The organism is Acinetobacter sp. 22512 (assembly GCF_052044755.1).
Taxonomy (GTDB): Bacteria; Pseudomonadota; Gammaproteobacteria; order Pseudomonadales; family Moraxellaceae; genus Acinetobacter; species Acinetobacter pittii.
The window spans coordinates 1-50,569 of sequence record NZ_JBQENP010000023.1; the positions used below are offsets into that span (position 1 = coordinate 1).

Annotated in this window: 48 protein-coding genes, 1 tRNA gene and 2 pseudogenes; 30 read left to right on the top strand and 21 right to left on the bottom strand. The window is 38.1% G+C overall.

Annotated features, from left to right (window positions below; all coding sequences use genetic code 11):
* A pseudogene (locus ACTJJG_RS16770) lies at positions 1–220 on the top strand (hypothetical protein); the annotation flags it as partial.
* Positions 221–407: 187 nt separating this feature from the next.
* Positions 408–968 carry a TetR/AcrR family transcriptional regulator gene (locus ACTJJG_RS16775; protein WP_078220440.1) on the top strand — a complete coding sequence of 187 codons (561 nt, stop codon included), beginning with the start codon at positions 408–410 and terminating at the stop codon, positions 966–968.
* A gap of 67 nt (positions 969–1,035) precedes the next feature.
* On the opposite strand, the gene ACTJJG_RS16780 is transcribed toward ACTJJG_RS16775, so the two are convergent.
* A complete protein-coding gene (locus tag ACTJJG_RS16780; RefSeq protein ID WP_068930917.1) occupies positions 1,036–1,971 on the bottom strand; it encodes a metal-dependent hydrolase in 936 nt (311 codons plus the stop codon).
* Positions 1,972–2,276: 305 nt separating this feature from the next.
* Complete coding sequence (locus tag ACTJJG_RS16785) at positions 2,277–2,510, bottom strand: DUF2171 domain-containing protein (protein ID WP_002113991.1); 234 nt, start codon at positions 2,508–2,510, stop codon at positions 2,277–2,279.
* A gap of 249 nt (positions 2,511–2,759) precedes the next feature.
* Here ACTJJG_RS16785 and ACTJJG_RS16790 point away from each other — a divergent pair, with 249 nt between their 5' ends.
* From ACTJJG_RS16790 to ACTJJG_RS16805, 4 genes are read left to right on the top strand one after another with little or no spacing between them, the layout of a single operon-like run.
* Positions 2,760–3,773, top strand: coding sequence for an acyl-CoA dehydrogenase (locus tag ACTJJG_RS16790; RefSeq protein ID WP_372552816.1), 1,014 nt, complete (start codon positions 2,760–2,762; stop codon positions 3,771–3,773).
* A complete protein-coding gene (locus ACTJJG_RS16795; protein ID WP_372552815.1) occupies positions 3,761–4,555 on the top strand; it encodes a PIG-L deacetylase family protein in 795 nt (264 codons plus the stop codon). The genes ACTJJG_RS16790 and ACTJJG_RS16795 overlap by 13 nt, the downstream gene beginning before the upstream one ends.
* On the top strand, positions 4,530–5,129 hold the full coding sequence (locus ACTJJG_RS16800; RefSeq protein ID WP_372552814.1) for a class I SAM-dependent methyltransferase: 600 nt from the start codon (positions 4,530–4,532) through the stop codon (positions 5,127–5,129). The genes ACTJJG_RS16795 and ACTJJG_RS16800 overlap by 26 nt, the downstream gene beginning before the upstream one ends.
* Entirely contained in the window at positions 5,126–5,770 is a 645-nt protein-coding gene (locus tag ACTJJG_RS16805; RefSeq protein WP_372552813.1) for a glycosyltransferase, read from the top strand. Before ACTJJG_RS16800 ends, ACTJJG_RS16805 begins: the two co-directional genes overlap by 4 nt.
* Positions 5,771–5,774: 4 nt before the next feature.
* On the opposite strand, the gene ACTJJG_RS16810 is transcribed toward ACTJJG_RS16805, so the two are convergent.
* Positions 5,775–6,137, bottom strand: a complete 363-nt coding sequence (locus ACTJJG_RS16810) for a DUF3592 domain-containing protein (protein ID WP_372552812.1) — start codon at positions 6,135–6,137, stop codon at positions 5,775–5,777.
* Positions 6,138–6,379: 242 nt separating this feature from the next.
* On the opposite strand from ACTJJG_RS16810, the gene ACTJJG_RS16815 reads away from it, so the two are divergent.
* Positions 6,380–7,627 (top strand): mechanosensitive ion channel family protein, encoded by a 1,248-nt coding sequence (locus ACTJJG_RS16815; RefSeq protein ID WP_372552811.1) that lies wholly within the window; start codon positions 6,380–6,382, stop codon positions 7,625–7,627.
* Positions 7,628–7,714: 87 nt separating this feature from the next.
* Here ACTJJG_RS16815 and ACTJJG_RS16820 read toward each other — a convergent pair whose 3' ends face one another.
* On the bottom strand, positions 7,715–8,119 hold the full coding sequence (locus ACTJJG_RS16820; protein WP_372552810.1) for a hypothetical protein: 405 nt from the start codon (positions 8,117–8,119) through the stop codon (positions 7,715–7,717).
* Between the two features lie 133 nt (positions 8,120–8,252).
* Positions 8,253–9,518, bottom strand: a complete 1,266-nt coding sequence (locus tag ACTJJG_RS16825) for an MFS transporter (protein ID WP_372552809.1) — start codon at positions 9,516–9,518, stop codon at positions 8,253–8,255.
* Positions 9,519–9,629: 111 nt separating this feature from the next.
* Here ACTJJG_RS16825 and ACTJJG_RS16830 point away from each other — a divergent pair, with 111 nt between their 5' ends.
* From ACTJJG_RS16830 to ACTJJG_RS16850, 5 genes and pseudogenes are all read left to right on the top strand, one after another.
* On the top strand, positions 9,630–10,076 hold the full coding sequence (locus ACTJJG_RS16830) for a winged helix-turn-helix transcriptional regulator (protein ID WP_017481410.1): 447 nt from the start codon (positions 9,630–9,632) through the stop codon (positions 10,074–10,076).
* An 85-nt stretch (positions 10,077–10,161) separates the two neighbouring features.
* The gene (locus ACTJJG_RS16835; RefSeq protein WP_372552808.1) at positions 10,162–10,491 is read left to right on the top strand and encodes a hypothetical protein; all 330 of its coding nucleotides are present in this window, start codon (positions 10,162–10,164) and stop codon (positions 10,489–10,491) included.
* 70 nt (positions 10,492–10,561) lie between these two features.
* Positions 10,562–10,708 (top strand): annotated as a pseudogene (locus tag ACTJJG_RS16840) (putative peptidoglycan-binding domain-containing protein); the annotation flags it as partial.
* Positions 10,709–11,234: 526 nt separating this feature from the next.
* Positions 11,235–11,828, top strand: coding sequence for a DUF4142 domain-containing protein (locus ACTJJG_RS16845; RefSeq protein WP_000644342.1), 594 nt, complete (start codon positions 11,235–11,237; stop codon positions 11,826–11,828).
* 382 nt (positions 11,829–12,210) lie between these two features.
* The gene (locus tag ACTJJG_RS16850) at positions 12,211–12,840 is read left to right on the top strand and encodes a hypothetical protein (protein WP_372552807.1); all 630 of its coding nucleotides are present in this window, start codon (positions 12,211–12,213) and stop codon (positions 12,838–12,840) included.
* Positions 12,841–13,110: 270 nt separating this feature from the next.
* Here the strand turns inward: ACTJJG_RS16850 and ACTJJG_RS16855 are convergent, their stop codons facing one another.
* Positions 13,111–13,248 (bottom strand): integrase, encoded by a 138-nt coding sequence (locus tag ACTJJG_RS16855; protein ID WP_372552817.1) that lies wholly within the window; start codon positions 13,246–13,248, stop codon positions 13,111–13,113.
* A gap of 495 nt (positions 13,249–13,743) precedes the next feature.
* On the opposite strand from ACTJJG_RS16855, the gene ACTJJG_RS16860 reads away from it, so the two are divergent.
* Genes ACTJJG_RS16860 through ACTJJG_RS16870 form a run of 3 tightly spaced genes read left to right on the top strand, consistent with a single transcriptional unit; the run spans position 13,744 to position 18,407 of the window.
* A complete protein-coding gene (locus tag ACTJJG_RS16860) occupies positions 13,744–15,012 on the top strand; it encodes a DNA cytosine methyltransferase (protein ID WP_253612364.1) in 1,269 nt (422 codons plus the stop codon).
* Positions 15,005–17,242: an ATP-binding protein gene (locus tag ACTJJG_RS16865; protein ID WP_372552806.1), complete on the top strand. Its 2,238-nt coding sequence runs from the start codon at positions 15,005–15,007 to the stop codon at positions 17,240–17,242. The genes ACTJJG_RS16860 and ACTJJG_RS16865 overlap by 8 nt, the downstream gene beginning before the upstream one ends.
* A gap of 1 nt (position 17,243) precedes the next feature.
* Positions 17,244–18,407: a hypothetical protein gene (locus ACTJJG_RS16870; protein WP_440608987.1), complete on the top strand. Its 1,164-nt coding sequence runs from the start codon at positions 17,244–17,246 to the stop codon at positions 18,405–18,407.
* 90 nt (positions 18,408–18,497) lie between these two features.
* On the opposite strand, the gene ACTJJG_RS16875 is transcribed toward ACTJJG_RS16870, so the two are convergent.
* The 3 genes from ACTJJG_RS16875 to cysS all read right to left on the bottom strand — a co-directional run bounded on the left by ACTJJG_RS16875 (position 18,498) and on the right by cysS (position 20,786).
* Positions 18,498–18,959 carry a very short patch repair endonuclease gene (locus tag ACTJJG_RS16875; RefSeq protein WP_372552805.1) on the bottom strand — a complete coding sequence of 154 codons (462 nt, stop codon included), beginning with the start codon at positions 18,957–18,959 and terminating at the stop codon, positions 18,498–18,500.
* A gap of 266 nt (positions 18,960–19,225) precedes the next feature.
* Positions 19,226–19,301: transfer RNA gene (locus tag ACTJJG_RS16880), tRNA-Gly, on the bottom strand.
* A 63-nt stretch (positions 19,302–19,364) separates the two neighbouring features.
* On the bottom strand, positions 19,365–20,786 hold the full coding sequence (cysS, locus tag ACTJJG_RS16885; RefSeq protein WP_372552804.1) for a cysteine--tRNA ligase: 1,422 nt from the start codon (positions 20,784–20,786) through the stop codon (positions 19,365–19,367).
* A 213-nt stretch (positions 20,787–20,999) separates the two neighbouring features.
* On the opposite strand from cysS, the gene ACTJJG_RS16890 reads away from it, so the two are divergent.
* From ACTJJG_RS16890 to ACTJJG_RS16940, 11 genes are all read left to right on the top strand, one after another.
* Complete coding sequence (locus ACTJJG_RS16890; RefSeq protein ID WP_002122342.1) at positions 21,000–21,977, top strand: KpsF/GutQ family sugar-phosphate isomerase; 978 nt, start codon at positions 21,000–21,002, stop codon at positions 21,975–21,977.
* 3 nt (positions 21,978–21,980) lie between these two features.
* Positions 21,981–22,520, top strand: a complete 540-nt coding sequence (locus ACTJJG_RS16895) for a KdsC family phosphatase (protein WP_002122322.1) — start codon at positions 21,981–21,983, stop codon at positions 22,518–22,520.
* A gap of 37 nt (positions 22,521–22,557) precedes the next feature.
* The gene (lptC, locus tag ACTJJG_RS16900; RefSeq protein WP_005070181.1) at positions 22,558–23,106 is read left to right on the top strand and encodes an LPS export ABC transporter periplasmic protein LptC; all 549 of its coding nucleotides are present in this window, start codon (positions 22,558–22,560) and stop codon (positions 23,104–23,106) included.
* A complete protein-coding gene (gene lptA / locus ACTJJG_RS16905) occupies positions 23,090–23,638 on the top strand; it encodes a lipopolysaccharide transport periplasmic protein LptA (protein WP_002122334.1) in 549 nt (182 codons plus the stop codon). Before lptC ends, lptA begins: the two co-directional genes overlap by 17 nt.
* Positions 23,638–24,381, top strand: a complete 744-nt coding sequence (gene lptB, locus ACTJJG_RS16910; RefSeq protein WP_002122331.1) for an LPS export ABC transporter ATP-binding protein — start codon at positions 23,638–23,640, stop codon at positions 24,379–24,381. Before lptA ends, lptB begins: the two co-directional genes overlap by 1 nt.
* A 274-nt stretch (positions 24,382–24,655) precedes the next feature.
* A complete protein-coding gene (locus tag ACTJJG_RS16915) occupies positions 24,656–26,122 on the top strand; it encodes a TolC family protein (RefSeq protein WP_005076852.1) in 1,467 nt (488 codons plus the stop codon).
* Entirely contained in the window at positions 26,119–28,260 is a 2,142-nt protein-coding gene (locus ACTJJG_RS16920) for a type I secretion system permease/ATPase (protein ID WP_182917436.1), read from the top strand. Before ACTJJG_RS16915 ends, ACTJJG_RS16920 begins: the two co-directional genes overlap by 4 nt.
* Positions 28,257–29,453: an HlyD family efflux transporter periplasmic adaptor subunit gene (locus tag ACTJJG_RS16925; protein WP_005076849.1), complete on the top strand. Its 1,197-nt coding sequence runs from the start codon at positions 28,257–28,259 to the stop codon at positions 29,451–29,453. The genes ACTJJG_RS16920 and ACTJJG_RS16925 overlap by 4 nt, the downstream gene beginning before the upstream one ends.
* A 92-nt stretch (positions 29,454–29,545) precedes the next feature.
* Positions 29,546–30,145, top strand: a complete 600-nt coding sequence (locus ACTJJG_RS16930) for an IMPACT family protein (RefSeq protein WP_032003907.1) — start codon at positions 29,546–29,548, stop codon at positions 30,143–30,145.
* Entirely contained in the window at positions 30,138–30,749 is a 612-nt protein-coding gene (locus tag ACTJJG_RS16935; RefSeq protein ID WP_372552803.1) for a DapH/DapD/GlmU-related protein, read from the top strand. The genes ACTJJG_RS16930 and ACTJJG_RS16935 overlap by 8 nt, the downstream gene beginning before the upstream one ends.
* A gap of 155 nt (positions 30,750–30,904) precedes the next feature.
* A complete protein-coding gene (locus ACTJJG_RS16940) occupies positions 30,905–31,747 on the top strand; it encodes a universal stress protein (RefSeq protein ID WP_002115820.1) in 843 nt (280 codons plus the stop codon).
* Positions 31,748–31,863: 116 nt separating this feature from the next.
* On the opposite strand, the gene ACTJJG_RS16945 is transcribed toward ACTJJG_RS16940, so the two are convergent.
* The 5 genes from ACTJJG_RS16945 to mutS form a co-directional block, all read right to left on the bottom strand.
* Complete coding sequence (locus ACTJJG_RS16945; protein ID WP_069119784.1) at positions 31,864–32,532, bottom strand: O-methyltransferase; 669 nt, start codon at positions 32,530–32,532, stop codon at positions 31,864–31,866.
* 136 nt (positions 32,533–32,668) lie between these two features.
* Positions 32,669–33,391, bottom strand: coding sequence for a D-Ala-D-Ala carboxypeptidase family metallohydrolase (locus ACTJJG_RS16950; protein WP_005802595.1), 723 nt, complete (start codon positions 33,389–33,391; stop codon positions 32,669–32,671).
* 131 nt (positions 33,392–33,522) lie between these two features.
* Positions 33,523–33,846: a ferredoxin FdxA gene (gene fdxA, locus ACTJJG_RS16955; protein WP_002051033.1), complete on the bottom strand. Its 324-nt coding sequence runs from the start codon at positions 33,844–33,846 to the stop codon at positions 33,523–33,525.
* Positions 33,847–34,191: 345 nt separating this feature from the next.
* On the bottom strand, positions 34,192–34,722 hold the full coding sequence (locus tag ACTJJG_RS16960; RefSeq protein ID WP_069119782.1) for a GNAT family N-acetyltransferase: 531 nt from the start codon (positions 34,720–34,722) through the stop codon (positions 34,192–34,194).
* Positions 34,723–34,783: 61 nt separating this feature from the next.
* Entirely contained in the window at positions 34,784–37,423 is a 2,640-nt protein-coding gene (mutS, locus tag ACTJJG_RS16965) for a DNA mismatch repair protein MutS (RefSeq protein ID WP_002115830.1), read from the bottom strand.
* A 403-nt stretch (positions 37,424–37,826) separates the two neighbouring features.
* On the opposite strand from mutS, the gene ACTJJG_RS16970 reads away from it, so the two are divergent.
* Entirely contained in the window at positions 37,827–39,167 is a 1,341-nt protein-coding gene (locus tag ACTJJG_RS16970; protein ID WP_068930878.1) for an aspartate aminotransferase family protein, read from the top strand.
* Between the two features lie 148 nt (positions 39,168–39,315).
* On the opposite strand, the gene qhpR is transcribed toward ACTJJG_RS16970, so the two are convergent.
* The 3 genes from qhpR to ACTJJG_RS16985 all read right to left on the bottom strand — a co-directional run bounded on the left by qhpR (position 39,316) and on the right by ACTJJG_RS16985 (position 43,060).
* On the bottom strand, positions 39,316–40,350 hold the full coding sequence (gene qhpR / locus ACTJJG_RS16975; RefSeq protein WP_069119834.1) for an AraC-like transcriptional regulator QhpR: 1,035 nt from the start codon (positions 40,348–40,350) through the stop codon (positions 39,316–39,318).
* A 308-nt stretch (positions 40,351–40,658) separates the two neighbouring features.
* Positions 40,659–41,984 carry a phosphoserine phosphatase gene (locus ACTJJG_RS16980; protein ID WP_069119780.1) on the bottom strand — a complete coding sequence of 442 codons (1,326 nt, stop codon included), beginning with the start codon at positions 41,982–41,984 and terminating at the stop codon, positions 40,659–40,661.
* Between the two features lie 74 nt (positions 41,985–42,058).
* The gene (locus ACTJJG_RS16985) at positions 42,059–43,060 is read right to left on the bottom strand and encodes a phosphotransferase enzyme family protein (protein ID WP_069119778.1); all 1,002 of its coding nucleotides are present in this window, start codon (positions 43,058–43,060) and stop codon (positions 42,059–42,061) included.
* Between the two features lie 180 nt (positions 43,061–43,240).
* Between ACTJJG_RS16985 and eat the strand changes: the two genes are divergently transcribed.
* On the top strand, positions 43,241–44,656 hold the full coding sequence (gene eat / locus ACTJJG_RS16990; protein ID WP_069119776.1) for an ethanolamine permease: 1,416 nt from the start codon (positions 43,241–43,243) through the stop codon (positions 44,654–44,656).
* An 88-nt stretch (positions 44,657–44,744) separates the two neighbouring features.
* Here eat and ACTJJG_RS16995 read toward each other — a convergent pair whose 3' ends face one another.
* On the bottom strand, positions 44,745–45,212 hold the full coding sequence (locus ACTJJG_RS16995; RefSeq protein ID WP_017399965.1) for an Lrp/AsnC family transcriptional regulator: 468 nt from the start codon (positions 45,210–45,212) through the stop codon (positions 44,745–44,747).
* A gap of 118 nt (positions 45,213–45,330) precedes the next feature.
* On the opposite strand from ACTJJG_RS16995, the gene ACTJJG_RS17000 reads away from it, so the two are divergent.
* Entirely contained in the window at positions 45,331–46,206 is an 876-nt protein-coding gene (locus ACTJJG_RS17000) for an EamA family transporter (RefSeq protein WP_069119774.1), read from the top strand.
* Between the two features lie 185 nt (positions 46,207–46,391).
* Positions 46,392–47,018, top strand: coding sequence for a hypothetical protein (locus tag ACTJJG_RS17005; RefSeq protein ID WP_069119773.1), 627 nt, complete (start codon positions 46,392–46,394; stop codon positions 47,016–47,018).
* A gap of 100 nt (positions 47,019–47,118) precedes the next feature.
* Here the strand turns inward: ACTJJG_RS17005 and ACTJJG_RS17010 are convergent, their stop codons facing one another.
* From ACTJJG_RS17010 to folE2, 3 genes are read right to left on the bottom strand one after another with little or no spacing between them, the layout of a single operon-like run.
* Complete coding sequence (locus ACTJJG_RS17010) at positions 47,119–48,474, bottom strand: dihydroorotase (RefSeq protein WP_069119772.1); 1,356 nt, start codon at positions 48,472–48,474, stop codon at positions 47,119–47,121.
* The gene (locus ACTJJG_RS17015) at positions 48,464–49,024 is read right to left on the bottom strand and encodes a gamma carbonic anhydrase family protein (RefSeq protein WP_032056548.1); all 561 of its coding nucleotides are present in this window, start codon (positions 49,022–49,024) and stop codon (positions 48,464–48,466) included. Before ACTJJG_RS17015 ends, ACTJJG_RS17010 begins: the two co-directional genes overlap by 11 nt.
* Positions 49,025–49,078: 54 nt before the next feature.
* Complete coding sequence (gene folE2, locus ACTJJG_RS17020; protein ID WP_069119771.1) at positions 49,079–49,981, bottom strand: GTP cyclohydrolase FolE2; 903 nt, start codon at positions 49,979–49,981, stop codon at positions 49,079–49,081.
* Positions 49,982–50,569 lie beyond the last annotated feature (588 nt).

A 50,569-nucleotide genomic window follows, 5' to 3' on the forward strand; every position in this document is an offset into this window, starting at 1 on the left:
GTCTAACTTATGGGGTGCAGTTCAGAACGGGAGGGGGACACCTTCGGGTGTGCTGATCTTTTGGGTATCAGTCTGTCAACCTTCTCTCGTTTCGCCACCATTATTTGACAGTAATGTGGTGAAGCTTCTTTATACCCAAAGGAGTCCGCTATGCGTACTATTTCTTCTTTATTGGCTTTTACCAAAGTCTCTCTATTCATACCACTCGAGCAATCTATAAAGCGGTTCAATCGACTCTAGGTTTTCTACACCTTAAGAATCTAAAACACAGCAACTATAAAACTTGAGATAGGTCAGCACGCCATTTTGTGCGGCTTTTGCATGCCTGTTTTTAGCACTCATTTTAAGAGTGACGGCATTTCTATCTCATTTACATACAACAAAAAATTATTTTAAGCGGTATATTTATGCCAAATTTACAATCCTCCTTTAAAGCATTAAAAGTGCTTCACGTAGCAAAAGACTTATTTAATCAATATGGATTTCATAAGGTCGGTGTTGACCGAATTATTAGTGAAGCCAAGGTTTCCAAAGCCACTTTTTATAATGCCTTTCACTCAAAAGAACGGCTAATCGAGAGGTGTATCAGTTTCCAAAAAGACACGCTAAAAGACAAAGTGTTTTCAATTCTCTATTCTTACAATGAACTCATGGTGCTGGATAAACTTAAGCAAATTTATTTTTTACATGCGAGTTTAGAAGGGCCATATCATTTACCCTTTAAGGCATTGTTTGAAATTAAAAGAGTCTATCCCAAGGCCTATGGCGTTACGATTGAGTACCGAACTTGGCTCATCAATGAAATTTATAAACTACTTTTAACTGTCAAAACTACCGCCTCAGTCGAAGACGCTTACATGTTTTTATGTATGATTGACGGGGCGATGTTCCGACTTTTTGAAAAAAACAGCATTGATGAAAGCGCGCTAGTTCGATTGTTTCTTTTTAATCTGTGTCGGTCTAGATAACTCTTAAACGAAAGAAAGCCTCCCAAAAAGAGGCTTTACTTTGTATTGAAATAAGCGCTTAGCTTGATTACACAGGTTTTGCGGCCTGCGCCATTCCTTCAAAATATTGAACCGCAGGCGAGCGAGCCATATAAGCTAAAGCTTGCTCGGTGTCTCCCTCATGAATTGGGTTAAATTTTGGAGAAGCCCATCTTAACGTCGCTTTCCATAAATATTTTATGGTCGGTAAGTTGTCTGAGCGAGTTGCGGTTTTTTCAAATTCACGAATAATTTTGAAGTAGCCACGGCGCATCAATTTTTGAATATCTTCATGCTCTAAATCTTGCTTACCTAAACTACGGGCAAAGTCAGCAAGGAAGTAAATAAACAGTGGGAAAACCGCCGCCATAATCACTTGGCGCGACACATAAAACCCAAACTTGTTTGTTAAAAGGTGCTCAAATAAATCATAAGCAACACAGCGATGTTCTACTTCTTCAGCTAAATGCCAACGGAACAAATCTGCCATAGCAGGGTCAGCTTGGTCCCAAGTCTTACTGTCTAGCGTCCATTGACCAATGGTTCCCGTAAAGTGCTCGATTGCAGCAATCACGCCTACTCGGAAAAGTAACCAATATTCATCAAGCTTTTCGCCTTTTAAAAAAGGTATGCCTAGAGGTTTGTCACCCAACAAAATATTAAAAACAAAATGGGCACGGTTGAGTGTTTCTTGAATGTCGTAACCATTTTCACGTAAGAAGTCCTGTGCTTTTTCATGGGCACGTGCATGAGCAGCTTCTTGGCGGACAAATCCAATCACTTCTTGTTTTAGTGCTTCATCGGTAATCAAGGGAAGGGTTTTATTAAACACACGGCAAAACCAAAACTCACCAGCGGGCAAGAGCATGTTGATGCCATTGGCGACATGCGAGCATAGCGGATCATTCGGCATCCAACAGACCGATGATTCGGTAAAATCGAAATGGACCTTTCTTGCTTTAAGCTGATGATTCCCTGTGATCATATATGTCACCCTATTCATAATTGTTCATTTAATGCGAATGGACAATTTTTAGCATTAAGTAAAATTGATCACCATGTGCTTAAGGGACAAAATGAGCTTCAAAAAGGTTTATAGAGATAAAAGCAACTCTGTTAAAGATTGGGTATATTTAACACAACACGAGGGTAAGCTTTATTTATTTTAAATATGAGATGAATAAAAAAAGCTCCTTAATAAAAAGGAGCTTTAGTTTTTATAATTTAAATTTTTAGTTATAAATTTATTTTATTTTAATTTAGCTAAAACTAGCTAGCTTACTTAGAAGTTTAGATCGCTTGCCACTGATCTTTAACTTCTTCTGAGTTTTTATTCAGAATAACTTGGTCTTCTTTTACCTCCCCAATCCATCCAGTAGGAATGAGGTGATGTTGACCACTTTCGTCTCGGGTGAGTTTTAACTGGTTTTCACCATCGAGATGATCGACAGTACCTACTTTAGTACCACAAGAAGCAATAACATCTGCGTGTTTTTTAATATCATTAATATTTAAAGTGTTCATTTTAGACCTCTTCTTTGGAAATAGAAAAACGGTAAGAACTAAACTACTTTAAATAATCGATTAAATGTTGAGTTTTTAATAAACCTTACATGATCGGATTATAAGTTCACTTAACCGTGATATTTGAGTAACAATGAAATAATTAGATATAAAACTAATAATATTTTTCTTTTTATTACAATTTATATGTTTATCTAAACAGAAATCTTTAGTTATGGTTGGGTTAAGTCTTATAAATAATTATTTGCAATGAATATTAAAATACCTATAAACATGACGATACTGAGCAGTTTGAGTGAATTTGAAGCTGCCCTAGCTGAAGATAAAAGTAAGCTTCGTATAAATTTACTTTTTCAGCTTTTAAATTTAACTCAAAATTTGCCTCATCCAGCTTCGGGTCAAACGTATCAACGTTGGCAACTTTTTGCGCAGATTGCTGGAGTCGACTTAAGTCTAGCCAAGCTTTTTGAGTCTCATTGTGATGCTTTAAGCATTTTAAATGAATTGGGTTATCAGCAAGAAATAGATGACCAGACTTGGGCAGTTTGGGCAGCAGACGGTGGACCAGCACCATTGCAAATAAAAGACAATCTTTGTAATGGCATAAAACCTTGGTGCTCTGGTGCTGAATTCATTGAAAAAGCTTTAATAAGTTATAAAGATCAGCAAGGGCAAGCGCAGCTTTGTATTGTTGACTTAAGTCATCCATCCATTACCACCGATTTAAGCCACTGGCACGCTGTAGGCATGCACGCAACACAGACTGCACAAGTTCGTTTCGAGAATACGCCTGTTCAGATGGTTGGTCAGCCAAACAGTTATTTAAAACGTCCAGGTTTTTGGCATGGTGCAGCTGGTGTAGCGGCCTGTTGGTATGGTGCCGCCGTGCGTCTAGCTAACTTTTTGCAAGAAAGCTGTCAGGCAAATCCGAATCCTTATAAAAAATTGTATTTAGGCGAGGTCGCTCAGCAGCTAGAAATCACTAAACAGTATTTTCAATATGTGGCCAAGCTCATAGACCATAAACCAACGCTAAGTCATGAGCGGGAAATACGCATATTACGTGCTCAAGCAGAACAATGCTGCCTGAGCGTTATTGAGCGAGTAGGAAAAGCCTTGGGCGCTCGTCCTTTTTGTGAAGATGCGACATTTGCTCAGCTCATGGCAGATTTGCCAGTGTTTATCAGGCAAAGTCATGCTGCTTTTGACTATGAGCAAATTGCAGAACTCTGTGTGTCGGAGCAAAGCCTATGGGAACTTTAAAACATCCTTTGGTTGAAGACCGAGTTATTTTTGGTGAGGGCACGGCCAAAGAGCAATGGTTAAATGTATTTAAAGAACATCCGCTAGCGCCTTTAGACCTTGAGTTATTTCGCTCAAAAAGAGTGGTAATTGTCGCTCCACATCCTGATGATGAAGTGCTTGGCTGTGGCGGATTAATGCAGCAGCTGATTGCACTGAACTGTAAAATAGTGGTTTTAGCTGTCAGTAACGGCACACAAAGTCATCCTAACTCTACAAAATATCCTCCAGATCAGCTTAATATTCTTCGTCCGCAAGAAAGCCTGACAGCCTTAAATTGTCTGGGCGTAGCAGAGTCAACCGAGCATATAGAGCTTAATTTGTTAGATGGCCAGATCCATTTGCAAACCGAACAACTGTGGCAGAATTTAGACAAGTTAGTTCAAGCCGACGATATTCTAATTTGTAGCTATGAATTTGATGGTCACCCAGACCATGAAGCCGTGGGTAAAACCGTACAAGCCTATGCAACCGCTAAGCAACTACTCTGTTTACACGTATTAATTTGGACTTGGCATTGGGCAGAGCCTTTAGACCCACGCATTGATTGGCTCCGAGCAAAAGCATTTTCCTTAACACCAGAACAGCTAACTAAAAAACATCAAGCAATTTTGCAGTTTAAAACCCAACTTGAAGCAGATGAAACTACGGGTAATGCCGCCGTTCTCTCTCCAAATGCGATTAAACGTCTTTTAATGCCTTATGAGGTTTATTTGAGTGATTCATTCTCGCATGTACTTTGAAGATTTATATCGTCATAACAGTGACCCATGGGGCTATGACTTTCATTGGTATGAAGCTCGTAAAAGACAAATTTGTCTCGCGCTGCTGACAAAACCCCGCTACCCAAAAGTGTTAGAAGTGGGTTGTTCAAATGGACATTTAAGTTTTCATTTGGCACAAAGAGCTGAGGAGTTGGTGTGTATAGATGTCTCTGAATGTGCTGTTCGCTTAGCGTCCGAGCGTTTAAAAGAATTTGAGCATGTGGTCGTTGAAAATAGAAAAATACCCGAAGACTATTCGATTCAAAAATATGATCTGATTCTAATTAGTGAGATGGCCTATTACTTATCGGCAGATGAATTGCATCAGTTTATTGAAAAGTTAAAACATAGTTTAAATGATGACGGTGAAATTCTGTGTTGTCACTGGCGTCATGAAATTCAAGATTTTGAATTAAACGCAGAGCAAGTCCATCAAGCTTTTCAGCAACATTTTCCATTTCATCACTACCTCAGCTTAAACGACCCAGACTTTATGATTGATCTGTGGACGGCGAACACTTCCTCTTTAGCGCAGCAGGAAAAACTCAGATGAAAATAGGTATCGTCATTCCAGCGCATAACGAAGAGCACTATCTATCGGCCTGTTTGCAATCTATTCAGGTCGCCATAGATAATATTAGTGGTTATGAGGTAGAAGTGCTTGTTGTACTTGATAGCTGTACAGATCAGTCGCGGTTGATTGTACAAAGCCATCAAATCAACTGGATTGAATGCAACTATGCATGTGTCGGCAAGGCGAGGGATTTAGGAATCCGTCATTTAATCGGGCGTGGCGTGACATGGATTGCATGTACCGATGCAGACACCGTGGTGAGTCCTGATTGGTTGCGCTATCAAATCCAGCACCAACCCACAGATGCAATTTGCGGTACTGTAACGCTAGACGATTTTAGTCATCTCTCTATAACGAAACAGCAAAAATATTTAGCGCACTATAAAGATCAGATGGACCACGCGCATATTCACGGGGCAAATTTAAGTTTTAGTGCAGAGGTCTATCTTTTGGTCGGTGGCTTTGAGCCTATTTCATGTCATGAAGACGTGTCTTTAATTAAAAAATTGATCCATCATTGTTGCAAAATTACTTGGAGTAATCTAGTTCGAGTAACTACAAGTAGTCGGTTAAATGGACGCGCACCTCAAGGTTTATCGTACTTTTTAAATAATCTCTAATAATTTAAATCATCACTTCACCCAATATCGAAATATTCTTGAAATTTTTAGGGTCATATTTAATTTTGATAATACTACCCACTTTATATTTATATTGATCTTGTTTAGTAATAAGCACCTTTAGATTTTCAGTAAGGACTTGGCCTTGCTCAGTTTGAAATTTCAATTTGACATAACATAAAGGGCGATATTGCACCTTAGCTAATGAGTCTTGAAAATATACGACCTCGGCAGAAGTCATCTTTCCTCGTTTATAAATTAAAAATCTTTGAACCTGACTTTTAAGAAAAAAGGTCCAAGTAATATAGATAAACAATAAGCTGAACCAGACTGTTCCAATAAAAGTCAAAAAATCAGAAAATTTCACTCACTCAAACCAGAATTATTCGTTTAACGCCTTATTCTAAATGAACCGATAAGCCTGATCTAGTTTATATAATTGGTCTAAAACATAAGCAAATGAAGCTTTAAAATTAACGGATCATAATTAAATTTGGGCAGGGTATATAACTTAGTTGTTGTATTTATGACTACATATGTAAACAAACCTTATGAGAAACGTTCTTAACCCCTAAAATTCTACAAAAGAAATTTTAAAGGTGTATAGGTTTGGATTTTTTAAATTTTTTCCGTGATATTCGGGGTGAGTTAAGTCAATATCCTTGGCTAGAAATGTTGGTTTCACTCACGATTTTGATTTTATTTGCTGCAATAGCAAATTTTATTGCCAAACGCATTATTGTTCGGGGCGTTCGACATTTAGTCACAAAACTCAAATCACCAAATCAGTCTATTTTTGCTCAGCATAGCGTTATAAAGAAATTTGCAAATATTGTTCCTGCTGTTGTGATTATGAATGGTATTGCAACGGTTCCTCATCTATCTCCAAAGTTCATTGCTTTTGTTGAGATGGCAGCACAAGCATTCATTTTTCTTACACTCGCACTTACAGTCAGCGAGCTGTTAAATATCTTTAACCTTATTTATCAGCGTAATCCAAAATCTAGAAACAAACCGATTAAAGGTTACTTGCAACTGGTTAAACTCATTTTATTTGTTGTGTGTGGCCTCATGATTTTGGGAACATTCCTTAAAAAGGATGTGTTCACTTTACTTGCAGGTTTTGGTGCAATGGCAGCGGTATTAATGCTGGTTTTCCAAAATACCATTTTGTCTTTGGTGGCGAGTGTACAAATTGCCTCTTATGACATGGTACGTATTGGAGACTGGATTGAAATGCCATCACTCAATGCAGATGGTGATGTAATTGATATTTCCCTGCATACCGTGACTGTTCAAAACTTTGATAAAACCTATACCACCATTCCGACCAATAAGCTCGTGACCGATACATTTAAAAACTGGCGTGGTATGAGCAATTCGGGTTGCCGTCGAATGAAGCGTTCACTTTTTATCGATCAAAGTAGCGTTCATTTCATGAGTGATGAAGAGCAACAAAAGCTCAAAGACTTTTTATTGTTAGATCAATACTTAAATGCAAAGAACTCTGAGATTGATGAATTCAATAAGCATTTAAGCAATCAATCTCGTTACAACAAGCGCCGTCTAACCAATATTGGTACATTTAGGGCCTATGTAGAGTTTTATTTACGTCAGCACAAGGGTATTGCTCAAAATCAAACCATTATTGTTCGTCAGTTACAACCGACCAGCCAAGGTTTGCCGTTAGAAATTTATGCTTTTACCAACACGATTGCATGGGTTTCTTATGAAGCAATTCAGTCAGATATTTTTGATCATTTAATTGCAATTCTTCCCGAGTTTGGTTTACGTGTTTACCAAGCACCTTCGGGTCATGACTTGCAAAGATTGACGGCAGAAATTCACCCAAGTTAAGTTTTTAAGCTGTAAATAACAGCGCATAAACTATTTGGAAAAAGCTCCCACATGGGGGCTTTTTTTACTCATACTCTTCACAAAAGATTATCCTGCAAACCAAATATTCTGATGATCACACATGGGACTCAAATGCTTAATACGTAGATTGTCTTGTTCAAAATTACCAATACCTCCAGCAATATCTAATATGCCCCCTAAGCCGATCTGCTGACCTTTATAACTTAAAGTGTTTTTTTCAGCATCCCACTGAGCGCTATGTTCTGGAAAGACAATGAGTGTATCTTTCACATAAAGACATCCTTGCTTTAACTCTAAGTTTCCTTTTAAGCGTGCTGAACCAGAGAAACCATCGTACTGATAGGCTGGGAGTTTCACAGCATTTGTACTGTCATTTGCTTCTTGTTGATGGCATCCTGCAACAAGGGCGAATACAACCGTGTAAAGCAATTTATTATTAATACCCAATTTTGTTCCTATAGGGATTTGCATATATTTGATAGTAATTGTCTAAAGTTGCATATCAATCTTTAGATTGTTAATGAAGATTTCATTCTATTACCGTTCGAACTTAAGATTTAAAGACTAAACTTTCTTATTCATGGGCTTATGAAACTTTTGGTTATTATATTTTATTTATTTGTATATTGTTATCTTTTTCATGGGTGATTTGAGGCACGATATGGCGTGTCATCCTCCAAAATAATAATGCAAGAAAGCTAACACTTGCACCGAGTGCACACACGCCAAGCCAACCAGCATAAGCATAAGTCGCTGTTGTGCTGATTGCACCCAATCCGCTACCTACCGCGTAAAAGAGCATGTATAGACCAACAAGACGGCTATGTGCTTCAGGACGAGTACGAAAAATCATACTTTGGTTAGTCACGTGCAAAGCTTGCCCACCTAAGTCTAGCAATACGATGCCAATCACGAGTGCCCAGAGTGAGTAAGCCATGAGTGAAAGTGGGCCCCATGCGAGCAGTAATATTAACAGTGCTGCCAAGCTTGTGTGCTGAGCATATCCACGGTCGGCCCAGTAACCCGCACGTGCAGCAGCCAAAGCACCAATCACTCCAGCGAGTCCAAAAGACCCAATTACAGTATGCGAGAAGCTATAAGGCGGGGCACTTAACGGCAGTACCAATGCGCTCCAGAAAATATTAAATGCCCCGAACATGAGTAAAGCTAACACACCGCGCACTTGGAGCACTTTTTCTTGGCGTAGTAGTTTTAACATCGAGGCTAGAAGCTGCGGGTAGCGCATGGCACTAGGTTGAATATTTAAATGAGGCAGACGTTTCCAAAGGGGCAATGCAATCATGAGCATGATGAGGGCTGCACAGAAGTACACGCCGCGCCAACCCGCCACATCACTAATTCCCCCTGAAAATACACGGGCAAGCAGTAAACCAATGAACACACCACTTTGTGCAGTACCGACCACATGGCCTTGCTCATGTGGGGCCGCAGCACTCGCAGCATAGGCAATAAGCCCTTGAGTCATGGCTGTGCCGAGTAAACCCACCGCAAGCATTCCTGCCAAAAGAATAATCGTAGAATGGGCAAAGCCAACCACGAGCAATGTAGATATTAAGGCTAGTAACTGTAGAGCCATTAATCGACGTCGATTTACCAAATCACCTAGCGGCACTAAAAAGATTAAAGCTAGCGCACAACCTATTTGAGTGGCTGTCACCACACCACCAATAGCGGCATGACTAACATTAAAGTCTCTCGCCAATATGTCGAGCAAAGGCTGGGCATAATATACATTTGCAACGCTTGCACCACTAGCAATCGCAAACAGCAAAATTACGCCACGAGGCATGCTTGAAAGTGGGTTATCACTTTTGGCATGTGAAGTAGAAGAGGCAAGAGAAGCTTTCATGGCTCTAAACTCACTCAAACTAGTTTTAAAATGCAACTGGTTGAATATTAAGCCTGCTAGTTTTAAAATGCAACTAGATGGCTTATTGCTGATGATTGGTAAGGAAACTCGATGACGAACTCTAAATTGTTAAAAGATGAACCTTGTCCTGTTGCACGTTGCGTCAATCTCATAGGAGATCGCTGGTCACTGCTTATTGTGCGTGATGCTTTTGATGGAATGCGCCGTTTTGGTGATTTCCAGCGCAGCTTGGGAGTGGCACGTAATATTCTTTCTGATCGCCTAAAAAAATTAGTCGATGCTGGTGTTCTTGAACTACAAGATGCTTCAGATGGCACCGCTTATCAAGAATATGTATTGACCGCTAAAGGGGAGAGTTTGTTCCCAGTGATTGTGGCTCTACGACAATGGGGAGAGCACAACCTATTTGAAAGTGGAGAGCGCCATTCTCTGTTAATTGATAAAACTACAGGTCAGCAAATTCCACTTATGGCACCAGTCGCGGCAGATGGAACAGTGCTGAGAGCTTCTAATACTCAAGTGCAAAAGGTGAAATAAAAGAAGAGAAAACAAAAATAACCTTTTTTAACTTAAATTTGGGCAGATTAGTTGCTAACCTTGCGCGTCAAATTAAGGTGAGATTATGAGATTTATATTCCTCTTTATCAGCGCAGTTTCAATTCAATGTTATGCAGCATCAGAAGCTATGGAACTTCATTACTGTGAAACTGTGAAGAAAGCAGCGAGTGGCGTGATGGATGCTAGACAACATGAAGTGCCCGCTAAAGAGTTACATGACATCGCCAATCATCTTGAAGAGCAACAAGCCAAACAACTTTATCAAGAGCTTATCAAATCTGCATATTCTTCAAAATTATTTGAAGATCCTCTCATTAAGTCAAAAGCTGTCGAAAATTTTCAAACCACTTGGCATGAACAATGTTTGTCAAAAGAATTAGCTAAAAATATGTGAGTGTTAGGGGGAAATGGCTAGCTTAGGTTGGAAGATAGAACTTTATTTCTTACTTACCTCTTCACTAACACTGGCTAAGCGCGGTAAAGCAGGAGAGAAGGTATTAGTTCGAGTTCTTAATATCATGCAAGGCCAACGTTACATTGAAATCTGTGAACGAAATCCTACCCAAGAGCAATTCTTTTATGGTTGGATCGCTAACCGCGTTTCACTATGAAGGTTCTGATTTCGCTGTGTATTCTACTTTCAGGATGCACAGCTCATACGATATCTACAAAAGTGCATGTCACTGTTTGTCTGTGCAGTATGTGTATTAAAGTCTTTGGGAGAACGCTTTTTTATAGATGTGCGAATAAGTTAAATTTGTTTAAATTTTCTTTGAATATATTTAATTTTAGCTTTAGTGTCTATAAGTTAATATAACGAGCTTTATTGTTATTTTCGTAAAAATAAAAAATAAAAATTGTTTTTAAGTTAATGTTTTTTAAAATTATATATATTTTATATTTACATTAATAAGATTGGATACAGATGCATAATTCATTATTAAATTTATATCATCTACTTTAAATAAGCTATTTACCTCTTTGCGAAGAATATTCAATGAGCGGTATAAATATGGTTGATTGAAATAATGAATAAATAAACCCAAGCTTGAATTTACAAGTAGGGATATAGAATGGAAATGTGAAAAAGCTACCCATAGGTAGAAATACTCATGAATTAAGTTAAAGGATATTGGTATGAAAGCTATTTTAACGAAGAAAATTATTAGCTGTATCGCAATTAGTGGTGTTTTAAGCTTCAGTGCATTTGAGATTATGGCAGCGAATCAACAAACTATAAATGATGGGAAGAATCACTCTAAAATATTAAATGAAAACCATGAAAATTTGACTGATAGTCAAATTTTCAAGATATTAAGTACAGCTAACAATGGTGAAATTAAGCAGGCAAAAACTGCATTGCCAAAACTAAAAATGGATGAAGCTAAGAAATATGCTGAAATGATGATTAAAGAACATTCAGCCAATGAAAAAAATGCACAAGCGTTGGCAAGTCGGTTACAGTTGATTTCACAAACCAGTAATCTTAGTAAATCATTGCAAAATGATAGTGATAAAATTGTTAGTAAGCTTAATCAAATAACATCAGATACTGATAAAAATTATATGATGAGTCAAGTTAAAGTTCACCGTAAAGTTTTGACAATAATTGATAAGCAGTTAATACCAAACACGAAAAGTTCTGAATTAAAAAATATGCTCGTACAAACACGTGATGCTGTTGCGAAACACCTAAAAGCAGCTGAAGATATATTTAAAAATATGAAATAATATATAATTATTATTTTTTAAAAATACATTTAAAAAGCCTAGTATTAATTAACTAGGTTTTTTAAATTGTATATACATAAAATAATAATTTCTGCAAGGCAGTGTAAAACTAGAATGTTATAGGTAATATTTAATTTAGCGAAATATAATGATTATGGGATAAAGGGTGATATAATTGTGGAGACTATTTGAATAAGAATTTTTATTGATGATAAATAATTTCTTTAATTAATAACATCTCCTTACTTAATAGGGGTGTTTGTGAAACATAAATAACCTAAAGGTGAATTATAATAATAATTGTCAAGCATATTTCAAAAGTTATTTTAATATTCTAGCTCTTTTGAAAGACACTAAATTTTAAAATATAGGGAGTAAGAAAATGGTAAATACAAAACAATCAAATTCAGATGGTAATCATACGACTCAAAAAGAGCAATCTTCTAATGGTAATGTATCAAATAGCAAACCATTACAAGACATTTCATCCACAATTGATAATGCTCGTCCAGATTTAAACTCACCACCGACCAATAACAATCATGTACCCGATATGAATGAAGGGGGAGAGAATTTGGTGGCTACAGGTGCAGGAACCTTGGGAGGAGCGGCGGTAGGTGCTGCATTTGGTGTTGTTGGGGGGCCTCCAGGTGCTATTGTTGGAGGGATTATTGGTGGTGTAGTAGGGGGAATAGCAGGTAATGATATAGCTCAAACAAATAATCAAAAAGATGATAGTAATTCTTGGCAAGAAGAAGATAATTATTGGCGAGAAAACTATAAAAAAATGCCATATTATACTGAAAACAAGAATCTAGAATATGATCGTGATTATCGGGCGGCTTATCGTTTAGGTTATGAAAATCGTGTACCTAATAATGCAGAAATTAATTTTTCCGAGGTTGAATCTAAATTGAAAACTAAATGGGAACAAGTTAAAGGCAGTTCACGTTTACAGTGGGAGGAAGCTAAATTTGCTGTAGAAGATGGATTGAAAAAAATTCATCCTTAAGTCATTTAATACTTAGAAAGTCTCCTCAATGGGGGAGACTTTGCGATAATATAATTTTAAGCTAATTTTTAATTTCAATATCAATAAAAACTTAATGATGGATTTAATCATAAAATATTAACTATATTTTCATTATTCTTTTTTCTTTAGGTATTTAAGTATTTGAACAATTAAGCGGGCACTCTTCTTTTTTCTGCCTTCTTCTTGATAGTACTTTTCAAAAAGTGCATAGAAGGAGATATGGATTTTTTCAGACTCAGGATTAGCCTGTTAAAATTGTAATTCTAATAATTTTTTAGCGGCCCATTGTTCACACTCACTCGCTGTATCTCGAGTAGCCGTATAACGTTTGCGTAGATAACGGACAGTGATGCGCCACGCGTCTCCGCGCTTAACCGGCTTTTGCATAATAAAACTCCAAATTTCATGGTACTGCAATGGAAATATAAAGCTTTTTTTAATGCGAATTTTGAATTGACCAATAGACAATAAAAAACCACCTAACTCTTTCGATTTAAGTGGTTTTTGAATTTTGGAGCGGGAAGTAGAGTTCAAACTCATAACTCCAGCTATGGCTGGATCAAAAGAGTTTTACCGGCACTCCTTCTGGCGCATATAGTAATTCAGTCACGGCTTAAGATGATGCGAGAAGACTATTCGCAGTCAGATGCATGTAACGATGTTAAAAGTGGCTTGGCAGTGTTGCATTGTCGAGATGGGGTTATAAATTTTTAAAATTGTTTTACATAGCTTGGATAAGTGCTCTTTGTATTTGCATATATAACAAAGTAATATTTTTCGACGGAAAAATACCCATTATGGACAGGGAAGTTCAATTTGCCTCTTGAAACACTTCATTTATCCTGGCACTCTTGCTTCTACAAAAAAAGGTGTATTTGTGGTATGACTGCCGTTAGCTCTTCTTTCAGATTTTTAGATGTATTTGCCGGTGCTGGAGGGCTTTCAGAAGGATTTATTCAAGCTGGTTTTATGCCGGTAGCGCATGTGGAAGCTGATGAAGCGGCTTGTGCTACTTTAAAAACACGTCAAGCATATCATTGGTTAAAAGATAATAATAAAATCGATATTTATAAAGACTATCTAGAAGGAAATATTACACGTAATGAGTTTTGGGGAATGGTGCCTCAAGAGGTTCTAGACTCAGTTATAAATGAATTTATTGGTCCTGAAAGTTTAAAATCTATTTTTGAAAAAGTTGATAAATTTTTAAATGGTAAAAAATTAGATATTATCGTTGGAGGACCACCTTGTCAGGCATATTCAGTTATCGGCAGGGCAAGAGGAAATATGGAAAATGATCCTCGTAATCATTTATATATTTATTACGCTGAATTTTTAAAAAAATATGAACCTGAATATTTTGTTTTTGAAAATGTACTCGGGCTCTTATCTGCAAAAGATAGAAATGGTGATTCATATTTTAAGAAGATGTGTAATCTCTTCAATGAAATGGGTTATGCTGTTGAATATAAAGTATTAACTGCTGCAGATTATGGGGTTTTACAGAATAGAAAGCGTGTAATTCTAATTGGTAAAAGAGGTGTAGAACACAAGGAATTCTATCCAGAGCTTTTGAAAGTTGATTTAAACGCTATGGTTTGGGATGCATTGGAAGATCTACCAAAAATAAAAGCTGGCGAAGGAAGTCATTTACCTTGTGAAGTTTCCCAAAATTATAGTCATTGGTTATTACAAGCGAATATACATACAGATTTACCAGTAACATGGCATCAAGCTCGTCCAAATACTACACAAGATTTGGAAATTTATCGTATAGCAGTGGATATTTGGAATAATAGTAAAAAAAGATTAAATTATAATGACTTGCCAAATAAATTAAAAAGTCATAAATTTAGTGAATCTTTTACTGATCGTTTTAAAGTGGTCGCTGGTGATTTAACTGCGTGTCATACAGTAGTTGCACATATGGCAAAGGACGGACATCATTATATTCATCCTGATATTGAGCAGAATCGCTCTTTAACTCCACGTGAGGCTGCACGATTACAAACTTTTCCTGATGATTATTTCTTTGAAAGTCAAAGCGGGAAACCTAGTCGTACGAGTGCCTATAAACAAATTGGTAATGCTGTGCCCGTTCTATTAGCAAATAAAATTGCAGAAAAAATTATGGAGTATTTAAATGGCTGAAGATAAAAGAATTATAATAAGACCAGCTGGGCGACACATACTTACGATTGGAAGAGAGTTAATTCAAGACCATGCCGCTGCAATAATTGAATTGGTTAAAAATGCTTTTGACGCTGATTCACCGGCAGTAGATATAAAAATTAATAAAGATAATTCAAATAAAAATTATAAAATTATCATAACTGATTATGGTCATGGTATGTCTCGTGATGATGTATTATTAAAATGGTTAGTTCCCTCTACTGATGATAAGCTTAAGAGAAAATCCACTAGAAATGGACGAGTAATGCAAGGCCGTAAAGGAGTCGGTCGATATGCAGTAGCATTATTAGGAGATCTTTTAAAAATTCAAACAGTAACTGAAAAAGGAGAGTGTACTACAGTTTCTTTGTGCTGGAGTGAGTTTGAGAAAGCCCAGTATCTAGATCAAGTTGATATTAAAGTAGAGACAATTACTGATAATAATTTGAAGAAAGGTACAACAATTGAGATTTTTGGTGATGAAAAATTTTATGGTGAATGGACTGAAAAACAAGTTAATAAATTGATTTTTGAATTAAAAAAGTTGGTAGTGCCTTTAGATTTAAGCAGAAGTAATGAAAATAAGAATTTAAATTTTAATATTTATCTCGAGGTAGAAAGTGATAACAATGATGAGGTGATGAAAAAAACTGAAATTAAATCATATCCGATTGTAGATTATTTTGATTATCGAATATCTGGAACAGTTGAAAAAGATGGTACAGGGAAATTAATTTATTCTTGTCAAAAGGCAGATAATATCCCGAATGAAGAAATCAGTTTCCAATTTAAAGAAGCTGTAACTATTGATAATAAATCTTATATGAGAAACTCTCATCTAAATTGTGGAAAGTTAATTTTTGATATTAGGGTTTATGACCGTGATCCTGAATCACTGTTATCATTAATTAAGCGAGGAAGCTTAACTAAAAATATTGAAAATACTCAATTAGAATTGGGTGAGCCTAAGGGGAAGAAAAAAGTTCAAGAGTTTACTAAGACTGATGCGAAAAATTTATTAGATGAATACAATGGTTTGGGAGTTTTTAGAAATGGCTTTCGTCTTAGACCTTTAGGTGATCCTGGATATGATTGGTTACTATTAGATAGCCGACGTGTTCAAAATCCTTCAATGAGAATCGGTATTAACCAAGTAATTGGTTATGTAAAGATACAATCAGAAGAAGACTCTAATTTAATAGAAAAAAGTGCTCGTGATGGTTTAAAAGATAATAGAGCCTATGAGGATTTAATGAATGCTACTCAGCAAGTAATTGCTGAGTTAGAAACCCGAAGATTTAATTATAGAAAAATTAATGGACTTTCGAGACCTGCTTTAAAAATTGAACAAGAGTTCGAAAAGTTATTTAATTTTGATGATTTGAAGTTTGATATTAAGAAATCTTTAGATGAAGAGGGTGTCTCTTTGGAGACCTCTGATAAAATTTTAAAATCTATAGATGAGAAATCAAAAGAGCAGAATAAAGCCGTAGAAGAAATACGCAAAGCCGTTTCTGTATACCAGACTCAAGCTATGTTAGGAAAAATTATAAATCAGATTTTGCATGAAGGCAGAAGACCTTTAAATTTCTTTAAAAACGAAATACCTAGTTTTAAATTCTTCTTACAAAGTTATATTGAAAACAATAATGAAGATGATTTGAATGAAATTTTGAGTATAGCTGAAGGAATTAATAAAAACTCAAAAGATTTTGTAGAGCTTTTTAGCAAAATATCTCCTCTAGCCGCTGCAAAAAGAGGGAATAGAAAGCAAGAGTTTATCTATAAATGTATTGATGATGCTTTAAAATTATTTTCTAATGATTTAAATATTTTAAATATTGAGGTTAAAATTAATATAAATAAAAATCAAACCCTACTTTGTTGGAAGCAAGATATAGATATTATATTTGCGAACTTAATTGAGAATAGTATCTATTGGTTAAGTCAGATTAATGAGTCTCGTAAAATTGAGATATATGAAGGCTTCGATGAAGGTAAACCAATAATTTTATATAAAGACAATGGACCTGGGATTGATGTAGATAGTATTAAATCAAATGCTATTTTTGAACCAGGTTTTACTAAAAAGACTGAAGGTACTGGATTGGGGCTTTCTATTGCAGGTGAGGCTGCTGATAGAAATGGTTTGGAGTTAAAAGCACAAGAGTCAGATGAGGGTGCTTTATTTTTGTTGTTAGGAAAATAATATGAATTATTTAAAATTAGCTTTAATTGAAGATGATCAAACTACAATTGAAACTTTTGAAAGATCTTGTAAGGTTTTTGAGAGACAGGTTGAAGTCAAAATAGATATTATTAAATGCAGAAATTTATCTGAATTTCAATCAAAAATTTTAGATATTATAGGTTGTGATGGATTAATTGTAGACATGGCATTAACACAGGCTTCAGAAAATGAAGAAAGTGGTTTGCAAGTAATTGAATATTTTTCTAATAATAAAATTATTATTCCAACAGTCGTCTTTACTGGTACACAAGATCCGGTAATATCAAGCCATCCATTCATTGATATAATGGTTAAAGGGGAGGTTGCTAATGAAGAAATTATAGATAACTTTCTAAAAATAAAATCTTCAGGAATATTAGTTATTTTAGGGGGGAAAGGATTGTTAAAAGAATACATGTATAATGTTTTTCATAATAACATTAATAAACAAAAGAAAAGATGGATTGACCATTCAGGAAATAACTTGGAAGAAACAAAAAAAGCTTTATTAAGACATACAATAAATCATTTATTTCAATATCTTGAAGAAGATTCAAGCAAAGTTTTTGTTGAAGAAATGTATATTTATCCGCCTATTTCAAAAATCATAAGCCCTGGATGTATTGTTCGTAAAGATAAAACAGATTATTTAGTTCTTACACCTGCTTGCGATCTCGTACCTAGAGCTTACAAAGAAAAAGATGAAAATGGAGAGGTTAAAAAATCATCTGAAGGGGAGCCTATAATTACCATGAAACCAAAAACTAATTGTGTTCTTTTAGCTGAAATTCAACCTTTAGAAAAATCATTACAAGAAGTTTTAGAAATGGATAATTTGTCCCGATCACCTAAAAATATTAAAAAGTGTTTAGATAAAATTTTTAAAGATGTCTTGGAGTACTATCACTTTTTACCAGATGCTTTTGATTTTAAGGGGGGAACTGTTCTATTTAGATCTATTACTTCAGTCGAACCTGAAAAATTAGCTAACGAATATAGCTCAATTATAATTCGAGTTTCTCCTTTCTTTTTAAATAATATTCAAGCTAGATTTTCTCGCTACTATGCGAGACAAGGACAACCAGATATTGATTATTCTAGTTTTATGGAAGAAAAAATAGCTATGTATGGCGTGAATACTTAAAAACTATATGAATAATATAGGGGCTCTATGCAATTTCTTGATTTTTCCTAAATAAATTGATTCCTTAATAGGGGGTAGATTAGCCTTCTATTAAGAAATTATTTGTTCATTTATTTCTAGTAATGGTTCTGAATCCAATAGCCATTTTGTAAGGATATCTATAAGTGCTACAGGATCTTTTTTAGAACGACGTACCGCACACTCCCAGATGGTACATATTCTCCAGCCGCTATTTAAAAGAAGCTCTTTGGCTTTCAGATCATTTTCCTGATTCTTGGAAATTTTTGCTTCCCAGAATTCGGTACGACTGGCCGGTAGCTTGAACAACCGGCAATTCTGATGCCCATGCCAGAAACAGCCATGTATAAAAATGATAGCCTTGTATTTTGGTAATACGATATCAGGTTTACCAGGCAGATCCTTGCGGTGGATACGGAAGCGGAAGCCCTGTGCATGAAGAAGGCTACGGATGAGCAATTCGGGTTGTGTATTCCGTCCTTTAATATTTGACATCATGCGGCTACGCGTTGCGCTATCGACGATATCTACCATTATTATTTATACCTTATTTTTAATGATAATCAGTTTAGCAGTACTTGAACTTATGAATGGTATATACATTTTTTGCTTTATAGTGGGCGAAATGTAAATACGCATCACACCCGATAGTTAGAAGCTTATGGAAAGATGAGTTTTGATATTCATGATGTTGCAGCAGAATATAAAGCGCTCTTTAATATCAATTTTACCTAGTCAAAACTAATCAATAGACAATAAAAAACCACCTAACTCTTTCGAATTAAGTGGTTTTTAAATTTTGGAGCGGGAAACGAGACTCGAACTCGCGACCCCAACCTTGGCAAGGTTATGCTCTACCAACTGAGCTATTCCCGCAATGTGAGCACATTATAGAGTGTTTCATTAAAGTGTCAACACTCTTGTGATCTAATTGAACGTTTAATCAGCACGACGCCAAACTGTACCTTGGCGAGTGTCTTCAAGTACCACACCTTGGTCGAGTAAAAACTGACGAATACCGTCTGCTTTCGCAAAGTCTTTTGCCTTTTTTGCATCAACACGTTGTTGAATAAAATCCTCAATTTCAGCATCAGACAAAGCAAGCGCTTCTTGTCCAATATCTGATTTTAAGAAATCATCTACATTGTGTTGTACCAAACCTAAAATGTTGGTGAGGTGACGTAATGTCGAATAAAGTACAGTTGCTTGCTCAGCTTGCTCTTCTTTTACAGCACGGTTTAACTCTTTGTTAAGTTCAAACAATACAGCCATTGCTTCGGCAGTGTTGAAATCGTCACACATTGCATTGTTAAAACGTTCAATAAAGCTTTGATCAAGCGTTTCAGTTGTCGTTTGACCATACACTTGTTGGTAAGCTTTAAATGAATGGTAGAAGCGAGTTAAAGAAGTTTTTGCTTCTTTGAGTGCCACATCAGAGAAGTTCACAGGACTACGGTAATGTGAAGATACAATAAAGTAGCGGATCACTTCAGGGTGGAATTTCTCCATCACGTCACGAATCGTAAAGAAGTTGCCTAAAGACTTAGACATCTTTTCGCCGTCAACATTAATGAAGCCAACATGCATCCAGTAGTTTACATATTGCTCACCAGTCGAAGCTTCACTTTGCGCAATTTCATTTTCATGGTGCGGGAACATTAAATCTGAACCACCACCATGAATGTCAAAGTGATTGCCTAAGCAGCAAGTCGACATTGCAGAACATTCAATGTGCCAACCCGGACGGCCATTACCCCAAGGAGATGCCCAAGACGGTTCATTTTCTTTGGCATGTTTCCAAAGTACAAAGTCAAACGGATGTTTCTTTTCAACTTCTACATCAACACGTTCACTTGCGCCAGCTTGCATGTCATCAAGCTTACGGCCAGAGAGGCGACCATATTTTTCAAATTTGGTCACTTCAAAATAAACATCGCCATTTGCAGCAGGGTAAGCAGAGCCTTTATTGACCAAATTGCCAATCATGTTTTGCATCTGATCAATATATTCAGTCGCTTTAGGTGCTTCATCAGGTGCAGCACAGCCTAAATTGGCTGCATCTTCGTTCATTGCATCAATGAAACGAGTAGTAAGCTGCTGAATAGTTTCACCATTTTCATTCGCACGTTTAATGATTTTGTCGTCAATGTCGGTAATGTTGCGAATGTAGCGAACATTCCAGCCCTGACTACGCAAGAAACGAATAATGTAGTCAAATGCAACCATAACTCGAGCATGCCCGATATGACAGTAGTCGTAAACGGTCATACCGCAGACGTACATATCGATGTGACCTTCTTTACGAGGTACAAATTCAACTTTTTTTCGTTGCTCAGAGTTATATAAAACAAACGGTTGCATAAGGGTTTTCAAACACTCAACAAAAACAGTGTTACATCATAACTGATGCATCATTTTTCACAAAGGTTTATGCAAGAATTTTATAAGCTTGTGAAATCTTATACATTTAAAAACGTGTAGATGATTGAGTTATGTTAGAATGCCCCCAAATCTTTTGATTAAAATCACCGATCTTCACAAGAGATCAGATCAATTATTTTGAGTCAAACTCGTATGCCCAATCCTACAGATTTCCAAAGCAGCGCATTAGCAACATTGCGTATTGAGCAACAAGCCTTAGACGTGTTAGCAACACAAATTGGTGACAGTTTTAACCGAGCTTGTGAAATATTGTTACAGTGTAAAGGTCGTGTTGTGATCACTGGCATGGGTAAGTCAGGGCATATTGGCCGTAAAATGGCTGCTACTTTCGCCTCAACTGGTACACCATCTTTCTTTATGCATCCGGGCGAAGCTGGGCATGGCGATTTGGGAATGCTGGTTCGTGGTGATGTTTTAATTGCGATTTCCAACTCTGGAAAAAGTGATGAAATCATGATGTTGATGCCTTTAATCAAACATCTTGGCGTTCCTCTTATTACCATTAGCCGTGATGATAAAGGCCCAATGCCGCAAAACGCTGACATCGCGTTAACTTTAGGGGAGTCTGACGAGGCATGTCCATTAGGTTTAGCGCCTACGTCGAGTACTACAGCAACTTTAGTTTTGGGTGATGCACTGGCCGTTGCTTTACTTGAAGCACGTGGTTTTACCGCAGATGATTTTGCTCGTTCGCATCCAGCAGGTGCGTTGGGTAAACGCTTACTTTTACATGTAAAACATCTGATGCATACAGGCGATGAACTGCCAAAAGTTTCACCAGATACACCAATGAATCAAGTGCTTTATGAAATTTCTAATAAACGTTTAGGCTTGACGACAATTGTAGATGAACAAGAACATTTGCTTGGTATTTTCACCGATGGTGACTTGCGCCGTTTAATTGATAAACAGCAAGGTTTTGATGTGAATTTGCCTGTTTCAGAAGTGATGACAAAAAAACCATCAACGATTTCTCAAGAAGCACGTGCGGTAGAAGCTCTACAACAGCTGAACCTGAAAAAAATTAGTCAGTTTGTGGTGGTAGATGACCAAAACAAAGTGATTGGTGTAATTAGTATGCATGACCTTATTCAGGCAGGGGTAAATTAATCAATGGCATCTTATGCATTGTTAGAACAAGCACGTCATTTACAGGCATTGGTTCTGGATGTTGATGGTATTTTGAGTGATGGCTTCGTAACCTTAACCAATAGTGGCGATGAAATTAAATCATTCGATATTCGTGATGGTTTAGGAATGAAGCTTGCACAGCAAGCCGGCATGAAAGTTATCATTATTACAGGCCGAAAAAGCAATATTGTTGAAAAACGTATGTCTGATTTAGGTGTAGACCTCGTTTTTCAAGGCCGTGAAGACAAGGGCTCAGCACTTCGTGAAGCTTGTGCGCAGTTTAATATTTTGCCGTCTGATTGCTTATATATGGGCGATGATTGGCCTGATTTATCTGCTTTTGCAATTGCAGGTATGAGTGTTACTGTGCCAAATGGTCACGAAGAAGTACGTCGCCGTGCGCATTTGGTTACGCAGTCGATGGGTGGGCGTGGTGCTGTACGTGAAGTCTGTGATATGTTGCTGATCGCAAAAGGCATTTACCAAGAACTTCTTGAAAAATATCTTGCAGTACCGCATTAATAATAAGATTACTTAAAAAGGTAGGCTATTCCTGCTCATGGATACCAGAGTTTTATCAATTGTTGCTGTAGTGGTTGCTGCTATAAGTGGTGGTTACTACTACTATAGTGGCAAGGCAAAAAAACTAGACATTGGTTCTGCGAAGAATATGACATATTCAGCGCAGGGCGTCCATTTGACTCAAACTGATGATCAAGGCAATTTGTATATTCGTGCTGAAGTTCGTCAGCTTGAACAGGATATGCAACAAAAAACATCAAAGTTGGATCAACTTAATGCCTCGATGTATAAAGATGGCAAAGTTGATGCGACATTCTTTGCAAAACAGGCAAATGGCTACGATGATAACCGTAAAGTTATTTTATCGGGTGATGTGGTCGCAACTAAACTGGCGCCCCAAGGGAAGATTGAATTCCAAACTGATGAGTTAACTGGATATCCAAAAACCAGAGAAATTGAAACAGATCACCAAGTGGTTGTTCAATCTCCGCAAGCCGAGTTTGTCAGCAAAGGATTAAAAGCTAATTTGAATAATGGTCAGTACGAATTTTTTAATATTCGAGGAAAGTATGCACCAAAGTCTTAATTTAAAACGTTCTTCAGCTTTCCTAAAACAAGCTGCGGTAATTACATTCGTTGCTTTATCATCTGCTTCGACTTTTGCTTTACCGTCTGACCGTAATCAACAAATTTCGTTAGTGGCAGACCGTGCAACTTATAATGAGAAAACGGGTTTAACGACTTATACGGGTAATGTCGTGATTGAACAAGGTACGATGAAGCTTCAAGCCGACTCAATTGTTGCTACGCTAAACTCTAAGCGTGAAATTCAAACGATTACTGCCAAAGGTAGACCATCTAAATTCCAACAGCAAATTAGTGCTGACAAGGGCGTTGCACGAGGCGAGGGGCAAACCATTGTTTATAATGCAGATACAGGCATTATTACTTTGACTGGTGGTGCATATCTATATCAAGATGGTTCAAGCATCCGTGGTAACTCATTGAAATATAGTATGAACAAAGGTGATGTTGAAGCTCAAGGTTCATCATCAAACCGCGTTCAAATTATTATTCCGCCATCAACTTCAAAAAGTTTCCCAGGAGCGCGTGACTAATGCAACAAGCTCTTCAACCCCAAACTTTGTGTATTAAGCACTTAGCAAAAAACTATAGTAAACGTTGGGTCGTCAAAGACGTATCTTTTAGTATGCAAAGTGGACAGATTGTTGGTTTGCTTGGCCCTAACGGCGCAGGAAAAACAACAAGCTTCTATATGGTTGTTGGGCTAGTGCGTATGGACAAAGGTGAAATTCACCTTGATGATCTTGATATGTCCGATTTGGCAATGCATGAACGGGCACGTAAAGGAATCGGATATCTTCCGCAAGAAGCTTCTATTTTTAGAAAGCTGACAATTGCTGAAAATATTATGTCTATTTTAGAAACACGCAAAGACTTAAATAAGCAACAGCGCCAACAACGTCTTACTGAATTGTTGAATGACTTTAAAATCAGTCATATTAAAGATTCATTGGGAATGAGTGTGTCTGGTGGTGAGCGCCGCCGTGCTGAAATTGCACGTGCATTGGCTGCTGATCCTAAGTTTATGTTACTTGATGAACCGTTTGCCGGTGTCGATCCAATTTCGGTAGGCGATATTAAAGATATTATCCAAACCTTAAAAGATCGCGGTATTGGTGTGCTTATCACAGACCATAACGTACGTGAAACTTTAGCAATCTGTGAACGTGCGTATATTGTGAGCGAAGGTGCGGTAATTGCAGAAGGCACTCCACAAGAAATTCTGGATAACGAACAGGTACGTAAAGTCTACTTAGGTGACGATTTTACAGTTTAAATAAAAAAGTTAATCTATTTGGCTAAAAAGAGGTCAATGCTTCTTTTTAGCTTTTTTATATTTAATTATTAAAAAACAATAAATTACACGGTTCACTTGATGAAAAAATAATGTGTGAATTATTCCTGCATTTATGCTTCTTTATGCAAAAAAATATGTAGAATGTAAAAGCTTTTAAACGATAACAAACAAGATCAACAAGACAAGCATGATTGGATATAACCAGAGAAGAGTAAAAAGGACATGTAAAAAGCCAGCTTTCCTGAAAGGGTTGATGCTTTTAACTTCACTGCATGTACCTATGGTGATATATGCCGCTAAACCAAGTGAGCAATATCACACATTAAAAGACAACTTATCACAACTTTTTGCCCCTAAAAGTAGTGATGAATTTAAAGTCGCTAAGATGCAAGAGTTGAGTAATTTTAGGCTAGATCGTTCTAGAGTGCAGGAGTTTCCGACTGTTCAACTCAATGATAGAGCAGCTTCATCTTATTCAAATTTGCCATCAAGGAAAATGACTCTGCAGGAAGCGGTGAAAATCGCCATCCAGCGTAACCCTGATATTTCCCAAGCCATTTCAACTTTAGCTGGCCAAAATGCTGGTATTGATGTTGCGAAGGCAGGTTATTATCCTCAAATTTCAGGTGGTATTACTACAGGTGACCTGAGTAGTGGCGAGCGTGGTCGGCAGTTATTGACTTTAAACGCAACTCAAATGCTTTATGATTTTGGTAAAGTCAAATCAGGTGTATCGGTTGAGAAGGCCAAACTCCAAGTCGAACAGGCGAATGTGTTGGTCAGTATTGATGATATTGCACTTGATGTGGCTCAGTCGATTATCAACATTCAGCGCTATCTCCAATTAAATAAAATTGCCGAGCAGCAAATTGCGGGTATTCAGCGAATTCAGGAAATCGCTAATTTACGTGCAAATGCTGGTATTAGTAGCCAAGCTGACCCGATCCAAGCCCAGTCTTATTTACAAGCTGCGCAGTCCGGTTTGATTGCCCAGCAATCTTTGTTACGTCAGTACCAACAACATTTAAGAACATTGTTGGGTGGTGATGTTTCACGTACAGGTTGGATTATTTCAGATGATTTGGTGAAAGTGTCTGATTTATATGGTGAACCTGAGTTTAATACCATTCCAAAAATGATCGCTGCACAAGCGGGCATTGAAGTGGCTAAAGCCCAAAAGGAACAGACCCGTTTAACACGTTATCCAACTTTGGCAGTGAAAGGCTCGGTCAGTCAGGCCATTAATGGAAAAAACCCAAACAATGATGAAGATGATGGTTTATATAGTTCCATCATGCTTGAAGCCACCAGCCAGTTTTATCAAGGTGGGGCAGTTTCTTCCCAAGTAAAAATGGCAAGTTATGCAGAAGAAGCAGCTAAATCTAAAGTGAATTCTGTGTATCTGGATGTGCTCGATCAGATCAGAACCAGCCGTGAACAAATTGAAAATAAACAACGTCAAATGCAGGTTTTAGCCAACCGCCAAGCGACGACAGTTCGTACACGCGAACTCTATCAAGAGCAGTACAAACTCGGTACCCGTTCATTGGTTGACTTACTGAATGCTGAACAAGCGATTCATAGTGCCAATTCAGAACTCGAAACTGCACGTTATGACATTTATAGCAGTATTGTTCAGTACATTGCAGCAACAGGACGTTCCCGCCAAGCTTATGACTTAAATAATATTTCAATTCAGGGGTTCGAAGTACAACCATGATGACAAAAATAAATTACCAGCCCTGGTTACAGGCGGTCTTAACGATTGCTAAACATTATAGAATTGAGCCTTCAGAAGAAAGAATTCGTTTACAACTTGACTGGAACCAAAATCAAAACCTTGATGATGTTTTGCAGTTAATGACACGTCAGGTTGGACTCAATTTACGTAAAGTACCTTTTTCATTAGATTTACTTAATCCATGGCGTTTACCGGTCATGGTCGAGTTTAATGACGGACAAGTTGGTGTAATTGATAAGGCCGATACTCAAGGAAATGTCAGTATCCAGTTTAGTGGAGATCGTGGCCTTTCCCAAAATTTAAGCTTAGATGTCTTAAAAACAACGATTAAGAATGTCTATATCCTGCGTCCTGAAACGTCTATTCCCGATGCGCGTATTGACGAATATATCAAACCATACGAAGCAAGTTGGTTCTGGTCGATTGTTTTAAGAGACTGGAAACGCTACGTTGATATTATGTTTGCCTCACTGATTGCCAACGTATTGGCACTGGCAACCATTATTTTCTCAATGCAAGTGTATGACCGTGTTGTTCCATCTCAGTCTATCCCGACCCTATGGGTGTTGGCAGGCGGTGTGCTTATTGCAGCACTTTTTGAATTTACCTTACGTATATCACGCGTGTACTTATCCGATATTATTGGTAAGCGTGCTGACTTACGGGTGTCTGACCGTGTATTTGGTCATGCCTTACGTATCAAGAATAAAGACCGTTCAAAATCTACAGGTAGTTTTATTTCCCAGATTCGTGAGCTCGAAGGTGTTCGTGAGCTGGTGACTTCAACCACCATTAGTGCAATTGCCGATTTCCCGTTCTTTTTCCTCTTCCTGATCATTTTTGCGATTATTGGTGGAAAACTGTTTTGGGTGATGTTGCTGGTTGTGCCACTTATGCTTTTGCCGGGTATTCTGGCACAGAAGAAGCTAGCGCAACTCGCACAAGAAGGTATGAGAGAATCTTCAATCCGTAATGCCATTCTTGTTGAAGCGGTGCAGGGTATTGAAGACATTAAGCTATTACGTGCTGAGTCTCGCTTCCAAAACCAGTGGAACCACATGAACGAGGTTTCAGCCGATATCGGGATGAGACAGCGTAAAATCGTCGGTACCTTAATGGCATGGACTCAAATGCTTCAGGGGTTAACCTATGCAATTGTGGTGTTGGTAGGATGTTTTGCGGTGATGGAAGGTGAAATGACTACAGGTGCGTTAGTAGCTTGTTCAATTCTATCTTCACGTATGTTGGCACCGATTGCACAAATTACAGGTGTGTTAGGTCGTTTACAGCAAGCAAAAGTTGCCAAACAAAGCCTTGATGAGCTTATGCAACGTCCGATCGATCAGGCAGACCGTTCGCATCTGGTACACAAAGCAGTTTTAAATGGCGATTACGAATTAAAAAATGTCTTATTCCAATATGGCGAAGAAGACCCGAAACCAAGTTTGGCAATCCGTCATTTAAAAATTCGTGCTGGTGAAAAAATTGCCATATTGGGACGTAATGGTGCAGGTAAATCGACACTGCTCCAGCTTCTATCTGGTATGCAAGTTCCAACTCAAGGCGCGGTACATTTAGATGGTCTCGATCTTTCATTAATTGATCCGTCTGATGTACGTCGTGATATGGGCTTACTTAACCAGAATGCGCATCTTTTCTACGGTACGATTCGTGAAAACCTCACTTTAGGTGCGCCGCTTGCAACGGATGAAGAGATTCTTCGTGCGCTAGTAGTGACTGGTGCATTACCTTTTGTTCAAGAGAAAAAAGAAGGGCTAGATCACCTGATTTTAGAAGGTGGTGTTGGTTTCTCTGGTGGTCAGAAACAAGCATTGTTACTGGCTCGTCTATTGATTCGTCAACCTAACATTTTATTGTTAGACGAACCGACAGCAGCCATTGATGACGTGGCAGAGAAACAACTGATTGATCATTTAAAAGGTTGGCTGGCACATCGTACTTTGGTCGTTGCGACCCACCGCCGCGCTGTATTAGAACTGGTGGACCGTATTATTGTCGTGAATGAAGGCAAAATCGTGATGGACGGTCCAAGAGATCAGGTACTCAATCAATCAACAGCCCAACAAAAACAAGTGAGCCAAGGGGGTAATTCATGAGCGAACCACAACAAGAACAACAACTCACCCGTTCAATGAATGTCTCTTATAGTGAGCCACCCTTACCACGTGCCAGTCTAGTGATCTGGATTGTGGGCATTGGCTTGGTTATTTTCTTTATCTGGGCGTGGGTATTTAAACTTGAAGAAGTTTCTACTGGTACAGGTAAAGTCATTCCATCATCTAAAGAGCAGGTCATCCAGTCTTTAGAAGGCGGTATCTTAACCAAGCTGAATGTACAAGAAGGTGACATCGTTCAAAAAGGCGAAATTCTTGCGCAGCTTGATCCAACCCGTTTTGCATCAAATGTTGGTGAATCAAGATCTTTACTGATCTCTGCTCAAGCGACAGCAGCGCGTTTGCGTGCAGAAGTAAACGGTACACCTTTGGTTTTTCCGGAAATTGTGATGAAAGAACCAAAGTTAGTACAAGAAGAAACTGCATTATATCGCTCGCGTCGTGCTGATCTTGAACAAACCCTTGCAGGTTTAAGACAGGCGTTACAACTTGTGCAACAAGAACTGGCGATGACAGAGCCTTTGGTTGCTAAAGGTGCAGCAAGTGAGGTCGAGGTTTTACGTTTACGTCGTGAAGCAAATGATTTGCAAAATAAAATGAATGATGCGCAGAACCAGTACTATGTGAAAGCGCGTGAAGAGTTATCTAAAGCGAATACGGATAGCGAAACGCAACAACAAATTGTACTGGGTCGTAGTGACAGTTTAGACCGTGCAGTGTTCAGAGCACCGGTGCGTGGTGTGGTCAAAGAAATTGCAGTCACTACTCGTGGTGGTGTTGTTCCACAAAACGGTAAACTGATGACGATTGTACCGATTGATGAGCAATTGCTTATTGAAGCGCGTATTTTGCCGCGCGACATTGCCTTTATTCGTCCGGGACAAGAAGCACTGGTTAAGATCACGGCCTATGACTATTCAATTTATGGTGGTTTAAAAGGGAAGGTTACGGTTATTTCACCAGACACCATTCGTGATGAAGTGAAACAGGACCAATTCTATTATCGTGTTTATATCCGCACTGATTCTGACAAGCTTTACAATAAAGAAGGTAAAGCGTTTGGTATTACACCGGGTATGGTGGCAACAGTAGATATTCGTACTGGTCAAAAAACAGTACTTGATTACTTACTTAAACCATTTAATAAAGCCAAAGAAGCATTACGAGAAAGATAATAAAAAAGCCCCGAGATTCGGGGCTTTTTTTATAGGTTTGATTCTATTAAATTCACGTTATAATTTGATTTTTATTATGCTTTATCTTATTTATGGCTTTTACGATTGCATCACAGATTACATTTGAAGAAGAAATTAAAAAAAGTAGATTTCAGGCGATCGCTGCGCCAGTAGAAAATGAACAGCAGGTTAAAGAATTTTTAGAATACAACAAGGATATCTCGACCACTCACCAATGTTGGGCTTGGAAAATTGGGCATAACGTACGCTTTAACGATGATGGTGAACCGTCAGGAACAGCAGGCCGTCCAATCTTGGCGACTATTGAAGGGAATGACCTGACGAATATTATTGTGATGGTTAACCGCTGGTATGGCGGTATAAAACTGGGAACGGGTGGCCTTGTTAGAGCATACGGTGGCTGTGCTGGACAATGTTTATTATTGGCTGAACGTATTGAACTCATTGCAAAGAAGACGATTCACTTTTCTTGTCATTTTAATGAGTGGGCGATATTTCAATATGAACTGAATCAACAACAGATTGAATATCAGGAAACCTACACGGCAACAGGGGTAGATATCGAAGCGAGACTACAGATACATCAAATTGAACCGCTCGCCTTAAAACTCAGAGACGTAACACGTGGTCGTGAAGAATTAAAAATTGAAGAGGAATTAACTGATGACTGATTCCTTACTGAAATATCGTGAGCAACATAAGCACCGCTTAAACTATATGCCATGGTTATATTGGACTTTAAAACCTAAAAACCGTGCTTGGGCTGAAGAGTGGCAAAAGGAATATCAAGCTTATTTAATGGATATGGAAACAGTTGAGATTGGTGAAAATTGTTTTATTTCACCGTTAGCACATATTTTTGCTGAACCAGGCCGCAAAATTATTATTGGGGATAATAGTTTTATTGCAGCTGATTGCACATTGCATGGACCACTCGAAATCGGCAATGAAGTCGCGATTAACCATCATTGTATTTTGGATGGTGGGCGAACGGGTATAAAGTTGCATGACCAAGTCCGTATTGCCGCGTATTGCTATTTATATGCATTTGACCATGGGATGCAACTCGACCGTCCACTTTACCAGCAGCCAGTTACGTCCAAAGGAATTGAAATTGAGCAAGACGTTTGGTTGGGTGCGCATGTGGGGATTAAAGACGGTATAAAAATCGGTAAACATGCTGTGGTCGGGATGAATAGTATGGTGACTAAAGATGTTGAGCCGTACCATATTGTCGGTGGGAACCCCGCAAAATTTATTCGTTTAAGAGAATAATGCAGTCTCAAGAATGTAATAAAATGTTTGATCTTTAAACAAAAAAGTTGATTTTTATACATAAACCTTAACATACCAATTTTTATCTATGTTAAGTTAAAGCTAAGTTTTAATAATAATCTCCAAGGCAATAGACCTGAAGAAGAGAGGCTAACATGAACCGTGTTATTGCGTGTATTGACTCATCACCGTGTATTAATGCTATTGCTGATGCAGCAGCATGGGTTGCTAAAGCGACTGGACGGGAACTTGTATTATTACAAATTCTGGACTATTACCCAGCCAGTTACCATCTTGGTGAAATTAGTGGGGTAATCGGCTTTGAAAGCAATGCAATGCTGCTAAAAGAGTTAGCTGAGCTAGAGCAAAAACAAAGTGAACTCGCGTTAGATTATAGTAATAATTTACTCCGCCATATTTCTGATCTTATTCAAGAAAAACACGGAATTACCAGCTCAAAAATTCAAGAAAAAGGTGATTTTTTAGAACAAAGTTTTAATCTCTTACATGAAAATGACATCGTTATTTTAGGTCGAGTCGGGGAAAGAGCAGCCGAGAAACACAAACCAATCGGTAGCAATGTTGAAAACTTCATCCGCGGTGCGAACTGTACTGTTTTGACCATTGGTGAAAACTTTAAAGTGCCAACACGATTTATCTTTGCTTATGAATATTCGCCAACTTGTCAAAAAATGATGCGCCGTATTGCCCAAAGTGACTTATTGCGAACACTGCAATGTCATTTGGTGTATGTAGGTGATCATCCAGAAATATTAAATGAACCAGAACATTATCTTAAACAAGCGGGTCTAGATGTAGTCACCGTTTACCGTTATGGTGATGTTGCACAAAATATTTTAGAGTACCAACAAGAACACGGCATTCAAATCATTGTGTTAGGGGCATTTAGTCATAGCAAAATTCATCAATTCTTCTTGGGAAGTATTGCGACAACCATATTCCGAAACGCGACTGTTCCATTACTTGTGGCTAAATGATGAGATTTGCATATAGTTATCCGCAAATCTTGTGGATAACTATATGGAAAAGCAACAGTAATAAAAGTAATTAATTGATTATAAATAATAAAATAAAAAAGATGATTTTTTAACCATTATTTCACAATTGCAATTGCGAAGCCATCATGACCTTTTGAGCCAACTGTTTGCAGAGCTGTACAAGACAAGATTTGCGGATGATTTTCTAAAGCTTTAAACATTTCACGGATGCCTTCAATACTCGGTTTTTTATTGTCAGGATTTAAAATATCACCTGCGCGAATTACATTGTCGAGTACGATAATCGTACCTGATCTTGAGAATTTCAGACTCAATTCTAAATATTCAGGATAACCCTGTTTATCTGCATCAATGAAAATAAAATCAAAAGGCGCCATAGATTGAGGATCAATCGCAGCAAGGATATCTGCAGCACGGCCAGCTCGAAGATCAACTTTTACAGGAAGATTGGCATGATCGATATTTTTCTGCGCCATTTCGGCATGAGTAGCACGGCCTTCTATGGTGAGTAAGTAACCGTCTTCAGGTAAGGCACGGCCTAACCAGATAGTACTATATGCAGCAAAGGTTCCGATTTCTAAAACTCGTTTGCATTTATTCATTTGAATAAGCATCTGCAAGAACATACCTTGGTTAGGTGCTACTGCAAGATGATTTGAAAAGCCGTGTTCATCGGTATTCTTTAATGCATATTCGAGTCGCGGATCTTCGGGAATTAAATGTGAATCGATATATTGGTCAATGTCTGTCCACATCTGCTGCATAATCAAATTTACCTATATGTTGATCGGGCTATTTTAAACGTTTATGCCTAGAGTGCAAAAATCTTCGTTTCAAGAAATTTTGGTTGATTGGGAAATGAACAATAAAAAACTCCTTTCAGTTGAAAGGAGTTTTTTATTAGAAATTACACATTGAACTATTTCGGGTGAGGTCAGGTCCCCAAGTACGATAGCCTTGAGTGTCGATATGAATTTGACCTGAACTATATAGACCAATACCCATATTTAAGCTTTGACCATGCTGAGCCCAGAACTGACAAAGTTTAAACTTGGTGTTTTCGATAAATGCATAATCTTGAGCTTGTGGGAACTCAGGACCAATACGGAAATCGATTGCCGAGTTAAATAAATGTTTAGATGAGCTTGCGCCGCCTGCACATTCATTTAAAGGTAAGTCTCGGTAAACCGAGGTCACTTCAAAGTCGGTAAGAACTTTTGCTGCAACTAAATATTTAAATACGCGTAGGGTAGATAAAGAATTTCCCCATAGCTCGCGATTAGGTACAGCATATTCTGAGCGGCCACATTTTTGCCAATCACGTGCTGAACGTAATAACTCAAAGCTTGGCACAATGCCTGCAACGTTATTTCGGGTTAAGAATTTTTCGTATTCACGAACACGTTGGTAATTTTCACCAGAACTTAACCAACTTCGATAAGATGCAGGCTCAACTTTAGGGGGAATTGGGCGCTCGATAATAACGCGCTCTTGTGGAATAAAGATTCGTTTACCACTTGGAGAGGTTTTGCCTGTTGTTGTGTGTTGGGGAGAGCTGACACAACCTACCATAACCGCTGGGATTATGCATAAGGGTACCAGACTCTGCAAAAACTTCCGCATAAGAAAAATTAAGCACTTATAAATATTGCGGGTATTTTAATGCAAAACAGTGCACAAATTACGAGGAATTTGCAATGAAATGTTTGAATAGGGTATAAAAAAAGATCAGCGGTTGCTGATCTTTTTTGAAATTACTTTTCAAGATATTGTAATTTATCAGGTTTGCCGTTCCATTCTTCACGGTCAGCTGGTTGATCGCCAATTTGAGTAATATTAGGCCATTTTTGAGAAAGTTCAGCATTTAATTCAATAAATACTTCTTGGCCTTCAGGTAACTCATCTTCAGAGAAAATTGCATTTGCCGGGCACTCTGGTTCACATAATGCACAGTCAATACATTCATCCGGATTAATCACTAGGAAATTCGGACCTTCGTAAAAACAGTCTACAGGACAAACTTCTACGCAATCTTGGTATTTACATTTAATACAATTTTCAGTGACAACAAAGGTCATGGCGACAGCTACCTAAAAAATATGGTTTCATTTCGAATAGCTTATTTTAGGCAAAAAAGGGGTAAACAAACAATTGCTTTTATTGATATTCTTTATTCATGCATATGAAGATAAGTTAATACGTTGATAATCAAACAGATCTTTCAACCTTATGAACTGCGTGTCTATAAAATTAAAATAATAATATATTTTATAAAACAATAACTTAAAAAATATTTTATTTAATTATTTAGATGTCATTTAAGTCAAGGCATCTATTTTAATAAATACCTTAACTTTTCATTTTTTTGTTTTACAAATTTTGATTTTCAGCTTTTGGGGTTGAAAATCCTTAAATCTTTAGAGCTAAACGTTACATAGTAAATGAATATCTTCAGGTTCGAGCTGCCAAAGTTGTTGATCTGGCGCACTTAACGGTTGCGCGCCATGCTTCATATAGAAGTCTACAGTGCGTCGACTTGGGGTTGCTGAAATATACAGTTGGTCTGCACCGAGTTGCTTGGCGGACTCTTTTGCGGCTTGCATAAGCTTAGCACCAATGCCTTGACCTTGCTGGTCTGCATCGACATAGAAATAGTGGAGTAATTTAGCGTGAGGATAGTCTGTTATGACTTGATTTGAGACTACGCTCACGCCAACGAGCTTTTCAGAAGCATCAAATGCACCTACAAATATTGAACCTTGTGCAAAGAGCTGTTTTAGTTTGGGTGGGTCATTTTCTAGATGGTATGAGTCCCAATTTTGTACATCAAAAAAACAATCAACCAATTCTAGCTGTAGCTGTTTTTGTATGTAGTTTTGAGTGATTAATTCACGGCGGCTAATCTGCTGCCAAATAAGATCAATTTCTGAACTTTGCAAAGATCTTAAGATCATATAAATATTATTCTCCGATATGAATAAGCAGACCTAAGCCTGCTTATTCGAACGTGCTTTATTAAGATTTGAGTGCAGCTTTTAACTCGTAGAGTTGTTCAAGCGCCTGACGAGGCGATAAATTATCGACTTCAATTTGCTTAAGCAAATCTAGAGCAGGGGATGAAACTTCGATCTCGACAACTTTCTCTATGATTTGTGAACCAGAGTTTGCATCTGGTGGAGCAAACAAATCATTTTGAAAACTGGTTTGTAGATGTTGTTGCTGCTGTTTTTCTAAAATGCGCAAACGTTTCTGCGCTTCTTTAATAACATTGGCAGGAATACCCGCTAATTTTGCGACCTGTAAACCATGACTTTGGCTTGCAGGGCCTTGCTGAACTTTATGTAATAAAATCAGATTGCCGTTCAGCTCTTGCGCCGTGACATGATAGTTATCAATTCCTGCTTCACTACCAAGTTCGGTCAATTCAAAATAATGAGTCGCGAATAAACATAAACATTTTACGCGCTTTGTTAAGTCGACCACACATGCCCATGCTAAAGATAAACCGTCATAAGTACTGGTTCCGCGGCCAACCTCATCCATTAACACCAACGACTGGTTGGTGGCATGATGCAAAATTTGCGAAGTTTCAGTCATCTCAACCATAAAGGTAGATTTACCTGTAGATAAATCATCGGCTGAACCAATACGGGTAAAAATGCGGTCAATTGGACCAAGTTTGACGGCTTTAGCCGGAACATAGCTACCGCAATAAGCAAGTAAACTGATTAATGCCGTTTGGCGCATGAAGGTTGATTTACCGCCCATATTTGGACCGGTAATAATTGCCATGCGGTGCTGAGCATCAAGGAAAGTATCATTTGGGGTAAATGGTGCTTTATTTAATGCTTCAACGACAGGATGACGACCAGCCTGAATTTTAATGCCCGTTTCCGGAGTAAATTCAGGGCGCGCCCAATTGTTTAAACGTGCTTGATGAGCAAAGTTTGCAATGACATCAATTTGAGCAATTGCTGAACTCATCATTTGTAGATGAGCGATATTTTCGCGAAGGTTTTCAAGCAAAGCTTCGAATAATGCTTTTTCACGTGACAGCGCACGTGACTCACTCGACAGGACCTTATCTTCAAAACTCTTAAGCTCAGGGGTAATGTAGCGTTCAGCATTCTTTAAAGTTTGACGACGTATATAGTCGGCTGGTGCTTGTTCTGCTTGAGCACGAGTGAGTTCGATGTAGTAACCACTTACACGGTTATAGCCGATTTTAAGGGTATTAATACCTGTACGTTCACGCTCTTTAATTTCTAGATCAATTAAGAATTGACCTGCATGATCACGAATTTGGCGTAATTCATCAAGCTCAGCATCATATCCTTCTGCAATTACATTGCCATCACGAAGTAATACAGGTGGGTTTTCAACGATCGCTGCCATTAAATGTTGATGAAGTGCTTTGAAATCTCCAAGTTCTTCATCTAGTTGAACTAATAATTTAGATTTCTTCGCTTGAATGACTGGAGTTAACGCCGTTCTTAAAGCTGGAATTTGTGCGCATGCATGACGAAGTTGCACCAAATCACGTGGTCGTGCACTGCCTAGCGCAACGCGGCTAAGCACACGTTCAATATCACCAATTTCTTTAAGCACTAACCGAACTGGGTTTTCGTGATATCCCTGAATGAGTTGCTCAATCGCATCTAAACGAGCATCAAGCAATGCAGTATCACGCACAGGTTGCATGAGTGTGCGGCTTAATAGACGGCCACCCATTGCAGTTTGGCAGTCATTTACTAGTTGAAATAATGATGTTCCGTGTTCAAATAATGGCTCGATAATTTCTAAGTTGCGACGTGTAATTGGGTCGAGCGCAATAAAGTCTGTACTTTGTTCAAGTTGGATTGAACGAATATGCGGTAATGCAGTTTTTTGGGTTTCTTTTGCATAGTGAATAAGCGCAGCGGCAGCAGCCTTGGCTAAAGGTAATGGGTCTAAACCAAAACCTGAAAGTGTTGATACTGTAAACTGGTCACATAAGGTTTTTTGTGCATTATTTAGGTTGAAGTCTACATTTGGACGTTTAGTAACAGGGCAATCTAAATGCTTTTTAATTTGTTCAATAATATTGGTATCGACCAAGTCTTCATCAATCAAGATTTCACTTGGCATTAAACGCGCAAGTTCAATAGGCAATTGCTCTGGCTTGTAATCTTGTTGTTGAACTTTAAAAATGCCTGCACTCAAGTCGAGTAAAGCAAAACCAATCTGGTTTTGATGAATGCACAATGAAACGAGATTAGATGATTGATAACTGCTGAGTAATGCATCATCAGTTAATGTACCCGGGGTCAGAATACGAACAACTTTACGTTCAACAGGGCCTTTACCTGTTACTTCTCCAACTTGTTCACAAATAGCCACCGTGCGCCCAGCTTTAACAAGTCGCGCCAAATAACCTTCTGCCGAGTGATAGGGAACACCCGCCATTGGAATAGGTCGGCCACTGGCTTTACCACGATGGGTTAATGTGATGCCTAAAAGCTTGGCTGCTAAATGAGCATCTTCAAAGAAGAGTTCATAAAAGTCACCCATACGGTAGAACAGCAACGCATGTTGATAGTCCGTTTTAACTTTGAGATATTGCTGCATCATAGGTGTGTGAGAAGATAAGTCAGCCATGATTTCAGCGCTATTCATGCGTATTAAACCCTTAAAAAATCAGTAATATTTTACGTTTGGTCATCTAACCAATTTCAAGTCTTTTAAAAATGAATGTCATTCAAGAAAAGAACACAACTGGATGAACTTTGAGAATTGGCATCCATAGTATAAAGCGATTTGGAGTCACTCCAGATGTGTAATGGTAACAAATTTGAGTTATTGAAAAAAAGAGTAGTGAAACCCTGAAATATAAGACCAATAAGTTGACTTCAAATTGTGGCTTAAGTGGTCTGAGGTCAAGTTTTTTTCAAGATACTTAAGCAATATGGTTTGCGTAACTTCAATCAAATACTGAAATATGTTGAATCAGAGTATGAATTGCCTACGTCAGTCATTGTCTTGTGCAAAAGTATGCTGAATATAAATAGAGGAGTCATTCATGGGTACGCGTTCAACCATTATGGATACCAATAGCTTTCGTCCAGAACATGCTGCTGAGCTGGACCATGCTACCCGCAAACTGACCGATAAAAGAAATAAAATTTTAGGTGAATCCTATCGCTTGTTTTATCGTAATCCCGTGCATCTGGTGAAAGGACAGGGGCAATATTTATGGGATGCAGCAGGTCATCAATATCTGGATGTTTACAACAATGTTGCCAGCATTGGTCATTGTCATCCTGCGGTCATTGAAGCGGTAAATGAGCAAATGAAAATGCTCAATACTCATACCCGTTATTTACATGAAAATATTTTGGATTATACCGAAGAACTTTTACAAACCACTCCCGATGAAATTGACCGTGCAATGTATATGTGTACAGGTTCGGAAGCGAATGATTTAGCGATTCGTATTGCCCGTGAATATAGCGGTGGTACAGGAATTATTGTTTCTCAAGAAGCCTATCATGGGACCAGTAGCTTAACCTCAGGATGCTCTCCAGCACTGGGAACTGAACAACCTTTAGATGATACAACTCGCCTAGTTCCAGCACCTGATTATTATCGGATTCAAACTGATGATTTAGGTGAATGGTTCGCGCAGCAGATCCAGCAACAAATTGATGATATGAATGCAAAAGGCATCAAGTTTGCAGGTTTTTTGGCGGACTCAATATTTTCTTCTGACGGTGTCATGCCTAATCCTGTTGGGTTCTTACAAAAAGCGGTTGATGTCGTGCATGCCAATGGGGGAATCTTTATTGCTGATGAAGTACAACCGGGTTTCGCACGCACTGGCGATTCTTTCTGGGGCTTTGGTCGCCACAATGTTGTGCCTGATATCATTACCACAGGTAAACCAATGGGTAATGGTGTTCCAGTGTCAGGGCTTTTAGCCAAGAGTGAAGTCCTTGCTGCTTTTAGCGATAAAATTCCATATTTTAATACCTTTGGTGGTAATCCTGTTTCTATGGCAGCGGCACAGGCTGTACTTAAAGTCATTCAGGAAGAAGAATTGCAAACCCATAGTAAATATGTGGGAGGGCTACTTCTAAAAGAACTCACTAAACTTATGGATAAACATGAGATGGTGGGCGATGTCCGTGGTGCTGGTTTATTTATAGGATTTGAACTAGTTAAAGATAGAGCCACAAAAGAGCCGAATAAAGCATTGGCTCTGAACCTTATTGAAGAGCTCAGAAATACTCATCGAGTTTTAACCTCAGTTGCAGGTCCTTATGGCAACGTATTGAAACTGCGCCCACCTTTGGCTTTCCAAACAAAAGATATCGATTGGTTAGTTGGTGCTTTAGATCAAGCCTTAACAAAATTAAAGTAAGACCTTCTATAAAAAATACCCTTCAAGTTGGATGTTAAATCTAATTTGAAGGGTATTTTATTGTTCAATTATTTTGTGGGTGTAAAAGTTATCTCGAATTACTTAAATAATAAAAAGGCCTTTATTCAAGGCCTGTATTTGCAATGTTTTAGTGTCTTAATTGACGTGGTGTAACACCAAACCAGCGCTTAAATGCACGAGATAAAGCACTTACTTCTGAATAACCTAATAAGAATGCCATTTCTGAAATTGGAATATTTTTCTGCTTAATATAATGTTCGGCCAACTCACAACGAACCTGATCGACTAAATGGGTAAAGGTCAGTCCTTCATTTTTTAAACGGCGGGTAAGGGTGCAACTCGTTAAACCAATATCATGAGCGATTTTTTCAAGGTTTGGTTCACCTTCACTGAGTTCAAGTTGGATGTGAGAGCGGACTTGATCTGCAAGACATTGACTTGGTGAAGCGCGATTTAGTAGGTGCAACGTATCTAGAATCACTGTTAATAAAATAGAATCGCGTCCCGGCATAGTATGCTGGACGTCTTTTTTTGAAATGATGATAGAGTTATAAGGCTGATCAAAATAAACAGGTGCATTAAATAATTTGCTATGTTCTTGCCAAAATTCAGGTCGAGTATGCTCAAAGTGAATCGCGCGTGGTGAATAATGAGGGCCCATCACTTCACGGATCACATTCATAAACATGCCCATAGTCAGTTCTGCATCTTGGCGGCGAGTTAAAATCGCGCCGTGTTGAACTTGATAATCGATGCGCCAGCTATCTCCTAAATCGACCATTCGATTGAGGGTATCTTTCTGATGCAAATAAAAGTTATTGGTCATGTTCATGAGTGCAGATTCTAATGTATTGGAACAAAGACCGATGTACCCAATAAGCCCTAATGATTTGGGTTGAAACTGTTGACCATAATGCAAACCAAAATTATCACAACCTGAAACCAGTGCTGCCTGTTCTAGCACCTTGCAATAATTGGGTAGTTGTAAACTCAAAGTTGGGCTGATTAGAAGTTCAGGATTAATACCACTAATTCCTAAAACACGATCAACATCTGCACCTTTTTGATGAATAAACTCGCTTAATCCAGAGGCGGCTGCAGACAATACACCTTGATTACACATATTTGAATCGACAAGATGAGCTGGATTGAGATGTAACATGTCAAGTCTCATGATATTTATTCCTAACTATTATTATATTAAGCAAAAGCCATACCAGTTTTTGCTTACGTCCATGATTTTTTGTGGTTAAAACTATTTATAAAATAATGGTTTATGTGTTGCTGTTTTAAGTTTCAGATTTGACTCTTTAAGAAGACATCAATCATTGTATTTAAGGTTGGGTAGCGAACTAAAAGAAGGCAGAAAATGCATTAGAGATAGGCAAAAAGGGCAGAACTAAAACAAGAAATTAAGAGGCTTCTCATGCATACAACATGTATTGTAGGCATGAGAAAATAAGTGAAATATTAATTTTTTGTAGTTTTTGCCGTTTGCGCACCATAACTTAAACTGGCCATTGAAGGTCTAAATTGACCTGTATTGGCATCGCGGCCCTGTAGTAAGAACTTAGTATTGGTTTGACCGTAGCTCTGCACAGCCTGCTGAGAAAATTTTCCAATATCAGAACTCGGACTGCGCAATCGGTTGATAATCAGTACCTTCTGAGTCGCCGCAAAATTTTGCATCATATTTTGATCGCCTTCGCTGTCACCTGCGATAAAAATTGGTCCGTAACCATATTTAGAGACTAAAAAACGCTGGATGGTTGCGGTTTTGCCTTTACCTTGTGTTTGCGCATAGCCATGACGAAACTCGGGTAAAATTCGATTTTGTGCATCTCGTTCTAACTCCATGGCGTAGGCATTTTTTTCATTAATGTTATAGCCGATCTCTGGATTAGAAATAATTTCCTTAATCACATCAATAAAAGATGCCGAACAGACATAGACATCAATGCCATTGTCCTGAAAGGTCTTAAATAGATTTTGCATTTCTCGGTATGGTCTTAAACCATTTTCCCAAGTGGTTTTCACAACACCAGCTTGACCCGAAAGTGCAGCGGGAGAGGTCCATGTCACGGGTCCAATCGGTTGCTGCATTTGCCAAGCCACCGTTGCTTTCACCAAATTACGGACTTGTTGTTCGGTAAACCCAGTAAATAAATAAGTGACCCATGGATATGCAACTTCATGATCAAACGTATCTCCAATCGCCGCATATAGATATCTCATTTTAGTAATGAAATCGAGATAATGCGGATCTTGTTTAATTTGATCGAGAGTTTGTTTACCTTTTAGACCGCTATAGTGGTGATAAAGCCATGTGTAGCTGGCAATAATATCTGGGGCAATTTTATCAATATTGACGGCTTGGCCTTTCTGGTTATTGTAGGCCGCTTCAAAGTTTTGCGAGCTAATTCCTTTGCGAATAATCTGATTAAGCTGCTCTGGCGTGACATTAAACGCTAAGTGTTCAAGCTGATAAATTAACGTTGCTTCTTCGATGTCTAAAAATACCGAAGTATTGTCAAAGTCAGTGACAATATATGGGCGTTTTTCAGGATTATAGTTTGGGCTATCTTTTCCATAAGTAGCAATTAATTGATTAAGTTGGTTAAAGTTAAAAGTGTCCCATTGACCTTTTTGGATATATTCCTTTTGGGGAATAGCGACTGCGGAAGATGTACTTTGTATAGGGTTGTAATTACATGCGCTTAGAGCAATCATACTTGCCAGACTACTGGTGAGTAATAGTGCTTTGGCAACTTTGCTCAGTTGATGGGTAGCTTGCATAAACCCTTCCTTTAAATTCTATAAAATTTAAAAACTAAAAATTGAAAATGAAGAAAAGCGATCTAAATCACTTTTCAAATTCCTACAGGCATTTGCCCGTTTAGATATTTTTTACACAGACGCACAGTTTCATTGGACCATTGATCACCAAGACTTTGAGCCATTTCTGTTTGTGCGTGAGAACCATTCCAAGCCATCATTTGAATGCGGCGTTGCATGATAAAAGTCGGGATCATTTCATATTCTTCAGACTGAATATGACCTACGCGCTCGTAGCCCTTTAACCAGTAATCAACCCAATGAGGTGCATTTGCATAATGTTCATTAAAGCTAATCGCGGCGGCGAGATCATGCATAAACCAGCTCATTCCGCAGTCATCAAAATCGATCACACCAATACGTTCTTGTTGTAGTAATAGATTGGTTAAACGCAAATCGGCATGAATTAGGCCATAGCGTTCTTGGGTTTTACCAAAAAAGTTTAAATCTTTCGAAATTTGTGCAATGGCTTCTTCAATCACGCCGTGATCTTGAGGTCTTAAATGAGGTGCATTTTTCCAGTTTCCCCAGTGTCCATCCGCACCTATCATGGTTTCATGATTCCACACAATACGTTGAAAGTTTTCAGGCGCTTGCCATGTCTTACTATGTACATGTAGCTTTGCGGTAATTTGTCCTAGTTGCTCAAATGCAGTGGGGTCAACTTCAACAGTTGGCATATCGCCCTCAACCCAGTTGAAAAGGACTGCATAACGATAAATATCATTCGATAGTTTTAAAGTAATGACACGCTCACCGGATTGATCTGCAATCGCAACAGGAACTTGAATACCACTCGCATTTAAAGCATCTAACCATTCAAGCTCACTTTGTATATCGAGTTTGCTGTGGTAGTTGGGACGGTGAATTCGAAGTGCATATCGGGCAGATCCAGTCGAAATCTGAAAGGTTGCATTTTCAGACTGGCATAGCAGTTTGACCTGTCCTTGATATTCCGAGGGATATTGCTTAATTGCTTGTTCTGCCAGTATTTGTAATTGAACTTGGCTTAAAAATTCATTTTGTTCTACAGACATAACCCATCTCCTCAATTTAATTTTTAAACACGTTCTGTGTTGAGATGCCGTCGATCTTATAAAAGAAAAAATGAATCAACTTGACTTCAAGTGGTCGGGGAGATGTTTTGCTGTCAAGTTTTATGAATATCTTTTGCGCAACTATTGGTGGTGTAAATTTAGTCGATAAGGCATACGACAATGAAAGAATCTGAATTAAGCGTAGATGTTGGTGCTTTACAACAGGACGCAGAGTATTTTGCAAAACGTCAGTTAAAAAAGGGGGCAGTAGGTTGGTTACTTTTAGTGGGGCTAGGTGTCTCTTACGTCATTTCGGGTGACTTTGCGGGTTGGAATTTTGGGCTGGCACAAGGCGGCTGGGGTGGGCTCTTTATTGCAACAGTCATCGTTGCGTTTATGTATCTCTGCATGAGCTTTGTGATGTCTGAGATGTCAACGATGTTGCCCACCGCTGGTGGTGGCTATAGTTTTGCCCGCGTTGCATTTGGTCCTTTTGGAGGCTACCTCACAGGGACTGCGATTTTAATTGAATATGCAATTGCACCTGCTGCCATTGCCGTATTTATCGGTTCATATTGCCAATCACTCTTTGGAGTTGGCGGCTGGGCTGTTTATTTAATTTGCTATTTAGTTTTTATGGGCATTCATCTGAAAGGTGCAGGTGAAGCACTTAAAATCATGTTTGGAATTACCGCCGTTGCTTGTATTGCACTGGTCGTATTTATCGTTGCGATGCTTCCACATTTTGACAGTGCACGTTTATTTGATATTCCAGTCAGCACTCATGCAGGTGCAAGTCAATTTTTACCGTTTGGCTATATGGGAATATGGGCCGCAGTACCTTATGCCATCTGGTTTTTTCTTGCAGTTGAAGGGGTACCACTAGCAGCCGAAGAAGCAAAAGATCCAGTACGTTCATTGCCACGAGGCCTGATTGGGTCAATGTTGATATTGGCATCGTTTGCACTTTTAATTTTATTTTTGGGTGCAGGCGCAGCGGGTTCAAATGCTTTAAAAAATTCAGGGGCACCTTTAGTTGATGCACTCATTGCGGTGTATGGTCAGCACACATGGTTAGCGAGCTTTGTTAACTTTGTAGGTCTTGCGGGTCTTGTCGCAAGTTTCTTCTCAATTATTTATGCCTATTCGCGTCAGATTTTTGCATTGTCACGTGCGGGTTATTTGCCAAAAAACTTATCGCTTACCAATGAAAATAAAGCGCCATATTGGGCCATTATCATTCCGGGCATTATTGGCTTCTTACTTTCTTTAACAGGTGAGGGCGACTTACTCATTTTAATGGCAGTATTCGGCGCAACCATTTCTTATGTGTTGATGATGCTTTCACATATCAAGTTGCGTTTATCTCGTCCTGAATTACCACGCCCTTATAAAACGCCTGGTGGAATGTGGACGTCTTGTATTGCCTTGGTTCTCGCTGCTGTTGCTGTAGTTGCAGGGTTAATGGTAAATCCAAAAGTTTGGTTATTGGCCGCACTGATTTATGTTGGATTTATACTCTATTACTTATTATATAGCCGTCACCATTTGGTGAAAGGTACGCCTGAACAAGAGTTCGCGATGATTGATGACTGAGTTTGATTACGATAAAAATAAAGAGGCTTCGGCCTCTTTTTTAAGCTTTATAAGACTATTAAAACGTTTAAAGACAAAATTGAGAAGTTTAAATATTTAACTCAAAGTTTACTTTTACGCGGTCTAAAACAATTAAAGTTCGATATGTTTTTACATCTTCATTATCAGCAAAATGTTTTCTAACCAAACTCTCAAAATGAGATAAGTTATTGCTCAGCATGATAATGATAAAAGAGACACCTCCATTCACAAAATAGCACTGTTGAATTTCTTCAACAGAAGCAAAGTATTGCTTCGCTCTGTCCATAACTACAGAGCGATCTTCGCTAAGTCGGACTTCAATAATAGAAGTAATTTTTTCTCCAAATTTAAGCGGATTTAAGATAGCGCAATTTTTTAAAATAATTTCCTTTTCTTCCATACGCGATATACGTCTTTGAACGGAAGCAGCAGATAGACCAATTTTTTCAGAAATTTCTCGATGAGACGTCTTATTGTCTTTTTGCAGTATTCTTAAGATTGCGTAGTCAAAATTATCTAAAGAAATATCTGACATGAGTAAATCTCTCATTAAACTTTAAATATAGAGTTATTTAATCGTTTTATTGAGGGAAATAGAAGAAATATATTGATTATATAGAATTAAAATTTCAATCATTCCCAGAGCGGTAAATATGATGATTGAGACAAACTCCAAGCAAGGCATGGCATTTGCAGCCGCATTTCTATCTTTAGTTTCTGTGCAAATAGGAGCATCAATAGGAAAAGCGCTTTTTCCAATTCTTAGTGCTGAAGGAGTGACCTTAACTCGACTTGCTTTAGCAGCATGTTTCTTGTGGATTGTTTATAAACCTTGGAGAGACTGGAACAGGCGGACCAATTGGAAAAATCTCATTATTTATGGGGCCATCCTCACTTTAATGAATACTTTAATTTATAAAGCATTTTCTTATATGTCTGTTGGCATTGCGATTTCCATTGAAGTGTTGGGACCGCTTACGGTTGCTATTTTAATGTCTAAAAATAAATTAGATTATTTTTGGGGAGCATTATCTCTTATTGGTTTGCTTCTTTTACCTATGGGTAATTCAAACAATAATTTTAGCTTTATTGGTATGACGTATGCTTTAGTAGCGGCAGTAGGTTGGGGACTATATATTATTTACGGCTCTAAAGTTGCAAAAGGTGGTGGAAGTTCTGTTGCGACTGGAATGTTCTTGGCAGCTTTGTTTGCAACGCCTTTAGGGGCATCTCACATCGTCCATATTTTTGATAGTTATACGATTCTTTTGACATGTTTACTCATGGCGATGCTAGCAAGTGCGATTCCTTTCATATTAGATATGATTGCGATGAAAAAACTGCATCCACGCGTTTTTGGAATTTTATTGAGTGCATCACCAGCGGTGAGTGCTTTGGCTGGATGGCTGATTTTAGATGAACGATTAAACCATTTTCAGATCTTTGGAATAATAATTATTATGGCGTCGTGTGCGGGATGTTCTTATTTTTCTTATAAACGTAATACTGCAAAGCCTGTTCATCTATGATGGCTTATTTCTAAAGTTGGATGAGTCATTTGAGGGGGAGAGAAATAATAAATAGAGCCCCCCCTTAAAAAGGCTGCCTCTGTACAAAAAGAATATAAAAACAGTAAGTAACACTTACTCAAGTATCATTTTAATCTGTTTGATATTTATACAATATAATTACCAGATCACAAGGATATGAACTCATGAAATTTCTAAAGTTTTTAACTTTTAGCACCATTCTTACTTTATCCGCACATAGTTATGCGACAGTGGGCGGTGGACAAAAAATTGAAGTATTGGGCTATCAGCAAAAAGAGAAGAAACTTTATGTATTAAGACACTATGAAGATGGTCGAGGACGTCTACCACAACTCTATTATTATCTATTAAATAGTAAATCGCCTGATAAACTGATTGAAGTCAAATCTCTCTATATCAATCCAAAAACACATAAGATTGATTATGATCAAGATAGTAGAGCGTTTGATAAAGCTCTAAATAAAATTAAAAAGAATTTAACTCCTTTGATCGTAAGTAATAGTAAGGCCGTAAAAATTCAAACATTAAAAACTCATCAGAATCAGGTATCGGCTTGGTTTGATCCTTCAGGAAAGATCACGCAATATAAAACAGAATATGTTGTAAAATCGCCATCTTTACAAAGTAAGCCCCATGTTGCGGTTCATTACACCAAAGCAATAAAAATTTCCCAAAATTATAAGGTGCCTACACACAATAAGAGGTTGGTTGTCGTTAAATATCTGGGGGTTCCAGAAGAAACTGGTTACGATATTGAAGACCCTGTTTTACTACTACCTATGAAAAAATAAGTTTAAGCGCAAATATTTTTTTGGTTCAAAGCGGCAATATACACAACATCTGTGTATATTCAGCTCAAAACTTATCACCACTCGACTGCTTTTATCTGGGTTATCTGTCTATGTCTAATGCTTTGCCTCGACAGCTTAAAAATAACTGATTTTGATGCCAAGCCAATTGCCCTGACACAATAGTTGTATCGACGTCATAGCGGAAGGTTTTATTTTGAAATGGCGTCCAGTTACATCGCATATAGTTTTTTTGATCTTTGACAGCCATAGCCTGTTTATTTTCTTTAAGTAATACCAAGTCTGCCCAATAACCTTCGCGGATATATCCACGATTTTTGAGTTTAAATAAATCAGCGACTTGGTGTGATGTTTTCTTAACCATTGTTTCTATCGTTATTTTTTTATCTGCCACAAGTTCCATGAGTGCAGGAACAGCATGTTGAACCAAAGGCAGGCCAGCGGGTGCTTTTAAATAGGACTGCTGTTTTTCATCCCATGTATGCGGTGCATGGTCTGTACCAATAATATCTAAGCGATTGCTTTGAGCGATGGCAGTGATGAGTGCATCTTTGTCTTGTTGAGTTTTAATCGCTGGATTGCATTTTATTAAATGGCCAAGCGCAGTATAGTCTGATTCATCAAAACTAAGATGGTGAATACATACTTCCGCAGAAATATGCTTTAGATTTAAAGGTAAATCTTTAAACAAACACAATTCTTTGGCTGTACTAATATGTAAAACATGCAGTTGGGTTCCATATTTTTCCGCTAAAGACACCGCTAAACGTGAACTCTCAAAGCATGCTTGTTTATCCCGAATTTTAGGGTGAATATGTGTTGGAATATATTCACCATATTTCCCGAAATATAAATTTTCTCTTTCTTTAATTCGAGGGGTATATTCGCAATGCGTTAAAAGAATAGTCGGGACATTAGCAAATAAACGCTCAAGCACTTGTGGTTCATCAACTAACATATTCCCCGTAGATGCCCCCATAAAAACTTTTACACCACTAATCAGCTTGGGATTAAGCTGTTCAATAATCTCTAAATTTTGGGAACTTACGCCAAAATGAAAAGCATAATTTGCCATGCTATATTGGGCGGCAATTTGCTTTTTTTGCATTAAGGCATCTAAAGATAGGGTTGGGGGATTGGTGTTCGGCATATCCATATAACTTGTAATACCCCCAATGACCGCTGCCATAGATTCTGATGCAATACTGCCTTTATGTGGCGAACCCGGATCTCTAAAATGAACTTGATCATCGATCATTCCGGGAATTAACCAATTCCCGTTTGCATGAATGGTTTTAGCATTAACAACATGAGAAATTGATGGAGCAATTTTTTCGATTCGACCATCTTGAATGAGCACATCTACAAATTGCTGTTTTCCCTCATTCACTAAATTGGCATCACGGATAATAATTTTAGAATAGGGTTTAAAACTCATTGTGTAATGCCTTATAGCCTTTGACTAATTCAATATTTGTTGAGACGACACTCTCTGAAAATTCACTGATAGAAATATCAACCGGAGGATATTGGTTTAAGTCAGTTTTAGAGTTGATGTAGCTCATTGCAGGGACATAAAAGTGGTTCGGTAAATCACGCCCGTCGACCACTGCGTTGTGACGGATAGCGCTGTGATTGCCGACCTTACAGTTAAATATGACACTGTTAAAACCCACAAAAACATGGTCACCAATTTCACAAGGCCCATGAATAATGGAGCGATGGGCAATTGATGTATTTTCACCAATTACAACTGATGCACCAGCTTTGGAATGAATCACAACACCATCTTGTATGTTGGAATTTGCTCCAATAATAATAGGTTCCATCTCTCCATTTTCGTCGGTTTCATCGGCTCGAATTACCGCATAAGGACCAATAAACACATTTTCATGAACAATGACTTTGCCGCAAATAATAGCGGTCTGATCGACATAAGCTGATTGATCAATCACAGGGAGATGACCAGATGGATTTTTACGTAGCATTGGATAACCGTTTAAATATATTTACTTAAATTGAATTAAATGAGTGACCTAGAGTTACCACTGCCATGTCCCTTGGGCCACAGCATCATGTGCATGTAAACTTTCTGCATGAGTCACTTTAAATTTGAAACCATGAATATTTTTGTGATGTATAAACGAGCCATAAAGACGTCTTAAAGCATCTTCGCAGAACATTAGATTTTGACCGTTGGCAACGGCAAAAGCCTGTTCATCAATACGCTTCACCGCCGTTTGTACAGGAGTCATTAAGGCCAGTTCAGCTCGGTTTATAAACTCGATGAGTGGAATATCTTGAAATTGTTGATCTAATTTAAATTGCAGGTGGGCAAAACTTCTTTGGCTATGTGGCGTTGCTGCTATTGCATCTGTGGTATTTAACCAGTTCATAATGTCTTGTTGGTCAAGTCGAATTTCTTGATTTTGTAAGGCCGACTCAAACCGTTGTTGAATAATATTTCTTGAAAGTGCCGCAGAGCATGGGCAGGTTGAAGAATAGGGGATCTCGACTTTTAATTCTGCCTCAAAATGATCATTAGAAAGTTGGCATGACAAAACAAAAGGATAGCTTTTCCACCCTGAAAGCTTGCTGACTAAGGCTGGTCGCTCGATATAAAGTTTACTGTGAATTTCAATTTTGGCATGCTGCGATAAATCTTGATGGCTGTCTAAGAAGTCCTCTAAAACTAATTTTAAATCAGGCATATTTATATTTTCGAGTGATGTTAACTCTAAAAGTCGTGTGTATAGACGCGACATATGAATGCCTTTTGCTAAAGGGTCATCCAGACTGACATAAGCATTTATGTGGCTTGGGCATAAGGTATTTTCAATTCGAACTGGTAATGCAATGTTTTCCATGCCGACCCAATCAAGGCGGTGGCTATAAGCATTTGGTAAAGTTGGCTCGGCAGATATATCTGGGAGAACAAGGTTCATTTATTAGCGGCTTATATTGTGATATTAATGTTATGTTATAACATAACGTTAATAAGTGGCAAGTTTGCTATAGACCTTAATGGAGTTAAATAACATTGAATAAGTAAACATAGATATATAAGCTCCTTGTCTCTTTCCGTAATGGTAGGACGGGAGAGGGACACCTTCGGGTGTGCTGGTTATATCTTTCACCAGTCTGTCAACCCTCTTTCGTTCTGCCACCATAACTTTGATGTTTTGGCAGAACTTCTAATAAAAAAAGAAGCTAACAGTCTTTTATTAAAGCCTAAGCTCAAATATTTACTTTAATTTTCAATCCCAATTTAACAATAACTTATTCATTAGTTAGCCCTACTTTTTTAATGATCTATTTTAAAACAAATGTCATTTTGTGTGCTTGACTGCAAAAGGGTTGGACACTATCCTTTGCCTGCTGGCCTACATCGCCAGTCGGTTTTGACGGACCGTATCATAGAAGCATTAAAGGTTTTATATCTTTAGTGTCTAGCCCCTCGTGCCCCCTCTACGGTGGAATGATCTGACCCCATAAAGTTGGACAGTTAGTTAAGCAGTTTTTAAAAACTGGTT

Excerpts from the sequence above, each read along its gene's own strand:
- ACTJJG_RS16775 (WP_078220440.1), top strand. The coding sequence starts at position 408 with ATGCCAAATTTACAATCCTCCTTTAAAGCATTAAAAGTGCTTCACGTA.
- ACTJJG_RS16780 (WP_068930917.1), bottom strand. The coding sequence starts at position 1,971 with ATGATCACAGGGAATCATCAGCTTAAAGCAAGAAAGGTCCATTTCGAT.
- ACTJJG_RS16785 (WP_002113991.1), bottom strand. The coding sequence starts at position 2,510 with ATGAACACTTTAAATATTAATGATATTAAAAAACACGCAGATGTTATT.
- ACTJJG_RS16790 (WP_372552816.1), top strand. The coding sequence starts at position 2,760 with ATGAATATTAAAATACCTATAAACATGACGATACTGAGCAGTTTGAGT.
- ACTJJG_RS16795 (WP_372552815.1), top strand. The coding sequence starts at position 3,761 with ATGGGAACTTTAAAACATCCTTTGGTTGAAGACCGAGTTATTTTTGGT.
- ACTJJG_RS16805 (WP_372552813.1), top strand. The coding sequence starts at position 5,126 with ATGAAAATAGGTATCGTCATTCCAGCGCATAACGAAGAGCACTATCTA.
- ACTJJG_RS16820 (WP_372552810.1), bottom strand. The coding sequence starts at position 8,119 with ATGCAAATCCCTATAGGAACAAAATTGGGTATTAATAATAAATTGCTT.
- ACTJJG_RS16825 (WP_372552809.1), bottom strand. The coding sequence starts at position 9,518 with ATGAAAGCTTCTCTTGCCTCTTCTACTTCACATGCCAAAAGTGATAAC.
- ACTJJG_RS16830 (WP_017481410.1), top strand. The coding sequence starts at position 9,630 with ATGACGAACTCTAAATTGTTAAAAGATGAACCTTGTCCTGTTGCACGT.
- ACTJJG_RS16835 (WP_372552808.1), top strand. The coding sequence starts at position 10,162 with ATGAGATTTATATTCCTCTTTATCAGCGCAGTTTCAATTCAATGTTAT.
- ACTJJG_RS16845 (WP_000644342.1), top strand. The coding sequence starts at position 11,235 with ATGAAAGCTATTTTAACGAAGAAAATTATTAGCTGTATCGCAATTAGT.
- ACTJJG_RS16850 (WP_372552807.1), top strand. The coding sequence starts at position 12,211 with ATGGTAAATACAAAACAATCAAATTCAGATGGTAATCATACGACTCAA.
- ACTJJG_RS16855 (WP_372552817.1), bottom strand. The coding sequence starts at position 13,248 with ATGCAAAAGCCGGTTAAGCGCGGAGACGCGTGGCGCATCACTGTCCGT.
- ACTJJG_RS16860 (WP_253612364.1), top strand. The coding sequence starts at position 13,744 with ATGACTGCCGTTAGCTCTTCTTTCAGATTTTTAGATGTATTTGCCGGT.
- ACTJJG_RS16865 (WP_372552806.1), top strand. The coding sequence starts at position 15,005 with ATGGCTGAAGATAAAAGAATTATAATAAGACCAGCTGGGCGACACATA.
- ACTJJG_RS16870 (WP_440608987.1), top strand. The coding sequence starts at position 17,244 with ATGAATTATTTAAAATTAGCTTTAATTGAAGATGATCAAACTACAATT.
- ACTJJG_RS16875 (WP_372552805.1), bottom strand. The coding sequence starts at position 18,959 with ATGGTAGATATCGTCGATAGCGCAACGCGTAGCCGCATGATGTCAAAT.
- cysS (WP_372552804.1), bottom strand. The coding sequence starts at position 20,786 with ATGCAACCGTTTGTTTTATATAACTCTGAGCAACGAAAAAAAGTTGAA.
- ACTJJG_RS16890 (WP_002122342.1), top strand. The coding sequence starts at position 21,000 with ATGCCCAATCCTACAGATTTCCAAAGCAGCGCATTAGCAACATTGCGT.
- ACTJJG_RS16895 (WP_002122322.1), top strand. The coding sequence starts at position 21,981 with ATGGCATCTTATGCATTGTTAGAACAAGCACGTCATTTACAGGCATTG.
- lptC (WP_005070181.1), top strand. The coding sequence starts at position 22,558 with ATGGATACCAGAGTTTTATCAATTGTTGCTGTAGTGGTTGCTGCTATA.
- lptA (WP_002122334.1), top strand. The coding sequence starts at position 23,090 with ATGCACCAAAGTCTTAATTTAAAACGTTCTTCAGCTTTCCTAAAACAA.
- lptB (WP_002122331.1), top strand. The coding sequence starts at position 23,638 with ATGCAACAAGCTCTTCAACCCCAAACTTTGTGTATTAAGCACTTAGCA.
- ACTJJG_RS16915 (WP_005076852.1), top strand. The coding sequence starts at position 24,656 with ATGCTTTTAACTTCACTGCATGTACCTATGGTGATATATGCCGCTAAA.
- ACTJJG_RS16920 (WP_182917436.1), top strand. The coding sequence starts at position 26,119 with ATGATGACAAAAATAAATTACCAGCCCTGGTTACAGGCGGTCTTAACG.
- ACTJJG_RS16925 (WP_005076849.1), top strand. The coding sequence starts at position 28,257 with ATGAGCGAACCACAACAAGAACAACAACTCACCCGTTCAATGAATGTC.
- ACTJJG_RS16930 (WP_032003907.1), top strand. The coding sequence starts at position 29,546 with ATGGCTTTTACGATTGCATCACAGATTACATTTGAAGAAGAAATTAAA.
- ACTJJG_RS16935 (WP_372552803.1), top strand. The coding sequence starts at position 30,138 with ATGACTGATTCCTTACTGAAATATCGTGAGCAACATAAGCACCGCTTA.
- ACTJJG_RS16940 (WP_002115820.1), top strand. The coding sequence starts at position 30,905 with ATGAACCGTGTTATTGCGTGTATTGACTCATCACCGTGTATTAATGCT.
- ACTJJG_RS16945 (WP_069119784.1), bottom strand. The coding sequence starts at position 32,532 with ATGCAGCAGATGTGGACAGACATTGACCAATATATCGATTCACATTTA.
- ACTJJG_RS16950 (WP_005802595.1), bottom strand. The coding sequence starts at position 33,391 with ATGCGGAAGTTTTTGCAGAGTCTGGTACCCTTATGCATAATCCCAGCG.
- fdxA (WP_002051033.1), bottom strand. The coding sequence starts at position 33,846 with ATGACCTTTGTTGTCACTGAAAATTGTATTAAATGTAAATACCAAGAT.
- ACTJJG_RS16960 (WP_069119782.1), bottom strand. The coding sequence starts at position 34,722 with ATGATCTTAAGATCTTTGCAAAGTTCAGAAATTGATCTTATTTGGCAG.
- mutS (WP_002115830.1), bottom strand. The coding sequence starts at position 37,423 with ATGAATAGCGCTGAAATCATGGCTGACTTATCTTCTCACACACCTATG.
- ACTJJG_RS16970 (WP_068930878.1), top strand. The coding sequence starts at position 37,827 with ATGGGTACGCGTTCAACCATTATGGATACCAATAGCTTTCGTCCAGAA.
- qhpR (WP_069119834.1), bottom strand. The coding sequence starts at position 40,350 with ATGTTACATCTCAATCCAGCTCATCTTGTCGATTCAAATATGTGTAAT.
- ACTJJG_RS16980 (WP_069119780.1), bottom strand. The coding sequence starts at position 41,984 with ATGCAAGCTACCCATCAACTGAGCAAAGTTGCCAAAGCACTATTACTC.
- ACTJJG_RS16985 (WP_069119778.1), bottom strand. The coding sequence starts at position 43,060 with ATGTCTGTAGAACAAAATGAATTTTTAAGCCAAGTTCAATTACAAATA.
- eat (WP_069119776.1), top strand. The coding sequence starts at position 43,241 with ATGAAAGAATCTGAATTAAGCGTAGATGTTGGTGCTTTACAACAGGAC.
- ACTJJG_RS16995 (WP_017399965.1), bottom strand. The coding sequence starts at position 45,212 with ATGTCAGATATTTCTTTAGATAATTTTGACTACGCAATCTTAAGAATA.
- ACTJJG_RS17000 (WP_069119774.1), top strand. The coding sequence starts at position 45,331 with ATGATGATTGAGACAAACTCCAAGCAAGGCATGGCATTTGCAGCCGCA.
- ACTJJG_RS17005 (WP_069119773.1), top strand. The coding sequence starts at position 46,392 with ATGAAATTTCTAAAGTTTTTAACTTTTAGCACCATTCTTACTTTATCC.
- ACTJJG_RS17010 (WP_069119772.1), bottom strand. The coding sequence starts at position 48,474 with ATGAGTTTTAAACCCTATTCTAAAATTATTATCCGTGATGCCAATTTA.
- ACTJJG_RS17015 (WP_032056548.1), bottom strand. The coding sequence starts at position 49,024 with ATGCTACGTAAAAATCCATCTGGTCATCTCCCTGTGATTGATCAATCA.
- folE2 (WP_069119771.1), bottom strand. The coding sequence starts at position 49,981 with ATGAACCTTGTTCTCCCAGATATATCTGCCGAGCCAACTTTACCAAAT.